Source organism: Verrucomicrobiota bacterium, from assembly GCA_021413925.1.
In the GTDB taxonomy this organism is placed as follows: domain Bacteria; phylum Verrucomicrobiota; class Verrucomicrobiia; order Chthoniobacterales; family UBA6821; genus UBA6821.
In genome coordinates this window covers 112,603-169,441 of the sequence record JAIOPL010000006.1, presented here as the reverse complement: position 1 = coordinate 169,441, position 56,839 = coordinate 112,603, and the positions used below count along the sequence as shown (strand labels likewise).

Below are 56,839 nucleotides of genomic sequence, written 5' to 3'. Positions count from 1 at the left end.
GCTCCGACGACTGTACCTCCCACGGGACAAGCCCGTGGGGGAGTTGACCCGTCTGATACCTAAACCAGCAAGCCCGTTGGGGAGTTGACCCGTCTGATACCTAAACCAACAAGCCCGTGGGGGAGTTGACCCGGCTGACATCTTGCTTTGATAGTAGAAAAAACCTCTGCGATTGTACTAGCTTGCGCCCGCAAGGCTAGCCCTCCGGGTCCGCCTTCGGCGGCTACAACTCGCCTTTCCCAAAGGCTCGTTTCAGCGCCTCAGCGGGAGAATTATCTTAATTTTCTTCGCGTCAAATAAACCCGAAACCGCTCTACGCTCTGTGCGTCAGCATTGCTGCGCCGAAGACTCCGGCGCTATCTCCGAGAAGGGGGCGTAGCAGTGGGGTGTCGAAGCGGTCATTGAAGAGATGGGTGCGGACAGCCTCCCGGGTCTCCGGCGTGTAGAGCAGGTCGAGATTCCCCACGCCGCCGCCGATCACGATGGCATCCGGATCAAGGATATTCACGACGGCTCCGAGAGCCTCCGCGAATTTCGAGCGGAGTCGCTCCAGGGTCTCGAGAGCGTTTTTATCCCCTGTTACCGCCAGTTTCACGATCTCAGGAAGTCTGAGTGATTTCCCGCTAAGCTTCTCATAATAACGCTCGAGCGCCGGTCCTGAGCAGACGTTCTCGATGCAACCCCTGCGCCCGCAGTAGCAGGGAGTCTCCTCGCCGCGCAGGGGATTGTGCCCCCACTCGCCGCAGATCCCATGAGGGCCAGTCAGGACACGTCCCTCGACGACAATGCCTCCGCCGACTCCGGTGCCCAGGATGATGCCGAAGACGGTCTTGTGTCCCTTGGCCGCCCCGAGGGTCGCCTCGGCAAGCGCGCAGCAGTTGGCATCATTGGCCAGGATCACCTCGCATCCTAGGAGACGCGAGAGATCAGCTGCCAGGGGCTTTCCGTTGAGGCAGAGGGTATTGGAGTTCTTGAGAAGTCCGGTGGCGGGGATCGTGACTCCCGGGGTGCCGATCCCGATTGCGGCCGGTCTTTTCATTCCGGATTCGTTCTCAAGCATCGAAACCAGCTTTGCAAGATGCTCCAGGACACGCTCGTAACCCTCCACCGCACCGGTGGGAACGCGGAGTCGGCAGAGTGCCTGGGCGGGATTTGAAGGATCGAGGATGGCTCCTTCGATCTTTGTTCCCCCGAGATCGATCCCCCAAAGCGGGCTGCCTGATTCCGGATTCATGGCAAGTGATGCTCTCTCCATGGGTGGATTATGAATGATTTCCGAGGAAATGGGTATCGGGTAATACTATTGAGCTCTTTTTTGATTTGAGTAAAATCCAGTACTTTCTCAGTCATTCTTCAACACTCTCATTAAAACCAATCGATGATTAGCGAAGAACAAATCAATTCCACTGATGTGGGGGCCAGGAAGATTCTTTCCGGGCTAGCTGCCAAGGCGGGCCTCTCCCTTGCCGGTGCCACGATCCGGCGCTCTTCTTCCAGGTTCTGCCTGGGTGTCGAGCACGGTGATTATAACGGCACGCAGCTCTTCGGTGTCGGCACGGACCGATTCATCTGGATGGCCTTCAAGCCTAATGACTCCGGCCGTCTCCGTCTCTATAGCGGGAACTTCGAGCAGGATGGCCTGATCGACTTGCCTCTCGATGCTATTCCCGAGCCCGGGACGGCTCCCGATTCCTGGTCGCGGTTTCCCCTCGGTGTCGCCTGGATCCTCCAGAAAAAAGGATACAAGCTTCAGAAGGGTATGGATGCGGTGCTGTACGGGAATATACCCGGTGGCGGGATGTCCCGCTCGGCGTCGCTGACGCTCAATCTCTTGATCTCGCTGGCCGAGGTGAACGGTATCGAATTCCCTTCGCAGATGGGGATCGTTGATCTCGCCCAGGCTGTGGAGAATGAGTACATCGGCTCTCCTTGCGGAAATCTCGATCAGATCATGATCCTCTTTGCGCGCGAGGGGATGGGGACTCACTATAATCCTGCCGATCGCTCGATCCGCCATGTGCCTCTCGGTGAGGGAGCTCCCGACTTCCGGATCATGAGCCTGGATACCGGGACAATCCGTCCCGGACTGGAGAAATCGACCTACAAGATCCGCCATACGGAATGCCGTGAGATGGTCGATCTCTGCCGCGAACCCTTCGGGATCGAGTCGCTGGGCGACGTGCGCTCCGAAGAACTCTTCCGATCGATCCTATCAAGATTCGGCGACAGCCATCCCCATCTCTGCAAGCGTCTCGACTACATCTACCATGCCCAGTTGCGGTTCGAGCGGATGATGGCGGCTTGGCAGCAGGGAGATATCGGGGAGGTCGGGGCCATCTTTCGTGCGGACGGCCTCGGACTGCGTGATGACTACCAAATCTCTGGCAAGGAACTCGAAACCATGTGCGATATCGTGAGGACCATTCCGGGTGTTCTCGGCGAGCGGATGCTTGGCGGCGGTGACCGTGGCGCCAGCGGTGCTCTGGTGCTTAGCGAGAGCGAGGCGGCTGTCCGCTCTGCTGTGGAGACCGCCTATCCGCGCAGTCATCCCGAGTATGTCGGCAGTTATGCCGTTCATTCCTGCAAGATGGTAGATGGAATCAAAACTCTGCCAGGCTGGGAATAGATGTCTGATCTTCGTCCCCACCGCCGCTGGAATCCGCTCACTCGCGAGTGGCTCCTCGTCTCCCCGCACCGCGCCTCCCGCCCTTGGCTGGGTCAGGTGGAGACTGTCAGTGAAGGGCGTCCCTCCTACGATCCCGGCTGCACGCTCTGTCCCGGAAACAAGCGCGTGGGCGGCGAGGTGAATCCGGACTACAAGGAGACGTTTTTCTTCGGCAACGACTTCCCCTCGCTTCTTCCCCCTATGGGAACTATGGGAACTAAGGAAACTCTGGAAACGGAAGCTCCGGCTTCAACCTCTTCGCCGCTTTTCCAGTCGAGGAATGTCTCCGGCGAATGCCGGGTGATCTGCTTCTCGCCACGCCATGATCTCTCACTGGCCCAGATGTCCCGGGAGGAGATCGGCAATGTCATTGGAACCTGGCAGGATCAGAGCGCCGATCTCGGAAGCCGGAACCGCTGGGTGCAGGTCTTCGAGAACAAGGGCGCGGCGATGGGATGCTCCAATCCCCATCCTCATGGCCAGATCTGGGCGGGGGATTTCATTCCTGAGGAACCGGCCAAGGAAGATCTCTCGCAGAAGGAGTATTTCCGCGAGCATGGGCGGCCTCTGCTGCTCGACTACGCTGCGGAGGAACTCCGCGATGGCTCACGCACTGTGGTCGAGGGTGAGCATTGGTTCGCTGTCGTTCCTTACTGGGCACTCTGGCCTTACGAGACGCTACTCCTCCCGAAGCATGAGCATGTGGCCCGCCTGACCTCTCTGCCGGAGAGTCACAAGCTCGATCTTGCCGAGACGATGCGCCGACTCCTTGTGCGCTACGACAATCTCTTCCAATGCTCCTTCCCGTACTCGATGGGATGGCATGGGGCTCCTTTCCCGGCGGTCGATGGAGAGAAGCCTGAGAAGCAGGAGAATGATGACGAGTACTGGCAGCTTCACGCCCATTTCTACCCACCGCTCCTCCGCTCGGCCTCGGTGAAGAAGTTCCTGGTCGGCTACGAGATGCTAGCCGAGGGTCAGCGCGATCTCACGGCTGAGCAGGCCGCGGAGCGTCTACGCTCTCTTCCGGATCGTCATTACACGGCCTGATCCGGGTGAGGGGAAGCTCCCCCTTCCGGCGCCTGTTCCGATATCTCTTTAGGAGAGCTTGCCCGAGTGCCCTTTTCATGGAAAATATGGCGGATCGCACGCCATCGCTACAGTTGGGAAGAGGGTAGGGAACGTCGTCGGAAGCCATGGTTTCTACGGCTCTGGTTTCTCGTGCCAATAACGCTCCTGATCCTGACTTCGCTGGGGGCCCTGATCGTCTACGGATGGCTGGTTTCGGAGTTCAAGGCCAAGGCTGACTCCTTTGATCTGGCTAAGATCCCCAAGATGGAGTCGGCGAGCGTCATCCTGGATCGCAATGCTCAGCAGATGGGCAAGATCTTCATCCAGAATCGCCTGCCCATTCCCTATGATCAGATCCCTAAGGAGATGGTGAATGCCGTTGTCGCGGAGGAGGACAATAGGTTCTTCGATCATCACGGCGTCGATTACTTCGGAGTGATGCGTGCGGCGGTCAGTAATTGGCACCAGGGTAAGGTGAAGCAGGGAGCCAGTACGGTGACCCAGCAGTTGGCTCGAAACTCGTTCGACCTGCATGAGAAGAGCTACCGTCGCAAGCTCTTGGAAATGTTCCTGGCCGAACGAATCGAGGATCATCTCTCCAAGGAGAAGATCATGGAGTATTACCTGAATCGCGTTTACTTCGGGAGCGGGTTCTACGGGGTCGAGGCTGCTGCCAGGGGCTACTTCTGGAAGGCTGCCAAGGATCTGAGTGTCGGAGAATGCGCCATGCTCGCGGGCCTGCTCAAGAGTCCCAATTTCTACTCTCCCTGGAATAACCCCAAGGGTGCAAAGAAGGTCCGGAATTTCGTTCTGGGTCGCATGAGGGAGATGCACCTGATCACGCGCGATGAATACGACGCTGCCGTGGAACTGAACCTTTCAGTTCGCAAGAGGACGAATCCGAACAGGGTCTCCTATGCCATCGACCTGGTCCGCCAGCAGGCTATTGCGGCACTGGGATATGACACGGCGATGAACGAGGGGGTGAAGATCGAGACGACCTTCGATGCCAAGCTCCAGATGGCGGCGGAACGCGCGTTGAAAAGCCATCTGACACAGGTTGAGAGCCAGCTAGGCTTCGCTCACATCACCTACCAGCAGTACCACCAGATCAATGCGAAGATGGAAGAGGCGGCACAGCGTGGAGAGTCGGTCACGATGCCTCCTCCCGGCTATCTCCAGGGTGCGGTTCTGGCGGTGGATAATGCCACGGGGGGCATCCTGGCTGTTGCCGGCGGTCGTGACTTCCTGCACAGCGAATACAACCGCGCCCTCCAGGGACGCCGTCCGCCCGGAACCCTCTTCACCCCCATGGTGGCCGCCGCCGCCTATGCTAACGGGCTCTTCCCGGGAGAGTCTGTCGACGATGACTGCATTGACAATCACTTCGTGATGATCGGTGGAGTCAACGGCATCCTGGGGGAATGGGGAGTGGAACGTGCTGACAACGAGTATGAGGGGCCGATGCCTTCGAGTGAGGCTGTGGCCCGCGGCAAAAACGCCGCCGTCGTTCGTCTCGGTTATAAAACCGGCCTCGATCAGCTCAACGGATTCTGCAAGGCCGCCGGCATTCGATCTCCGCTCCGAGATGTGGCCAATGCTTATCTCGGCTCCAGCGAGATGTGCCTTGATGAACTGACCCTTGCCTACATGGCCTTCCCGGGTGGAGGGACGCGCCCGGCCAAGCTCTTCACGATCACGCGGATCACCGATCAGGAGGGGAGTCTCCTGTATGAGAATCCTGTGACCCGTGTCCCGGTGCTCCCTGCCGAGGCAGCCTATCAGGTGCATACCGTCCTTCAGGATGCCCTCTTCAAGGCCTGTGCTCAGGAGGCGGCTGCCTCGGGGATCTCAACGAATACAGTGCTGGCGGGCAAATCAGGAACGGCGTACGATTTCACCGACACTTGGTTTTTGGGTTACTCAAGCGCCGTGACCTGCGGTGTCTGGATCGGATTCGACAAGCCTCAGAAGATCTACCGCGGAGCCTTCGGCAAGGATCTGGCTCTTCCAATCTGGGCCCAGGTGATGAACGCTTCGATGGGATCCTTTCCCTCTAAGTCTCTGACTCTGCCCGCGGGCTTGAAGCAGGTCGCGATCTGCAGAAGTTCAGGGCTGCTTGCCGCCGAGGGATGCCGGAAGCTCCCGGGAATGGTTGCTAGCGAGTATGCCACGGAGGCCGAGATGCCCACGGAGTCCTGCGATACCCACGGGGGAGGGGTGAGGAGTTACAACCGCGACATCGACCAGGCTGAATGGCCCAGAGCGGCCGCAGCGGTCGATCTGACACGTGTTCGTCCGATTCCCATCAATGCCCCGACTCTTCTGGCCCAGAATGATCTCTACCGATCGGTGAATCCAACCCTGAGTGTGGGAGTTGCCGAGGATGCGAATATCAAGGTGGCCCGTGCCATATCACCTGACGGCAAGGATCCCGGAACCGACGGCAAGGGAGGATCAACCAATGTGGCTGTTGCCCTGCCGCTCGGTGAGAAAGAGGTGAGGAAGGCGGAACCCGTCCGCCCGATGGATCTGCAGAGCGCTGCGCCCGTCATGACAATACCCGCCCCGAAACCGGCGGAATTTTAACGGATGATTGTTTAGAGCGTTTTCGGTTTTTTCCGACGCTCGTACAAGCGAAGAAATCTCGCGCAGAGGAGCAGAAACGAGCCTTTGGGAAAGGCGAGTTGTAGCCGCCGAAGGCGGACCCGGAGGGCTAGCCTTGCGGGCGCAAGCTAGTACAATCGCAGTGGTTTTTGGACTATCAAAGCTAGGTGTCAGACGGGTCACTCCCCCACGGGCTTGTTGGTTTAGGTGTCAGACGGGTCAACTCCCCCACGGGCTTGTCCCGTGGGAGGTACAGTCGTCGGAGCTCAACTAGGGGCACATCCCCCAGAGCGATGGGTCCTAGCGACGGACCCTATAACTGCCTGGTGTCAGCACGTTGTAACGTTTCAACCCTTCAACGGTTTTAACCATCCGACGACTCACCATCTGGGTGAACCATCCAGATCTATTGGCGTGCTTCCAATGCAAAATCCGGGTTTAAGCCCAGAGAGCTTCCACGGCTTTAACCGCCTTGGTGTAGAGCGGGTGGCGTCCTCCGCGGGAGAGTTCGGCCAGGAGAATCTCGCGGGTCTCTTCACGGGGTGCGCGGACCATCCTGCTGGTGGGTGCGATGCTCGTTCCCTGCGCTGTGGTGACATAGAGATCGGAACCCGATTCTCTCAGGAGATGAAACTCGGCATTCTCGGAAACGAGGTTCATGCGGGAGATGCTGGCTCCCTCGGTCTCTTTCAGTTCCACGCTAACGATGTTGCCCAGGGCATCACGGAACTCCGGATTGGCCGATGGATTGGAGAGGCTCCATCCGAGGCGGTCGGCCAACCATCCTACCAGGAGCAGGGCTGTGGTGCGCGATCCATGGGCATAATCGAGTTCCAGTTTCCGCAGGAGCAGAAGCTCTGACAAGTTGCCGGGAATGTCGAAGATAGCAGCCAAGGCCTGCCGTACGGGAAGGGAGCGGGCCCAGTTCAGATCGCAGAGTACGGTGCGGGCTTCGGCGAGTCCGGCAATCTGTCTGATCAAGCCGAATTGTTCCTTGGGATTCTTCCAGTGCCTGCTGTCAAAGAGCAACCTGTCAACCCAGCGCCAGAGCTTGCCGTCGATGGGGGGATGGAAATCGGCCTGCCACCAGAGTACCAGCGGTAGGTCAGAATCGAGATGCGAGAATACGACGCTTTGAAGGGAACGAGCTGCCATGCCGGCAAGCTGAAAGCAGATCTGCTCGCTGCAGACGGAGCCCCCCTTGGCCCCTCTCAGGTAGCAGTGCATGGTGATCCACGCCTCGGCGCTGCTCCCTTCGGCCTTGGGATCGGCCTCAATAAGGATGGCCCGCATCGCGTGCTCACCCGCGATCCCACGGATTGTCTCGGTGTTGCGCTCGAGGGACCCGGGCTTCTCGTTATAGATGGCCAGGTTGATAAGGGATGCGCGGGTCTTGCTCTCGCCGCTCTCTTCCCAGAGTTTACCAAGTGCTTTTTCGATGCCGCCGATCGGCACCGGGATGCCGGGAATAAAGCTCACATCCTCCTCCAGGTGACGCCGTGACGTGCGGCCAGGTCGGCCGCCTCTGCCGGTCCCCAGGATCCGGCCGTGTGGAAGGCAAGGTCGTCGGAGCGTGTCTTCCAAGCCTCTTCAATCCCGTCCACGAAGGCCCAGGCCTCTTCCACTTCGTCGCGGCGCGCGAAGAGGGTGGCGTCGCCCGACATCGCGTCGAGCAGGAGGCGCTCGTAGGCCTCTGGGGTTGCTTTGCCGAAGGAGGTTCCGTAATGGAAGTCCATCTTCACGGGCTCGATACGCAGGCTGGAGCCGGGCATCTTCGCGCTCATGCGAAGGGAGATTCCCTCGTCGGGCTGGATGCGTATCACGAGGACGTTCTCGTCGAGGCCTTCGCCGCTCCGGTTAAAGAGGACGGGCGGTACGCTCTTGAATGTAATGGCGATCTCGGTGCCGCCCTTGGGCATACGCTTGGCTGTGCGGATGAAGAAGGGGACTCCCGCCCAGCGCCAGTTGTCGATGTTCACCTGAAGGGCCACGAAGGTCTCGGTGGTCGAATCCTTGGGAACCCCCTCAGCCTCGCGGTACCCGGGGACGGGTTGGCCGTTGATCAATCCGGCGGTGTATTGGGCTCGGACGACATGTTTGAAGACATCATCACCACGGAGTGGTCGGAGGGAGCGGAGTACCTTCACCTTCTCGTCGCGGATTGCGTCGGCACTGAGGCTGGTGGGCGGCTCCATGGCTGTGAGGGTGAGGAGCTGGAGCAGATGATTCTGGATCATGTCACGCATGGCCCCCGAGGTATCGTAGTAGCCGGCGCGTCCCTCGACGCCTAGCGGCTCGACCGCCGTGATCTGGACATGGCTGATGTGATTGGAATCCCAGAGCGATTCGAAGATCGAATTGGCGAAACGCATCACCATGATGTTCTGCGCGGTTTCCTTGCCCAAATAATGGTCGATTCGGTAGGTGTCGCACTCAGGGAAGACCTCGCTGACAAGGGTATTGAGAAGCTGTGCGCTCTTGAGATCCTTGCCAAAAGGCTTCTCCACGATCACGCGGGCCCAGCTTCCCGGATTCGCGGTGCTGAGTCCGCTCTCACGCAGGTGGCTTAAAATGACCGGGAACTGGTCGGGTGCGACGGCCAGGTAGTAGAGGCGGTTGCCAGCGGTGCCACGGCTGCGATCAGCCTCATCCATCTGTTTGGCAAGTGTCGTGTAACCCTCTGCCTGATCGAAGGGGCTCTGATGGTAGATGATCGATGAGGCGAACTGTGCCCAGAGCTCTTCGTTGAGCGGAGTGCGGGAGAACTTGCGCGTCGATTCCTCTAGCTCCTTGCGGAACTGCTCGGAGGTCTTTTCTCGTCGGGCAAACCCGATGATCGTGAGGGCCGGTGGTAGCGCTCCCTCGGCGGCCAGATTATAGAGCGCCGGGATGAGCTTGCGGTGGGTGAGGTCACCAGTCGCACCGAAGATGACAAGCGTGCAGGGCTCGGGCGAGATGCGGTTGGCGATCCCCTCACGGAGCGGGTTGATTATTGGAGAAGACATGGGAAGAGAAGGATGAGACCTGAAACTTGAAAGCTGAATGAAGAGACGTATTAGAGAAGAAAGGGATGAGACCTGAAACTTGAAGGCTGAAGGATGAAACAATTCAAGAGAGGTCAGGGAAAAGAGGATTGGCAGTTTCCTGATTCCCTCCCCCTTCAGGTTTCAAGTTTCAGGTATCAGCTTTCGTTCCACCTCCCCGTCAGGGGAGCGGAAACCTCCCCGTGAAGGCTGTGACTTCCTTGCGGAGTTTCGCAAGGGCAGCTTCATCGTTCCGGGCCTTGAGGCCTGTATCGATGAAGTCGGCGACCTGCATCATTTCTTCCTCCTTGAGTCCGCGAGTGGTCATGGCCGGAGTGCCAAGGCGGATGCCGCCGGTCTTGGAGATAGGCTCGGTGTCGAAGGGGATGGCGTTCTTGTTGACGGTGATGGCCGCTTTATCAAGTGCCTCCTGTGCCTCGAGACCATTGATGCCCTTCGATCGGAGATCGACGAGAAGGACATGATTGTCGGTGCCTCCGGAGCTGATCGTGTAGCCGAGCACGGAGAGGCGTGCGGCAAGGGCCTTGGCATTCAGGACGATCTGCTTCGCGTATTCCTTGAAGGAAGGCTGCAGTGCTTCGTGGAAGCAGACGGCCTTGGCCGCGATGACCTGCATGAGCGGACCTCCCTGAACACCGGGAAATACCTGTGCATCGATCTTCTTCGCATACTGCTCCTTGCAGAGGATAAGTCCGGAGCGAGGGCCTCGCAGACTCTTGTGGGTGGTGGTGGTGACGAAATCGGCTAGGGGGACCGGGTTCGGATGAACACCTCCAGCGACAAGTCCCGCGATATGCGCCATGTCAACAAAGAGATAGGCTCCGACGGAATCAGCGATCTGGCGAAGACGTGCGAAGTCGATCTCACGAGGGTAGGCGGAAGCGCCGGCGGTGATCATCTTCGGGCGAACTTCCTCGGCCTGTTTGGCGAGGGCGTCGTAGTCGATACGGCCATCAGTCTGCGAGACGCCGTAGTGGGTGACTTCGTAGAGCTTGCCGGAGAAGTTGGCCTTGTGTCCGTGGGTCAGGTGACCGCCATGCGCCAGATCCATGGTGAGGATTTTGTCGCCGGGTTGGAGGACGCTGAAGTAGACGGCCATGTTGGCCTGGCTACCGCTGTGGGGTTGAACGTTGGCATGCTCGGCTCCGAAAAGCTTCTTGGCACGTTCGATCGCGAGTCTCTCGACGATATCGACATACTCACACCCGCCATACCAGCGGCGTCCTGGATAACCCTCGGCGTACTTGTTGGTGAGGCAGGAGCCCTGGGCCTCCATGACGGCCTGGCTGGTGAAGTTCTCCGAGGCGATGAGCTCGATGTGCTCGAGCTGGCGATGATGTTCGGCCGCGATGGCTGCCGCGATCTCAGGATCGGTCTTCGCGAGGGCGCTGATGGAGTCGAGTGAGGAGTGGGAGTCTGTTGCTTGTGACATGGTGATAGAAGATTGATCCACAAAATCGCGGATTTGTACCAGCGCGCTTTTGATGACATCGCGGCAGCGCTTGTAGGTAGTGAGTCCCTGGCCGATCGGATCTGGCACGTCGCCGCCGATCTTGGTGAACTCTCCCAGGAGACGCACCTTGCCGGAGTGCTCCGGAAAAAGAAGGTCGATCAGTCGGTAATGATCCCGTGTCATGGTAAAAACATGGGTGCACCGTTCCAAAAGCTCCTCGGTCACCGGTTGACTTCGAAAGGTGACCAGGTCGATTCCCAGTTCCGAGAGAGCGGCGACAGCCGGTTGGCTTGCATGGGCACCCTGAGGTGCGTTCATGCCGGCAGAGAGGACGATGGTATCCTTACGGTCTCCGAGAAGATCCTTCATGAGACCCTCCGCCATAGGGCTTCGGCAGACATTTCCTGTGCAGACGAATAGGATGGTTTTCATGAAGGACGGTTTGTCCGATGGAAAAGGATGGGGAAGGACCACAACATTCTCTTCACGTTATGAATCTAAAAATCCGAAGTCAATGCGGCCATAGAAGGAAAATTCCGGATAAATAACTAACCGAGTCGTTGACAAAATCGTCGCAAGGTGACGCGGCCCATGGGGGGCGTGCTTTTTTAGTGACAGCGGGCGAGAACAAGTGATACATCTTTACCTTAAACATTATGCAACGTAAAAGTGCCTTCTCCCGCAGACTCCCCGATCTGGTCACTGAGGAACTGGTAGCAGTTCTTTCCAAGAAGGGAACTTCCTTTGAGTTTAAGCAACTCTTCGATGTCGTCCACGACCGTCTGAAGAAGCGTAATGCCGCAAGCGGCGGAGAGGAAATGCTTCGTCTCCGAGCTTACGAGAAGCTTCAGCACCTTGTTTCCCGTAACATGGTGAAGAAGAGCGGCAAGAAGTACAAAGGCCTGGTCTCTTTGGCCCATGCCATCGCTCCGGAGGAGCCACTTCCGGCCCCCCAGGTTCCCGGCATCGTCTCCATTACTCCTGCTCCTGTTCAATCACCCAAGAAGCCTGCGGCGAAAGCTGCTGCAAAGCCTGCTCCTGCTAAAACTTCAAAGCCGGCTTCCAAGCCGGTTGCAAAGAAGGCTCCAGCCAAGGCAACCGTTAAGGCCTCAAAATCTTCAGTTAAGCCAGCACCCAAGAAAGCCGTGGCTGTCAAAAAGCCGGCTCAGAAAGCTTCGGTGAAGAAAGCTTCAGCGAAGAAAGCTTCAGCGAATAAGGTCGCTGGCAAACGCAAGTAACAGCATCTGATCATGGACGGCACTCTTGGAAGCTTAAGCGGCTACGGATCCCTCCTCATTCACATTGTGGTATGCGTCGGTTTGGCGCTGACGATGTGGATTGCCAGTACTCTGCTCGGACGGGTCGGAACACGCACGGGAGTCAAGGATGTTGCCTATGAGTGCGGCATGCTTCCTGAACCTGGCCCTCAGCCACGCTTCAGTGTTAAATTCTACCTGGTGGCGATGTTGTTCATCTTGTTCGATATCGAAATCGTTTTCTTGTACCCTTGGGCTGTGGTTTACCGGGAGTATCTGACGCAGTATGGAATGGGCATCCTTTGGACTCTTCTCACTTTCTCGGTGATTCTGTTTGTCGGCTATATTTACGCCATCAAGAAGGGCGCCTTGGATTGGTCTAGGTAATCCTCCCTTTATCTTGGTAAAGGGGGGGCTTGACCTCGCGGTTTCGATTGATTTACGGCTTGCCTGCCGTTCACCCTTTGGGCTTCTCGTAAACTCGAAGTCTATCTGGCTAAATCCCTTTGACCGTATTGGCATGCCGCGATTAGAGCGGTTTCGGTTTTATTTGACGCCTATACAAGCGAAGAAATCTCGCGCAGAAACGAGCCTTTGGGAAAGGCGAGTTGTAGCCGCCGAAGGCGGACCCGGAGGGCTAGCCTTGCGGGCGCAAGCTAGTACAAACGCAGACCTACAAGACGCAGAGTTTTTATGACTCATGCCAACGTATCTTTGGATACATCGGTGACAATATTCTCCGGACCCAATCCTTTGTCTTTTCCAAGATTTCTCTGCGTCTCTGCGCCTCTGCGCGAGTCCTTTTATTTATCGACGGTCAAGATGATTGCCCAAGGATTGATAGATTAAACGCAAGATGCTCTAGCTTATCGTGATTGGAGCGAAGCCAAGATCCAGAGCCTCGCAAAGCGAGGATAATCCCGCCCCGTAGGAGTGTGAGAGAACCGCGCAAAAACAAGCCGAACTTGACCTCCTCTGTCATGCAGGTATGGTGCCAATCCCAGTTTTTAGGAAGGGTGGCTGAGTCCGGTTTAAGGCACTCGACTCGAAATCGAACGTGGGGTTATTCCCACCGCGGGTTCGACTGGCATGCCGCGATCAGCGGCATTTGATTGGAGCGAAGCCAAGATCCAGAGCCTCGCAAAGCGAGGATAATCCCGCCCCGTAGGGGTGTGAGAGAACCGCGTTAGTACCAAGCCGAACTTGACCTCCTCTGTCATGCAGGTATGGTGCCAATCCCAGTTTTTAGGAAGGGTGGCTGAGTCCGGTTTAAGGCACTCGACTCGAAATCGAACGTGGGGTTATTCCCACCGCGGGTTCGAATCCCGCCCCTTCCGCCAAACTGCCCGCAGGGCAGGAGTTTGAGTATGGCGGGATGAAGAACCTGGGTTCGATCACCATGCCGCGATCAGCGGCATATCATTAGTGCGAAGCCAATCGGTAGCACCTTGTCAACGACAAGGAAATCCCGCCCATTGCCGCGCCACCTCCCGGTGGCCGCGCCTTTGGCCTACGCCAAAGGCTATGCGTTCGCATAGGCTACATCGCAGTTCCCACTGCTCGATGTTCCGCCATACTGCCCGTAGGGCAGGAATCTGCGTGAGGCGGGATGAAGTGCCCGGCTTCGATCGGTGCTTGGCACAAAGCGGAAGCCTTTTTACTCTTCTCTCATGAAGTTTTTCAAACGCCCCCGTCTCCTTGCCATTGCATTACTGTGCTTCACGGCTTCTTCCTGCAACAAAAAGCAAGAAGTCGGCATCCCTGTCGGTCAGTTTGCCTCGCTGACTGGTGGACAGGCTACGTTCGGTCAGAGCACCGACAAGGGGGTCCAGCTTGCTCTCGAGGAAATCAACGCTTCTGGCGGCGTGCTGGGCCAGCCTCTCCGGATAATCACCAAGGACAACCAGTCCAAGCCGGGTGAGACCTCCACGCTTGTGCGTGAGCTGATCACCCGAAACAAGGTGGTGGCCCTGATCGGTGAGGTCGCCTCGGGACGTTCTCTGGAGGCTGCTCCGATCGCCCAGCGCAGCGGCATCCCGATGATCTCACCCGCCTCCACCAACGAAAAGGTGACCGAGACCGGCGACCATATCTTTCGGGTCTGCTTCATCGACCCTTTCCAGGGAACGGTCTGTGCGAAATTTGCCAACAAGCTGGGTGCAAAGAAGGCGGCGATCATCACCGATGTCTCCAAGGATTACAGCCTCGGCTTGGCGAAGAGCTTCAAGCAGGAGTTCACGAAGAAGGGTGGCGTCATCACCGGAGAGCAGAGTTACAGCGGCGGTGACAAGGATTTCAGCGCCCAGTTGACCGCCATCAAGTCGGCGAATCCCGAGGTGGTCTTCCTGCCCGCCTATTACACAGAGGCTCCCTTGATCATCCGTCAGGCTCGTCAACTTGGCATTACTGTTCCCTTCATCGGAGGTGATGGGTGGGATTCCACGGAGCTTGTGGGGGTGGGAGGAGCTGCCGTGGAGGGATGCTATTTCTCAAATCACTTCTCCAACCAGAGCACCAGTCCCCAGGTGGTGGCTTTCGTGGAAGCTTACCGCAAGAAATACAACGAGGATCCCGATGCCATGGTCGCCCTCGGTTACGATGCCCTGCGCCTTTTGGCCGATGCGATGAAGCGTGCCGGCACGACCGATCCGGCCAAGGTGAATGCCGCCATCACCGCGACCAAGGACTTCCCTGGTGTGACGGGCAAGATCACCCTCGACGAGCATCGCAATCCGACCAAGCCGGCCGTGATCCTGCAGGTGAAGAACGGAAGGTTCGCCTACGTCGAGACGATCGCTCCGTGAGTTGATTCTGTACTAGAGCATTTTTGATTTATTCTGATGCATTTGCAGTAAGACAGAAATGTTTCACGCGGAGGCGCGGAGAACGCGGTGGATAGAGATAAAATCATTACGTCCGATTTCAGTGAATAAGTGGGGGCTAATCATCACTATCCAATTTCATTAGAAAAAACTCTGCGTTCTCCGCGCCTCCGCGTGAACCTTTGTATTTTCAACGACTCTGATGATTTTGCCGGGAACGACAAATTAAATAGATAATGCTCTAGCCGGACGGAATATATCGCGCAGCCGTTACGGCTGCGGAAGAATCATCTTAATTTTCTTTGCGTTAGAATAAATCAAAAATGCTCTAGGGACGCGCGTTTTCGGGCTTGTAGGATTTTCCGATTGAGAGGAAGAGCGGGCTTCTGGTGCCGGGTACCAGCACGGGATGTTGTGTTGAAAACTCAGAGAAGAGATCTTGAGAGCAGTTATAAAGACGCGGCCATGCTGCCAGGAGCGCTGTCTTTCCGGCCCAAGCCGTGTCGTTGATCCATGGGAAGCGGCTGCGGCCGTGATCCGGGAGCCAGAGTTGCGACTCCAGTGTCGGGGCATAGAAGGACATCACGCCGGTCAATTGATAGGTGGAGAGACAGATGAAATCAGCCCCCGAGGAGCGGAAGTTTTCCTCGATCGTACGGGCGACGGTCTCTGGCCCTAGGAACTCTTCGATCCGTGTCTGGAAATCGGACAATCCCTGCTTTGCCGGAGCCTCTAGCTTAGACAAGCCGGGGACCTTCTCCATGAAGGAAAGATCGGGAGCGAAATTCCTGACGGAGAACGGTGAATTCTTGGGAAGAAGTAAGTTGGAGACACCGATCACGGCGCCGATGTCGGCGATGAGCAGGATGATGATGGCCGCCTTTCTCCATCCTGCTCCATAGTTCTCCCAATCCCCGGCAACCATCACCAGAGCTGTGATGAAAGCGGTCATGGGCCAGTTTGCCTCAATGTGGGCCTTGGCCGCGGAGTATCCGAAGAAGAGTACCACAGTCCAGAAAAAGACCCCTAGAAAGCGGAAGCGCGGATCGCGCATACGTGTTGCGGCTGTCAGGAAACAGAGAAGCCCCAGTATCGGTGAGACCAAGACAACAAGGAAGGCGCTGTAGTCGCCGAGGTTCTGGAAATTGATTAATGTGGAATGCTCGTTTCTGAATCCATGATGAAGCTGATGGGTGAACGAGACCCAGTCGTGGTGGCTGTTCCACCAGAGCACTGGCAAAAAGATCAGGAGAGAGAGAAGCCCTGCAACCATCATGCCGGGGAGGAGCTGAGGCCGTCTGCCGGGACTGAGCACCCAAAGCATCAGGAGGGCACCATAATAGAGCACCATGGTGTACTTGGAGAGCATTCCGATGCCTGCCGCTGTGCCGGCGGCAGCCCACCATCCCATGCTGCCACCCTCCCTATATCCCCGCCAGGCAAAGAGAACCGCGAAGGCCCAGGCAGGAACAAGGAATGTGTCGGGGGTCATCAACAGGGCATTCCCCGCAAAGATCGGAGCCAGAAGAAGGAGGATACCCGCCCGGTTTCCCGCCGCCTGGCCGAAGAGATCCTTACCCAGCTCCCGACCAGCAAGGGAAAGGAGAATGCCGGAAAGAATAGCCCAGAAACGGACGGCCAGCGTTGTGTGGCCTAGAAACATGCGGGCCGAGTCAATCAGCCATGCGGTGAGGGGGGGATGGTCGAAGTAGCAGGCTTGGGGATGGCACGACCATTCCCAGTAGTAGCACTCATCAAAAATTAGACCCAATTTCCAGGCGGCAATGAACTTCCAGAAGGTAACCAGAGCGAGGATTCCCCAGAACCATCGGGTGGAGTTGAGCCAAGACACAGGCTGAGTGAGCAGGGTCGAAGAGGCGGAGGCAGAGGTAGAGTTAGGATGAGGGGAGGATTCGGACATAAAAACCTCTTAAATTTGTGGCGGAGGATGGAGTCGGCGATCTGTTAGGTCAAAGAGAATCAGAGCGGAGTATTTCCCAGTTCTTTCAGTTGACCCTAAGGAGGAGATCCTGCATAATCACCCACCCCCGACTTGCTGTCTTGGAATACTTCCAGACCAGTGCGTCGGGAACTTCTATTGCCATGAACTCTGAATTTATTGCCATGCTCGATTATCTCGAGCGTGAAAAAGGTATCAAACGCGAGGTCCTCATTGAGGCGATCTCTTCGGCTCTAGTTGCCGCGTCAAAGAAGAGCTTCTCCTGTTCACGCGACGTGCGAGTCGATATTAACCCCAAGAGTGGTGCGATCCGCGCTTTTGCGAAGCCGCTCGTTGTTGAGACCATTACAAATCCTCAGGAAGAGATTACCCTCGCTAAGGCGCAGTTGGTCGACAAGGAGGCTCAGATCGGTGGATCAGTAGAGATTGAGGTGACTCCCCGTGACTTCGGTCGTATTGCCGCGCAGACGGCCCGCCAGGCGATTGCCCAGCGCATCCGCCAGATTGAGAAGGAGATGATCTACGAAGAGTTCAAGGACAGGGCAGGCGAGATTGTCAGCGGCACCGTGCGTCGATTCGACCGCAGTGATGTCGTTCTGGATCTCGGGAAGTTCGAGGGGATCATGCCCTCGCGTGAGCGTGTGACCACGGAGGAATACAATATTGGAGACCGGATCCGTGCCTATGTCGTTGCCGTTGAGAACGGCGCTCGCGGCCCCGAGATCATCCTCTCCCGCAGTCATCCTAACTTCATCCGTCGTCTTTTCGAGATTGAGGTCAGCGAGATCGCCGATCATACGGTCGAGCTCCGCTCTATTGCCCGTGAAGCCGGTTTCCGCACTAAGATTGCGGTTCATAGCTCCAATGACAAGGTTGACCCGGTGGGTGCCTGTGTCGGTATGCGCGGAGCCCGAGTGAAGAACATTGTCCGTGAGCTCAATAACGAGAAGGTGGACATCATTCGTTGGTATGAGGATCCGAAGGAATTCGCCCGTGAGGCTCTCAAGCCGGCCCGTATCCGTAGCATTGAGGTTGACGAGGCCGCCCACACTCTTCGTATCGCCATCGAGAAAGAGGATCTTGCGTTGGCCATCGGCAAGCGCGGCCAGAATGCCCGTCTCACTTCCCGCCTGACCGGCTGGGAAATCGACATCCAGGAGGATCGCTCCGCTGCCCAGGCTTTTGAACAGCAGATGGGTGGAGCCGCGCAGCAGCTAGCCACGATGCTCGGGATCACCGAGGATGAGGCCAAGTCTCTGGCCGCCGGTGGTATGAATTCTGTCGAGGTGGTCGTCACAGCAGAAGCCTCCGATATCGACGGGATCCTCGAATGCGGTGCGGAGAAGGCGGAAGCCATCCTTGCAGCCGCTAAGAACCAAGTCTCCGCCAAAGGGCAGGCAGCGGCTTAAGTGCTGCAAACACCGCTCTTCCCCTCGATTTTCTTGAGGGAACCGGTGTCAGAAATTTTATAATGGTCTCCAAAGTCAACACTTCCAAATCCACCGCTTCCAAGGGAGCTCCAGCTAAAACCTCCAAATCGGCAGGCTCGAAGTCACCTTCACGGGCATCGAGAGCAGGCACGGTCTCAGGGGCGCGCGGAGCCTTCAGGGGGAAGACTGCTCCTGCAGTGCCTGTCGCCGAGCCGAGCGAGCCAGCCAAGGTTTTCATTAAGACTGCGGATCTCCCGACTCTTTCCCTGATCGATGAACCGGCTCCCAAGAAAAGAGTGGTTTCCAAAGGGAAAGCTCTCCCCCGCATCGGCGAGGAGGAGCATGCCGCCTCGACGCCATTACCTATTCCCGCGAGCGATATTCCCTCCGAGGAGGAGGTCGAGGATGAAGCCATTGTCATCGCGGATGACAATCGCCGGGTGATCCACATCAAGCCGCCGATCCTGATCAAGGAGCTGGCGACTCAGATGGAGGTGCCCGCCTTCAAGATCATCAAGGATCTGATGGGGATGCAGATCTTCGCAAACATCAATCAGTCTGTCGAACCGGAGATCGCCTCAAAGCTTTGCGATATTTACGGACTGCTCTTCGAGCGCGAAAAGAGGGTCTCCGGCGGCGGCGTCCACAAGGAGGAGAAGATCGTTGTCGAACCACCCAAGCCGGTTGAGGAGAAGTCTGAGGCTAATAAACCTCGCGGACCTATCATTACCTTCATGGGACATGTCGATCACGGCAAGACCTCCTTGCTCGACGCGATCCGTCGTGCCAAGGTAGCTTCCGGCGAGGCGGGTGGCATCACCCAGCGCATCGGTGCCTATTCTATCGAATGGAAGGGCCATCCCATCACCTTCATCGATACTCCGGGTCACGCAGCCTTCTCAGCCATGCGTGCACGGGGTGCGAATGTCACGGACGTCGTTGTCCTCGTGGTGGCCGCCGATGATGGGCTCATGCCCCAGACTCTCGAGGCGCTCAGTCATGCGCAGGCAGCAAAGGTCACCATCATGGTGGCGATCAACAAGTGTGATCTCAAGACCGCCAATATCGACCGTGTGAAGCAGCAGCTCCAAGACAAGGGGCTCGTGCCCGAGGATTGGGGCGGCGACACAGTTGTCTGCGAGGTTTCAGCCGCAACGGGCAACGGTATCGATAACCTGCTTGAAATGATGTCCCTTCAGGCCGAGGTTCTGGAACTCAAGGCCAACCCCGATCAGCCGGCCCGCGCCAGTGTGATCGAGGCTCAGGTCGAGGCAGGCCGAGGCCCCACCGCGGTTGTCATTGTCAATAACGGCACACTGCGCGTCGGTGACGCATTCATCTGCGGAAACTACTGGGGCAAGGTGAAGCAGCTGATCAACGAGGATGGAGAAGCCTTCAAGAGCGCCGGACCGGCCATTCCGGCCAAGGTTCTCGGACTGAGCGGACTGCCCAGTGCCGGTGACGAGCTTGTCGTCATGGAGAACGAGCGCTCTGCCCGCCAATTGAGCGAGGAGCGTCTTGGCGCTCATCGCCAGGAAAAGCTTGCCGCTCCTAGACGTGCCACTCTTGAGAATCTCTTCGCGAATCTGGAGGCGGAACAAAAGAAGGTTCTTCAGATCGTTCTCAAGGCCGATATGCAGGGATCGCTCGAGGCGATCATCGGCATGCTTTCTGACATTCCCCAGGAGAAGATTGACCTCAAGATCATCCACTCTGCCGTCGGGCCGATTACCGAGAGCGATGTCCTGCTGGCCGGTGCCTCAGACGCCATCATCATCGGCTTCGGGGTCAAGGTGGAGAACAGCTCCAACAATGCCGCCCGCAAGGAGGGCGTGCAGATCAAACTCTTCAGTATCATCTACGAGCTTGCCGACCAGATGCGCGAGGCGATGACGGGACTCCTTGATCCGGAAGTTCGCGAAGCCATCATCGGTCACGCCGAGGTGAAGCAGATCTTCGACCTTTCCCGAGGTATGGTCGCTGGAAGTATTGTCACCGACGGTCGGATCTCGCGTACTGCCCGTGCCCGTGTTCTGCGCCGCCGTCAGGCGGTCTACGACGGCGGTCTCTCAACGCTTCGGCGCTTCACCGAGGACGTCAAGGAAGTCCGGGCGGGTGTCGAGTGCGGTATCCGTCTTGGGGATTTCTCTGAGTACGAAGTCGGCGACATTATCGAGTGCTATACGCTCGAGAAGGTGGCCCAGGCGCTCTGATTCTCAAGAACAGCGGGCTTGTATAGCTCAGAAGCCCGGACACCAGAATATCCCATCCCATCATGAGCCTACGAATGCTACGGGTCTGCGAGCTGCTCAAGCGCGAGCTTGGGACGATTATTGGCCGTGAGATGAAGTTTGAGGCTCCTCTGGTTTCCGTGCGGGCTGTGGATGTCACGCCTGATCTCAAGCAGGCCCATGTCGCCATCAGCGCCATCGGTACGAAGTGGCAGAAAGAACAGGCTATTCTGAAGCTTACGGAAAAACGCCAGCACCTTCAGCATGAGCTTTCACGCAGGGTGATCCTCAAATACACGCCGCATCTGCACTTCGATCTGGACGAGTCGATCGAGCGAGGGACCCGCGTTCTGAGCTTGCTGGAAGAGATCGAGGCGACACTCCCCCCTGACGAGCCAACCGAAGAGATCGATTCTGGGGGTTCTGATAATTCGAAGGGATGAAAAACGTCGCTTTCCCGGAAATTAGGGAGGCTCTCCGGAGCCGGAAACGCATTCTGGTAGCCAGTCATCTCCGTCCTGATCCGGATGCCTATGGATCGGCGATTGCGGCAGCACTCTGGCTTCGCTCCGAGGGACACGAGGTCACCATCTGGAACGAGGATGGCATGTTGGAGAAGTATGCGTTCTTGCCCTCCTCGGAACTCGTGACAGCACCTCCTGCGGAATGTGTCTCTTTCGACGCTGTACTGGCTCTCGACACCTCGGTTAAAAACCGTCTCGGCACCGTGCTGGATACTGTCGCCGGCTCTCCTCTCTGGATCTGCATCGACCATCACAAGAGCAATGAGGGCTATGCCGATCTGAATCTTATCGACCCCTCACGACCTGCGACCGCACAGATCCTTGCTGAGGCCTTTCTGAGCGAAGGAATCACGATCACTCCCGAGATGGCGACCAACCTCTTTGCCGCTATTTCCACGGATACAGGCTCTTTCCAGTACGAAGGAACAAGTGATCAAACCTACGAGGTCGGCGCCGAGTTGATCAGGCTCGGAGTGAATGTGGCGGAACTCTCGCGTTCGCTTTACGAGAATCAGCCTCGCCGCCGGCTGGAACTCCTCAAACATGCTTTGGTGAACGCGCGTTTCACCAGTCATGACAGGGTGGCCAGCTTCGCTCTTTCTCTCGCCGACGTGGAGAAGTTGGGGGTTATTCCCGAGGATAACGAGGGGATCATCGACAACCTTCGTTCTGTCGAGGGAGTCAAGGCCGCCGCCTTCTTTGAGGAAATGCCGGACAATATGGTGAGGCTTAGCCTTCGCTCCAAGGATCCGAGTTTTGATGCCTGCAATCTCTGCCGTCAGTTCGGTGGTGGCGGCCATCCCATGGCCTCGGGAGCACGTATCAAGGGATCGTTCGCCGATGTGCAGGAGACGGTTCTTAAGGTCATTGATTCTGCCCTTGGTTCCTCCACAACTACTGTCTGATTTTCCTCACTTAACTATTTTTTCTATGTGTGCTGATTCCCTGATTGATGGTGTGCTTCCGATTGACAAAGCCCCTGGCATGACCTCTCACGATGTCGTGGCGATCGCCCGCAAGGTGCTCGGAACAAAAAAGATCGGCCATTGCGGCACCCTGGATCCGATGGCCACCGGCCTCCTGCTTCTGACCCTCGGCAAGGGCACCAAGATCCAGGACCTGATCATGAGCGAGGACAAGGAGTATGAGGGGACGATGAAGTTCGGAGTGATGACGGATTCCCAGGACGCGGACGGGGAGATCACGGAGACTCGTCAGGTTCCCGAGTTCACCCAGGAACAGATAGAGGCCGCCTTTGCCAAATATGATGGTGATTTCTACCAGACCCCCCCCATGGTTTCGGCGATCAAGAAAGACGGAGTCGCCCTCTACAAGCTGGCCCGTCAGGGTAAGACGGTAGAAAGAGAGCCCCGATTCGTTCATATCTACGCCCATCACATCCTCGGGATGAGATTGCCAGAGGTTGATTTCCGGGTGGTCTGCAGCAAGGGATTCTATGTCAGGACCTATGCCTTCGATATCGGGAACGATCTTGGATGCGGCGCCCATCTCAATTCCCTCCGCCGCACTAAGTCGGGGAGGTTCGACGTGAGCATGGCCTTTCCAGCCGCCGATCTCAAGACCGCTCCCCGCGAAGCGATCCTGGAAAAACTCCTGACCCTCCCGCAAGTCTCCCGCCTACGCGGAGCGTAGGGAGTTAATTTTCCCGCAGCCGTAACGGATGCAAAGCAACGGCCGGGCAAGCAAGCGCAGAGGCGCAGAGAAATGAAATTGATTCACAGGGATGAAAGGGATGAAGGAGATATCATGAGTGAAATTCCCTCGACTCTTTTCCCATCCCTTTTACCCCCTTCATCCCTGTGAATATTCTTCACTCTATAAAAGATCTTTCCACGTTAAAGGGGCCGATTGTCCTCGCGGCGGGGACGTTCGACGGGGTGCATCTCGGCCATCAGGCCCTGATCCGACGGGCGATGGAGGAGGCCTCTGCCTGCGGAGGGACGGCCGTCGTGATGACCTTCGACCGCCATCCGGCATCTTTACTCCGTCCCGAGAAGGCTCCGAAACTCCTGACTCGCAATAAGCAGAAAATCGCGCTTCTGGAAGGAATGGAAGTTTCTGCTCTTCTGATGCTGGAGTTCACCCGCGAGCTGGCCGGGGTTCCCGCGCGGGACTTCATCACGTCGCTCGCGGCGTCTTCCCCGCTTCACGCAATCTGCGTGGGATCTCAATGGTCCTTTGGTAAGGGAGGTGAGGGGAATGTTGATCTTTTGAAGGAACTCGGTGCGGAGCGAACATTCGAGGTCATCCAGATTGATCCGGTGATGGCCGCTGATTCACCAATCAGCAGCACCCGGATCAGGAAGGCGATCGCTTCGGGTGATTTCGCGGAGGTGGAGGCGTGCCTCGGTCGACCGTTTCGCCTCACGGGGCAAGTGGTGAGAGGTGCCGGTCTTGGAGCCACGATCGGTTTCCCGACCGCGAATCTCGATGTCGACGGGATGCAGTTGCCGCCGAATGGCGTCTACGCCGTGAAGGTCTTCCGCAGTTCAGATCTACTCAATGGTGTCTGCAACATCGGCCTCCGTCCGACCGTCGATACCTCGGCCACGACACCCACCGTCGAGGTTCATCTCTTCGATTGTTCAGCTGATCTTGTCGGCGAGGAACTCTCGCTGGAATTCGTGCAATTCCTTCGGGGGGAGGAAAAGTTTGCGGGGCTGGAGGAGTTGAAGACCCAAATCGCCCGAGACTGCGACAGGGCTCGGTCTTTTGATTTCTAGTGTCGTTGCTCTACGCTGGCTATAGCTTTTGATATTAACCCAAGCCCTGAGCGATGAGAAAGGATCGGGGAGTGGTCACCAGCATCCCGTAGACTTTGGTATCGATGAGAATCCCAAAGTCGCCTGTATCGAGCGTCAGGAGAACATCGCATTTGGCTGCCAAGGCTGAGATCAGAACCGGTTTATCCTTTGATGCTGAGAGGAGAAGCGGGCGATTGCTAGTCAGGGCATTTGGGGTGAAGGAGAGATCATCCTGCAAGTCTTTCCATGTTTTTGAAGCCTTGGGTGGAAATTTACCTATATTTCGACTGGTCTCATCCCGGCAGTAGAAAGCCGTCACCAGTTCCCATTCAGATTCCTCAGCGATAGTGACAATCAGTCTGGAGAGTGATTTCTCCGATCCTGCCGCGGAAAGCAGGACGCTGCTGTCGAGAAAGAGCCTCACTCGAGTTCGCTGAGTTACTTAAGTGAGGTGCGCTTTTTAGAGGCTTTAGGCAGCCTCTTTTTGGATGCACTCTTCCAGAATCGTTCAGCATCGGCTTCGTCTGCTGCGATCCAGGACTGCATCTGCTTAAGGGGGATGTCACGCACCGGCATGGCAGCAGCGGGATGCATGAAGACCCCGCCATCACGAAGTTCCAAGAGCATCATGGGATGATCAGCTCCTTCCAGCCCAAGTCCCTTTCTGATCTCAGGTGGAAGAGTGATGGTCCAACGCTTAGAAACGGCAATTGCGGTCATGCAGCAATACTGCAATGCGGTAATGGAAATGTCAAATTACCCTGAAGAAGGAGGTATCTGGGCTAGGTAGTGATCCCCTGAAGAGCGATTCTCATCACATCTATAGGAGCGGGCTTTCCGAACCAGAGGGAGTTCTGAAGGGCTCCCTGGTGCAGGAGCATTGAGAAGCCGGCGGCGCAACGGGCGCCTGCTGACCGCGCCTGTTTCAGCAGGGCTGTCTCGCCGCCACTGTAGACGGTGTCGTAGACGAGGTGATCCTTGGTTATGAGGCCTTCAGGGAGAGGGGAGGGATCGTCCTCCTTCATGCCGAGAGGTGTAGCATTGACGATAAGATCGACGGATTTCATAGCAAGACCCAGCGATTCGGTAGTCTTCGGAATCGAGGAGATTGTAAAATCCAAATGCTCCTGAATCTCTTGCGCCAGAAGATCTCCCTTTTCCTTGTTTCGATTAGCAATGATGACGGAGGGAGATCCTTCCAGTGCGCATTGGACGGTGATCGCTCTTCCCGCACCACCCGCACCGCCGAGGATCAGAACGCGGCGTTCCTTCAGCGGGATGCCGAATTCCTCGAGGATCGCGGCCGAGAGGCCTGGACCATCGGTGTTGTACCCATGCAGCTTTCCATCACGGACGGCCACGGTATTGATGGCTCCCATGAGTTGAGCTTCACGGCTCACCTGATCCATGAAAGGAAGTGCCGCCTGCTTGTGAGGAATAGTGAGGCTGGTTCCGAGGAATCCCGCTGAGGTGAGATTCTGCAGCGCCTGTGGCAGTTCTTCCGGAGTGACGCGGATGCGCACGTACTGAAGTTGGTGGTGCCGCTCCCTGAGTGCGGCATTGTGCATCGGCGGCGAGGCCGAGTGGGCTACGGGATCCCCAAAGACCGCAAGACGTGCCGGAGGATTGAGCTTACTAAAGATCTCACCACCTCCGGTGAGATCCTGGGAAGCGAAGATCTCCGGAGCATTACTCATGCGGTCTGTGCTTTTTCAATCCCCTTGGCGAAGCGAGAAAGTGTGCGCTCCTTGCCGAGGATCTCGATCATCTCGTAGAGACCAGGGCCTATGCCGCGACCGCTGACGGCAACACGTGCGGGATGAACCATCTCGCCGGTCTTGATGCCGAGTTTTGATGTCGTCTCCTTGAGAGAGGCTTCCAGTGAGACGGCATTCCAGGTTGGAAGTGTTGCATAGGCTTCTGAGAGCGCTTGGAGGCGTTCGGCGGCAGTAGTTCCTGCCAACGACTTCGCGACCGCTGTCTCGTCATACGGAAACTCTTCCGTGAAGAAGCAAGCAACCCATTCGGGGAGATCCTTCAGGAGTTTCACCTTGGGTTTTACAATCGTCAGGACTTTTTCCAAGGCCTCCCAGGTCGGCCAGGTGATGCCTGCCTTCTGGAGGAAGGGGATCGCCAGTTCCGCGTAGCGGGCGAGGTCCATCGAAAGAAGATACTGGCCGTTGATCCAGAAACATTTGTCGAGGTCGAAGGCGGCGTTACGGCGGTTCACCTGATCAAGCTCGAAGAGGGCGACAACCTCTTCCGTACTGATGATCTCGCGGTTCTCCTTCGGGGACCAACCGAGCAGGCTGAGGTAGTTGCGGACAGCCTCCGGCGCATATCCTGCCTCCGGATAGGTGCCGAGAGCCGCACCCTCGTCTCGCTTGCTCATCTTGCTGCCGTCCCGGTTGAGGATGAGAGGCATGTGGGCGAACCGGGGAGGCTCCGCGCCGAGGGCCTTGTAGAGTTCCACATGCTTGGGGGTGTTGGAGAGGTGATCCTCTCCGCGGATTACGTGAGATATCTTCATCTCGATGTCATCGACGACGCTCACGAAATGGAAGATCCAGGAGCCGTCCGGACGGCGAAGAGTCAGATCGGGATGGGTGCCAGGATTCGTGAGGTCGAACTCGATCTTTCCGCAGATCTCGTCGTCGACAATTACCTTCTCCCGAGGGGAACGGAAGCGTGTGGCGCCGTTGTCCTCGTAGAGATGACCGGCTTTCTCGAGGCGTGAGAGGTACTCTTCGTAGATCGACCCGCGTTCGCTCTGATAATAGGGACCATAGTTGCCACCCTTCTGCGGACCCTCGTCCCAGTCGAGGCCGAGCCAGTGAAGTCCGTCGAGGATCACCTGCTTGGCTTCCTCGGTATTGCGCGTGTGGTCGGTATCCTCGATGCGGAGGACAAAGGTGCCGGCGTGTTTGCGGGCGTAAATCCAGTTGAAGAGGGCGGTGCGGGCTCCCCCTACATGGAGAAGGCCGGTGGGAGAGGGTGCGAATCGTGTGCGGACAGATCGTTGAGACATGCCACTATGAGAATTCATTTACTGGGGCAACTCAAGCGCGTAGCGTCAGAGGTTCATCCAAGATGCTAATCACGACGCCAATCAAGCCAACCACGCCTATCCCATGACACTCGCAGAACAAATCGATCACGACCTCAAGGAAGCCATGAAAGCCCGTGATGCCGCGCGCCTCGGGACTCTTCGCATGGTCAAGAGCGCTCTCAAGTACGCCGCTATCGAGAAGTCCGGAGCCGATGCCGTGATCGATGACGAGACGGCCGTCTCTGTCCTGCGCAAGCAGATCAAGCAGCGGGAGGATGCCGCGGAGGGATTTGAGAAGGGAGGAAGACCTGACTCCGCTGCCAGTGAGAGGGCCGAGATCACTGTGCTCTCCGCCTATTTGCCTGCTGCCCTCTCCTCCGAGGAGCTGGAGAAGATTGTTACAGAAGCGATTGCCGAAGTCGGAGCCTCTTTGGGAACTCCCGATGGTGTTGGCAAAGCCCAGATGGGAGCGGTCATGAAGGCCGCTCAGGCGAAGGCGGAAGGACGCGCCGATGGCAAAAGCCTAAGCGCTTTGGTCCAAAAACTTCTTTCTTAGCTTCCACCCTAATCGCATTTTTTCTGCTATCATGGGTAGCACGTCTTTTTCTGAATGCGCCGCCATCGTTGTCGGAGGTGGCTCGGGAAGCCGCTTCGGCGGTGATAAGATCGCGGTTTCCGTTGCCGGAAGACCGGTCCTAGCCTGGACTCTGCTGGCCTTTGAGCAGACTCCGTCGATCAGCAGTATCGTGCTGGTTGCTCCCGAGGGGCGTGAGGAGGAGTTCCGTGCGATCGCGAGTAATGCAGGAATTTCCAAGCTGACCGCTGTGGTGACGGGAGGCTCTCACCGCAAGGAGTCCGTTGAGAGAGGTCTGCAAGCCCTCTCCCCGAGTGTTGATCTGGTGGCTATCCATGATGCGGCCCGTCCTCTGGTCACACCTTCCCTGATCACGCGTTGCCTTGAGGTAGCCCAAGCGTCTGAAGCGGGAGCCTCCGCGGCGGCTGTTCCTGTCTCAGATACCCTGCATCAAGGGGATCAGGAAGGATGCGCGGTGAAGACCGTCGATCGCACCGGGCTCTGGGCCATGCAGACTCCTCAGGTCTTCCGCGCCGCGCCGCTGCTGAAGCTCCTGGCAGAGAATCCTCACGGTAAACCGACTGACGAGGTCTCTGTGGCGCTGGCCGCCGGATGGAGGATTCCCTTCGTGGAGAATCGGGAACCGAATCTGAAGATCACCTGGCCGGCCGATCTTATGGTTGCCGAAGCATTGCTCCGGTCCAGAAAGCCATCACTGTGAGAAAGAACATCACACCAAACATCACCACCCTTCCGAACGGTCTCCGGGTGGCGACCCAGACCATGCCCGCCTCCCAGACGGTGGCGGTCGGGATCTGGTGCGGTGTCGGAGCCCGTCACGAGCCTGCTCGGATCGGGGGCATCTCCCATTTCCTGGAGCATCTTCTTTTTAAGGGAACAAAGACACGGAGTGCTCGTCGCATAAGTGAGGAGGTCGAGGGTGTCGGAGGAGACCTGAACGCTTACACCGCCGAGGAGCGTACCTGCTTCTACGCGGCGGCTTCCGCAGATCATCTCGCGAGGGTAACGGAGGTTCTCTCCGACATGTATTGCAACTCCCGAATCGATCCGAAGGAAGTGGAGAGGGAGAGGGGGGTGATTGTCGAGGAGATCGAGATGATCCGAGACGAATCCGCACAGCATGTGCAGGAGCTGCTGACCGCCGAGACTTGGAAGGGTAGTTCGCTCAGCCGCCCCATCACCGGAACGAAAAAGAGCCTGTCGGTCATTTCGCGCCAGGATCTCATGAGTCACCTTCGCGGTAATTACCATGCAGGCCGCACCATTGTCACTGCTGCTGGGGCGGTCGATCACGAGGAGTTCGTGAAGTTGGTCTCCTCCGGTTTTCTGAAGAAACTCCCAGGTAATTTAACAGGCACCACTCACTCTTCCGTATCCCTACCTCCCCGTCAGGCAGCTCCTCGTCTTGTGATTGAGTCCCGCGAGAATCAGCAGACCCAGATCGCCCTCTCTTTCCGGGGAGTAGGCTCTCACGATTCGAAGCGCTACGCAGTCAGCCTGCTACATGTGATCCTAGGCGGTAACATGAGTTCACGTCTCTTCCAGGAGCTGCGTGAGCGTCGAGGGCTCTGCTATTCGATCGGCAGCTCCCTCTCAACTCACTCCGACTGCGGGGCCTTCGAGATCGCTCTAGGACTCGATGGCAAGAATGTCGTGAAAGCTCTGAAACTCATTCTATCTGAGTGTGCTCGGATTGCCGGGAAAGCCCCCTCGATTGCCGAGCTCCGCCGGGCCTGCGACTACTCTATCGGCACCAGTCGGATGGCCCTCGAGCGCGCTGCCACACAAAACTATCGCCTGGGTACTTCGCTCCTGAACTACGGCAAGGTGGTTTCTCCGGAGTCGGTCTATGACAGGCTGGCGAAGGTCACCCCGGCAGAGATTCAGGCTGTGGCTCAGAAGATTCTTCAGAATCGGACGCTCTCCCTTGCCATGGTTGGCCCAGGGCCCGCCAAGGAGGAAATCTTGGGGTTGATCCGGCCAGCGTGATTTAAAACTTATTTCTCCCGCAGAGGCGCGGAGAACGCAGAGGTGTAGGATTACTGAGAGTGGCGAGGGTGTTGAATCGAGAATTCAAACACTCAGATGTGAAGGCTGAGATATTCGCTGACTGTCAGCAGTTAGAGAGGAGAGGGTTACTTGTACCCATTTTCAGTTCCCTTCCTGCTTTCCTGAGTTCCAGATTTAAAAATCAGTAATCAGTCAGGCAGTAAGGCGTTCGCAGGCGGTGACAGTATTTGCCATGAGCATGGCGATGGTCATCGGGCCGACGCCTCCGGGAACCGGGGTGATGGCCTTGCATTTCGGAGCCACGGCATCGAAGTCGACGTCGCCGACCAAGCGGAATCCGCTCTTTGTCGAAGGATCTGCAACGCGGTTGATCCCGACATCGATCACGACGGCGCCTTCCTTGATATGTTCCGCGCCGAGGGCCTTAGGCCTGCCGATCGCGGCGATGACGATGTCGGCGCGGCGAGTGATAGCGGCGAGATCCTTTGTGCGGGAGTGGGCCACGGCGACGGTGGCGTCACCTCCTTTGCCTTTGGCCATGAGCAGGAAGGCCATCGGCTTGCCGACGATCAGGCTCCGCCCGACGACAACGACCTCTGCTCCCGAGGTTTCGACTCCGGCTTCCATGAGGAGGCGTTGGCAACCGAGTGGCGTGCAGGGGACGAAAGCGGTGGCATCTTCCATCGCGAGCTTCGCCACATTGATCGGGTGAAATCCGTCGACATCCTTGCGGGGGTCGATCGCGAGAGTCACGGCATGCTCATCGATATGTTTAGGGGGAGGGGACTGGACGAGGATCCCGTGAATGGCGGGATCGGCATTGAGTTCGGCGACGAGGATGAGAACCTCTTCCTGGGTGGCAGTGGCGGGGAGCTCGAACTTGCGTGAATGCATTCCGAGTGAGGCGCAGGTGCGGTCTTTGTTCCGGACATAGGCCTGTGAGGCGGGATCCTCGCCGATGAGCACGACGGCAAGTCCGGGGGTGATACCTCTGCTTTTGAGCGCGTCGATGCGTGTCCGTGTTTCGAGTTCAACCTTGGCGGCGACCGCCTTGCCATCAATGAGTTTCATAGTGTCTCGCTTTATGTTTTTTAATCATCCCTGTATTTGTCCGAGTTCTATACCATTGGTCGCATGGGCCGACTGCACCACGAAGAGAGTGGAGACGACGGCAAAGAAGGCATAGAGGCTGTGGAGTGAGAGGGTGATTGATACATCGCGTTCGGGTAGGGTGGGGAATTAAGGAGTGCTAAGATTATCAATAAAAAGGGGATCGCTGGTGTTATTGGAGAAGATCGCCCGCCATGGCAACTGCCATTCGGGGCAATCACGACTTTACAAGAGGTCCGAGATTACGAAGAGTAAATTTTCTTTCAAAAACCATGAGCTACTTCCCCGATATTCCGGTTATCCAATACGAAGGTCCTAAGTCCAGGAATCCCCTGGCTTTCAAACATTACAACCCCGAGGAACTGATCGAGGGGCGCCCAATGCGTGATCACCTCAGGTTTGCGGCCGCCTACTGGCATGTCATGCGCAATCCTCTGGCCGATCCATTCGGCGGCGGAACCGCTCAGATGCCTTGGGATGACGGCACCGACTCTGTCGAGAACGCTCAGAAGCGCGTCCGCGTCTTCTTCGAGTTCCTGGAAAAGACGGGCATCGATTTCTACTGCTTCCATGACCGGGATGTGGCCCCCGAGTTGGCAACCCTTGCAGAATCCCACAAGGCCCTCGACGCTGTCGCCGGAACCCTGAAGGAGGAGCAGCAGCGCACTGGCAAGAAGCTCCTCTGGGGTACCGCCTGTCTCTTCGCCCATCCTCGGTTCAACCAGGGTGCGGCCACTTCGCCGAGCCTTGATGTCTTTGCCCACGGGGGAGCTCAAGTGAAGAAAGCCATCAGCATCACCCAGGAGCTGGGTGGAGGCGGATATGTCTTCTGGGGCGGTCGCGAGGGATACTCCACGCTCTGGAACACCGATATGAAGCGTGAGATGGATCATCTGGCAGCATTCCTCCACATGGCCGTCGAGTGGAAGAAGTCCATAGGCTTCCAGGGCAAGTTCTGGATCGAGCCGAAGCCCCGCGAGCCCTCCACCCACCAGTACGACTCGGATGCTGCAGCCTGCCTGAATTTCCTCCAGGCCTATGGTCTCATCAATGAATTCGAACTCAATATCGAGACCAATCACGCCACACTTGCTGGGCACACCATGCGTCACGAACTGACTGTGGCCGCCGAGGCTGGCAAACTCGGCACCATCGACGCCAACCGCGGTGACGAGCTTATCGGATGGGACACCGATCAGTTCCCGACCAATATTTACCTCGCCCTCGAGGTCATGCTTGTCGTTCTCAAGATGGGTGGCTTCCGTGAGGGAGGGCTCAACTTCGACGCCAAGCGCCGTCGCGAGTCCCACACCCCAGCCGACCTCTTCCACGCCCACATCGGCGGCATGGACACCTTTGCCCGGGGCCTCAAGATCGCCGCGGCGATCCGTGCTGACGGCCGCATCGAGGAATTCGTCAAGAACCGCTACTCCAGCTGGAATTCCCCCCTCGGTCAGAAGATTGAGTCTGGTAAGGCCACGTTGGCAGAACTCGAAGCCCATGCCCTCGCTCATCCTGCAGGGATCCCAGCTTCGGGAGGTCAGGAGTATCTCGAAAACTTGGTTAATGAGTTTATTTGATCAGTCCCACTGATTACCGAATAGGAGGGAGCCGTTTCCGAAAGGAGCGGCTCCTTTTTTTGTGCAATTATGAAGACTGATCGGCTTTCTCAGCTTCCTCACGCAGAAGGGTTTCGATCCTGAGGCGCTCGGACTCCAGATCCGTGACCTCCGGGTCGATCGTCATGTAGGGATCGATGGTGATGTCGACGCGGGAGAAGGGAAGCGGGATAGCGAAATTATCCCAGGTCTTGAGGCGGAAGGCGCTGTGATAGCGGGCATGCAGCAGCATGATCGGGATGCCGGTCTTCTGGGATAAAAAGACCGCACCGGGACCCAGAGAGTACTTCGGCCCACGGGGGCCATCTGGAGTGATTGCCAGATCGACACCTGATTCTAACAGCGCTGTCAGCTCCCTAATCGCGGTCGATCCGCGGCGGGAGCTGGATCCCCGCACCGAGCCCATTCCGAGATTGGCCATGACCCCGGCTAGGATGTCGCCATCCTTACTGGGGCTTGTGAGAACAGATACTCCTTTCCGTGAGGGATGCTTCCGTGGGTAGTGGCGCAGGAATCCGATCGAGATCGCAGGGATTCGGTTGTGCCAGAAAACAAGGATCCGAGGGCTCTCAGGGGGATTTGTCAGGAATCCGGAGCGATCGTTCATCCGGAGCCGGATGGTAGAGAAAATCAATCGGGCGAGATTAGCCGCGACGGACGCCAGGAAATCCTGCTTGTTGAACTGACCTTTGCGTGAGGCCATCTACTCGCTTGCCGGTGATTCCTCGCGCCAGCGGCAGGCATTGGGAGCATGGATCCCAAGCATATCCAGGACACGCCAGACAACGGTGTCGGCGAGTTCATCGAAGTTCTTCGGATGACTGTAGAAGGAAGGTGATGCCGGGAGAATGATGCCGCCTGCCTCTGTCACGGTGACGATGTTCCGAGCATGAATAAGGTTCCAAGGGGTTTCCCGAGGCACGAGGATCAGCTTGCGGCGCTCCTTCAGGAAGACATCGGCGGCTCGGAGGATCAGGTTCTCGCTTGTGCCGGCGGCAATGCGGCCGACGGTCCCCATGGAGCAGGGCATCACGACCATCCCGTCGAAGAGGGCGCTGCCGCTGGCGAAGGGAGCATTCATCGACTTCTCGTTGTGCTCGATCACGCCGGAGGAAAGCTTCAGTGCGCCGATTTCCTCATGGATCACCTGCTTTGCGTAGGGAGAGAGGACGAGATGGATCTCGTGATTGCCTAGCTCCAGATGATGGAGCAGTCGCTGCAGATAGATCGATCCGCTGGCTCCGGTGGCTGCTAGGACGAGACGCATGGGAAGAAGTTAAAAGTGAAAGGTGAAAGGGGGGGAGTGGACTACAGTAAGTTCGCCGAGGAGAGGGCGGCGCGCAATGCGTTCGCACGATCGAGCAGTTCTTTGTACACGGCGGTGTTCTTGGCATCGGGAGTGCAGCGGGTTGACTCGTCAAGGGTCACGAGGCGATCGCATAGAACGTGGAGGGCCGCGGTCGAGTGATCTTCCCCGGCAGCCCAGGCGGCCTGGATGGCTCCGCCGAGTGCGGCACCCTCACTGGAGTTGAGACAGACCGTCGGCACGCCGAAGATGTCGGCGCAGAGCTGACGCCAGAAGGGACTCTGACTTCCTCCTCCGGTAATGCGGATCTCTGTAAGGGGAACGCCCAGTGAGCGGAAGCGTTCCAGTCCGTAGGCGAGACCGAGTGTGACTCCCTCCATCGCGGCACGGGCCAGATGGGGGGCGGTGAGATTCTTTGTGGTGATCCCGTGGAGGACGCCGCTGCCACGGGGTAGGTTCGGGGTGCGTTCGCCGGCCAGATAGGGGAGAAGTAAGAGTCCGTCGCTTCCGGCAGGAATCGTCGCAGCCTCGGCATCATAGTTGTCATGGCTCCAGCCAGCGAAGAGAGCGCGCGTGAGCTCGGTGATGAGGGTGACATTCATCGTGCAGGCGAGGGGCATCCAGAAGCCGGTGCTGTCGCAGAAGGCGGCGATCTCTCCCTTCGGATCGACCACCGGATTCTCGCTGAAGGCATAGAGCGTGCCGGAGGTGCCGAGGCTTGCCGTCATGATGCCGGGGCTCACGTTGCCTGTGCCAATGGCTCCCATCATATTGTCCCCTCCGCCGGAACTGATGGTCACTGATGAGGAGAGTCGCCATTTTGCGCAGAGCTCTTCCCGGAGTGATCCGGCAGGCTCGGAGGAATGGCGCAGCGGCGGGAGTTTCTCAGCGAGTCCCGGCGCGACGGCATCGAGAACGGGCTGTGACCATGTCCGGGTCTTCACATCCATGAGCGCTGTTCCGGAGGCGTCGCCGTATTCCATGCTCTTCTCTCCACTCAGCCACCAGTTGATGTAGTCGTGGGGGAGCATCACGGTGGCGGTCTCGTGCCAGTTCTGCGGTTCGTTCTGGCGGACCCAGAGGATCTTAGGGGCCGTGTATCCGGGGAGCATCGCGTTGCCGGTGAGCTCGACCACCTTGGCTTCGCCGCCGAGAGCCTTGGTGAGTTCGGCACACTGAGCGATCGTGGAGGTATCGCACCAGAGCTTGGCGGGACGGACGACGCTATTGGCGGTATTGAGAAGTACAAGCCCGTGCTGCTGGCCGCTGACACCGATCCCAGCCACCTCGGAAAGCTGATCGGGAATTTTGGAGAGAACCTCGGAGATGGTTGCCTCGACGGCGGCGATCCAGACGGCCGGATCCTGCTCCATGGCGCCTTCACCGCTGGACTCCGGGGTTTCAACAAAGCCGTAGCTTTGTTGGGCGCTGGCTAGGATTTCTCCGGTTGCAAGGTCAAGCGCGATGGTCTTCGTACTCTGGGTTCCGCTATCGATGCCTAAGGTGATCATGTAATGGAGAGGCTAAAGGCTGAAGGCTGAAGACTGAAGGCTAAAACGGAACGGGTCAGGAGGAACGGGTCAGGACATAGGTAACACCCTGGTTCAAGACATGGGTAACAGGAGTTGCTGAATTGGTGATTACTTCTTGCCAAGAAATACACTCCGGGGCATTCTATCCGACCACTTCAGACCAATTTCCGGCCACACTTCCTGTTATGAGCATCATCGCCACTATCGAAAAAGAGCAGTTCAAGGCCGACCTCGTCCCGTTCGAGGTCGGTGATTCCGTTTGCGTTCACACACGCGTCATCGAAGGCGACAAGGAGCGTATACAGAAGTACTCCGGCATCGTGATCGGCCGCAAGGGTGCCGGCATCAACGCCAACTTCACCGTCCGTCGCGTCAGCTTCGGCGAGGGTGTCGAGCGTGTATTCCCTCTTCATTCCCCGCGTATCGCGAAGCTCGAAATCGAGAAGCGCGGATCAGTCCGCCGTTCCAAGCTGAACTACCTCCGTGATCGTAAGGGCAAGGCCGCCGTTACCGTGAAGGAGAAGGCGCAGGAAGTTGCCTAATCACTGATTCCTTTCCGATCCGATGACGACCAAGCGTCGCGGATCACAGATTTCGGGCCCCAAGTCTGCAAAGACTCGGGGCCCTTCTCTTTGCCCTTCGTTCTTTCACGAGAGCGAACTCCATGCTCGGGGAATTCGTCCGGTGGCCGGAGTCGATGAAGCGGGACGCGGCCCATTGGCAGGACCGGTGGTGGCTGCCGCAGTCATCCTGCCTGAGGGATTCTCTCTGGATGGGCTGGACGACTCCAAGAAACTGAATCACCAGCAACGCGAGACGCTTTATGTCCGATTGACTGAAGACTCCTCTGTATGCTTCTTCGTGGCTGAGGTAAGCTCAGAGGAAATCGGACAACTCAATATCCTGAGGGCAACTCATCTTGCCATGGCCCGTGCCATAAGAGGACTTCATGAGAACGGACATCAGTGCGCCCATGCCCTTGTGGATGGCCTGCCGGTCAAGGGACTTCCCATCAACCATACCGCCCTCGTCGGAGGTGACGGGATCAGCCTCAGCATTGCTGCCGCCAGCATCCTAGCCAAGGTCACGCGGGATCGGATCATGGATACGCTGGACAAAGAGTATCCCCAATACGGCTTCGCAAGGCATCGGGGCTATGCGACCGCCGACCATCTGTCTACATTGCGTGAGCATGGACCTTGCCCGCATCATCGACGTGGTTTTGCGCCGGTCGACCAGCCCACCTTCGGGTTCTGAAGGACACATTGTCCTCGGACGATGGGGTGAGGTGCAGGCAGCGCGTCATCTGAAGCGACTGGGTTGGAAAATCCTGCGCCGGAACTTCCGTGCTCCCAGGGGAGGGGAGGTCGATCTTGTCTGCAGGGATGGTGATACCCTGGTCTTTGCCGAGGTGAAGACTCGCCGTTCTGAAGAGATGGGACGTCCCCTCGATGCCGTTGACCGTAAGAAGCAGCAACTCATCCGCAAGGGGGCTATGCACTGGCTCCGCCTGCTTGATATGCCTGACCTCACCTTCCGCTTTGACGTAATCGAAATCCTTGCGACCAATCCTATCGAAATCCGGGTCATAGAATCGGCATTCACTCTCCCCGATCCCCTTCGGTATTAAAGAGAATCTAAGGTGAAGGTAATTTGAGGACAGAGTCAGGCGGCCAAGCGAAGCTGTAGTAGAGCTACTGCAAGCGCAGGCCAACGCCACTCTGGCTCAAAGGACCTAGGCTTTGGCCAGCCAAGGGGCTAATTCCGCGCGTAACGCCATCTCATCTCCCACGGTGAATTCTTCGCCGAGTTGAAGAGGAACAATCGCTCCGGAAAGGGTTCCGATCTCAAGGATCAGAATGCGTTTGCCGGGATGCTTCTTAATGGCGGCGTGGATGGCGTGGAGGTCGTCCACGATGAGGCGGCTGCGGTCCATGCGGAGGCGGAGGGGTCGCTTTGAGGCCTTCGGGGTGAGGGCCTTGAAGTCGCTACCCATGGCCCTGACGCTTCCATCCCGAGGGGTGATGCGGGCATTGCAGGAGAGGACGGTGCCGGGTTTGAGGAGCTCCTCGTTTTTGCTGAAGGATTCGTCCCAAGCCATGAGTTCCAGCGTTCCGGAGTCATCCTCGAGTGTCAGGATGCCGAAGGGGCGCCCATCCTTCTTCGAGAAGCGCTTTTCCACCGTAGAAAGGAGTCCCGCCAGCTTGACGCTACCCGGTTCGGTCATGGCGAGCGCCTCGGACACTGATCCGTAGGAGCCTGACTCCAGATTGCCCCGGTAGTCGTCGAGCGGGTGGCCGGTGACATAGAAGCCGAGCAATTCCTTCTCGTGGCCTAGCATCTCGGAACGCGTCCAGCGCTCTACGGTTGTTTCATTTCCCGATGTTGCTTTGGAGGGAGCCGGTGCAAGATCGGCAAAGGAGTCGAAGAGGGAGACTTGGCCGCTGGCTCGGTCTTTCTGGACGGAGGCAGCGGCACCCATAGCCCCCTCGATGGCGGCATCGAGAGCAGCACGATGACGGCTGTCCCAATCGAAGGCGCCGCACTTCACGAGACTCTCAAGGATCTTCTTGTTCACCGTGCGTGAATCGAGTCGGGAGCAGAAGTCCTCCAGCGATTTGAAAGGACCGTTCGCCTCCCTGTCAGCGATTGCAGTTTCCATCGCCGCTTCGCCGACATTCTTGATCGCGGCCAGTCCGAAGCGGATGGCCTTGGCTCCCGGGATCTCCTCAGGAAGGAAGGTGAGGGCGCTTCGGTTGACATCCGGCGGCAGGATTGCGATCCCCATGCGGGCGCACTCGCCGACGAAGGTGGCGATCTTGTCGGTGTTGTTGATTTCGTTGCCGAGCAGGCCGGCCATGAATTCAACCGGTTGGTTGGCCTTCAGGTAGGCGGTCTGGTAGGAGAGGAGTCCGTAGGCGGCGCTGTGGCTCTTGTTGAATCCGTACTGCGCGAACTTCTCCAAGAAGTCGAAGATGGCGTTGGCCTGCTTGCCGGGAATCTGGTTGACCCGGGCGCATCCCTCGACAAATACCTCGCGCTCCTTGGCCATCTTCTCGGTGTCCTTCTTGCCCATGGCACGGCGCAGGAGATCGGCCTGACCGAGCGTGTAGCCGGCCAGGGCGCTCGCCGCCTGCTGCACCTGCTCCTGGTAGACGATGATGCCGTAGGTTTCCGAACAGATCTTCTCGAGCAGGGGATGGGCGTACTCGATCTTCTTCCTCCCTTTCTTACGATCGATGTAGTCGTCGATGAACTGCATCGGTCCGGGTCGGTAGAGGGCGATCAGGGCGATGATGTCGGTGAAGTGCTCGATCTGGAAGCGCTTAGCCGTGGCGACCATGCCGCCGGACTCCAACTGGAAGACGCCGATCGACTCGCCGCGGTTAAGCAAATCAAAGGTCGCCTGGTCATCCATCGGGAGCTTCGAGATGTCGAAGTCGGGTGTATGCCGATGGATCAGCTTCACGGCATCGTCTATGACGGTGAGGGTCTTCAGTCCCAGGAAATCCATCTTGAGCAGGCCCAGATCCGTGAGTGGGGCCATGGAGTACTGGCTGACAATGTTGCCGTCATTGGCCCGGGTGAGGGGAATGTACTCGGAGAGATCGCGGTCGGCGATGACGATGCCCGCGGCATGGACGCCGCTGTTGCGGGAGAGACCCTCGAGGATACTGGCGTAGCCCCAGAGCTGGGCGGTGGAAGATTCCTCCTCGACGGCTTTCTTCAGCTCGGGGTTCTTGTCGATCGCCCCGGGTTTTTTCTCCCCTTTCTTCTCAATGCTGTTGAGGGTGATATCGAGCTCGTTCGGGATCATCCGCGAGATGCGGTCGGCGTCGCCGTAGCTCCAGCCAAGGACGCGGCCGACATCGCGGATGACGCTCTTCGCTCCCAGGGTGCCGAAGGTGATGATCTGGGAGACGGCCATAGTGCCGTACTTCTGGCGGACATACTCAATCACCTCTCCCCGTCGATTCTGGCAGAAATCGACGTCGATATCGGGGGGGCTGATGCGGTCGGGGTTCAGGAATCGCTCGAAGAGCAGTCCGTAGCGCAGCGGGTCGAGATCGGTGATCCCGAGCACATAGGCTATCAGTGATCCGGCTGCCGAGCCACGACCCGGTCCGACGGGGATTCCCTGGCTCTTCGCGTAGTTGATGAAATCCCAGACGATGAGGAAGTAGCTGGTGAAGCCTGTCTTGTAGAGGACCGAGAGCTCGAACTCGAAGCGCTCGCTGATGACCGGATCCTCCATGGCCCGCTCGCCGTAACGCTTGCGGAGTCCCTCTTCGCAGAGTTCGCGCAGATAGCCTTCGCGCGTCTTTCCCTCCGGAGGGAGGTAGTCGGGGTATTTGGACTTCCCGAACTCGAGCTTGGCGTTGCAACGTTCCGCGATGGCTAGGGTATTGGTGATGGACGAAGGCTGATCGGCGAAGAGGGCGGCCATTTCCTCGCCGCTCTTGAAGTAGAGCTCAGGAACATAGCGCATCCGCTTCTCGTCATGGATCATCGCCCCAGTACCAATACAGATCATGACGTCGTGGGCCTCGTGATGGGAGCGCTCTAGGAAATGGACGTCGTTAGTGGCGACCAAGCCGAGGCCGAGGTCGCGGGAGATGTCGATCAGCCCGCTGCGGTTGCGCCGCTGTTGCTCGATGCCATGGTCGGCCAGCTCGATAAAGAAATTCTCCTTTCCGAAGAGGTCCCGGTAGGTGGCCGCCGTCTCGAGGGCCTTGGCGGTCTGTCCCTCGCTCAGGGCCATGTTGACCTCTCCCTTGAGGCAGCCGCTCAAGGCAATGAGTCCCTGACTATGCTTTGCCAGGAGTTCGCGATCGACGCGGGGCTTGTAGTAGAAGCCTTCGAGGTGGGCCGCCGTACTGAGCTTCACCAGGTTCCGGTAACCGGCATCGTCGGAAGCGAGGAGCGTCATGTGGAAGGCTGCATCCTTGCCTCCATTGCTCGTCTTCTTTTCGTGCATCGACCCTGGTGCGACATAGATCTCGCAGCCGATGATGGGCTTTACCTTGGCCTTCTCGGCCGCCTGATAGAACTCGACTGTGCCGAAGAGATTCCCGTGGTCCGTCAGAGCGATGGCCGGCATCTCCAGCTCTGCGGCCTTCTTGACGAGTTCCTCCATCCGGATCGCTCCGTCCAGCAGCGAGTACTCGCTGTGGACGTGGAGGTGGACGAACGGGGTCTGGGCCATCCGAAAAGGTTACGGTTGGCGGTCAATGCGGGCAAGAGGGCAAGTGAAAGACCCCTCCAAAAAGAGCGCCTATCAGAGGTTTTTTTCCGCAATCACCAGCAGCCCGCGAAGAGTCAGCAGGGGATCGACCAGATCAATGAGATCGATGACCTTACTCCCACCATTCTGTCCCGAGAGTCGGGCTACAAGTTCTGCGTCTCCCCCCGTAGCGATGATGAAAGGCTTCTTACCTTTGAAGGTCTCTCGAGTAATCCGAGCCACTGCTTCTCGAACGAGTCCGACAGCCCCCAGTAGGAGTCCGATCCGGATGGCCTCATCCGTGCTTTTACCAACGCTCGAAGTGATTTTCCGGATCCGGGTGAGTGGCAGAAGGGCGGTCCCTTCGTGGAGGGCCTTGGCGGCGATGGGGAGTCCGGGTGCTATGATCCCTCCCAGATAGTTTCCCTTGGCATCAATGACATCGAAGGTCACGGCCGTTCCGAAATCGACGACTATGGCCGGAAGCTTCCCGCATTGCGCGGCGGCTGCGGCATTGGCCAGACGGTCCGCCCCGATCGTGCGGGGATTCGGGTAGGAGACGGGGACTCCTCCCGGTACCCGGTAATCCACCCAGAGAGGGCGGCAGGTTAGTGATCCGGCAATGATCCGGCTTACCCCGGGCACTACGGAGGAAATGACGGCCAGATCCAGTTTGGCCCTGGTTCCCCGGAAAAGATCCGGTGTGAGTTCGGAAGTTGCGATCTTAGTGACTCGTCCGATCTTTCCATCACTCGCCAGAGCGATCTTGGTGAAGGAGTTGCTGACATCGATCAGCAGGATTTTCTTTTTCATGACGGATGGGCTAGACGCCTACACGCCTACACGCCAGAGGCGTTGGCCAGATCCGCTTCTTCGGGGGGAAGAGCACCCTGGAAGCGCTTCTTATCGATCGCTTTCATATAGGCCTCATGCGGACTGATTGTGCCATCCAGCATCTTTTCCCAGATGGCGTCATCCATGAACTGCATCCCCTCGGATTTGCCGGCCACGATGACATCCTGAAGCTTCTGGGTCGCTCCCTCGCGGATGATGGCGGAGACGGCATTGTTCACTTTGAGAATTTCGTTGATGGCGACGCGTCCCTTGCCGTCGGCTTTCTTGAAAAGAAGCTGGGCCACGACCCCTCGCAGTGAGGATGCCAGCATGGTGCGGACCTGCGCCTGCTGATCGGCAGGGAAGGCGTCGATCATGCGGTCGACCGTCTTGCGGGCATTGTTGGTGTGCAGGGTGCCGAAGACCAGGAGTCCCGTTTCGGCTGCGGTTAGGGCTAGGGAGATGGTCTCCAGATCGCGCATCTCACCGACAAGGACGATGTCGGCATCCTCGCGGAGAGCTGCCTTCAGACCTGCGGCGAAGGAGGGGGCGTGCTCCGGAACCTCGCGCTGTGTGATGATGCTCCGCTTGTTGCGGTGGACGAACTCGATCGGCTCCTCGATGGTGACGATGTGGCGCCCGTAGTTGGTGTTGATGTAGTCGATCAGGGCCGCGAGCGTGGTGCTTTTGCCTGATCCGGTGGGCCCGGTCACCAGGACAATGCCGCCGCGCATATCGCCGAATTCCTTGATCACTTCCGGGACGTTGAGCTGCTCAAGTGTGAGTATCTTGGTGGGAATGATACGGAAGACCGCGCCGTAGCCGTGCGCCTGCTTGAGGTAGTTGCAGCGAAAACGGCTGTTCTCATCCATCTGGTAGGCGAAATCAAGATCGCCGCATTCCTCGTACTTCTGCCATTTCTCGGGCGTGCAGATCTCGCTGAGCATGTAGGCCATCTGTTCGCGGGTGAGGGGAGCTGACTCTGCCCAGATGGGCACGATTTCTCCGTGTTTGCGGATTTTCGGGGGCTGTCCCTCGGAGAGATGCAGATCGGAGGCGCCGTTTTCGATGAGTGCCTGGAAGAGTTCGTCGATGTATGCCATGGCTGCTAAATAGGTTCAGGCCCCGATGACGATACGCATCTCGGTCTTGTTCTCCGCACGGTAGAGGGCCTCCTCGGCGGTGATGATTCTTTTGCGGTAGAGCTCGGCCACGGACTCGTCCATCAGGATCATGCCGGCTTTCTTTCCGGTCTGAATAATGCCGGGAAGCATGAACGTCTTTGCCTCGCGGATGACGTTTCCGATGGCCGGAGAGTTGAGCATGATCTCCATGGCGACGGCACGTCCCATGCCGTCGGCCCTGGGAATGAGCTGCTGGCTGACAATGCCGCGGAGCGATTCACTCACCATCATGCGGATCTGGTCGCGCTGGTCGGCGGGGAAGACGTCGAGCAGGCGGTCCAGGGTACGGGGGGCATTGCTCGTGTGAAGGGTGCCGAGAACCAAGTGACCTGTCTCCGAGGCCGAGATGGCCAACTGGATAGTCTCGAGGTCGCGCATCTCGCCGACCATGATGACATCCGGATCCTCACGGAGAGCGCCCCGGAGTGCCGCTGCAAAGGATTTGGTGTGCGTATGGACTTCGCGCTGGGTTACCTGGCAGCGGGCAGAGGGAATGATATATTCGATCGGCTCTTCCAGCGTGATGATATGATCGCCTCGGTGGATGTTGATCTCCTGAACAAGTGCCGCAAGCGTCGTGGTCTTACCGCTACCCATGGGTCCGGTGACCAGGACGAGTCCATTGTGATACTGGGTGAGCAGCTTCAGCTGATGAGGCATTCCCAGCTCATCGAGCGTCCTGAGGTTGCTCGTAATGATGCGGAAGGCCAGATCGTAACCAAGTCGCTGGCGTACCACGCTGGTGCGGAAGCGGCCGCTGGCGTTGTTATAGGCGAAATCGACGTCGCCCTGATCGATAAGCCGTTGCCACTGCTGTTCGTCTAGGAACCCCTTCACCAGTGACTCGGTGTCCTCGGCGGTGAGTTTGGGGGCGTTTTCCCACATCGGAAGAAGTGCCCCGTAGCGGCGGCAGGTCGGAGGACTGGAAACGCTGAGATGGATGTCGGAGGCATCAGCCTCTTTGCCAAGATTCAGATAATCATCGACGTGACCCAGTAATGCGGGGTCGGAGAATGAACTCATGGGGGTGGAAAAACCAATTGAACGCGAGAATTTCTAACTAGGGTCGTCCCCGTTTAGCTAGTCCTGCCTTGGCTGCATTCGTGGCAAGTTCGACGACAAGAGGCTTCAGGATCGGATACAAAATCTTCCCCACTTCCAGCGCTCCGGAGATCCATCCGACCTTGCTCAGCGTGGTAAGGGCACCGACTGTTTGCACGGAGGCAGAGGCGACTGTCTCGGAGGTCTTTTGTTTTGTGCCGGGAGATGTCTCTTGACGGCCTAATCGGCTTCGATGTCCACCACGGCCACCACGGCCACCAAAGAGCGTGGCGATCAATCCCGCCGTCGCGGCCCCGCCGACCCAACGCAGGGGATGATGGCGGACGGATTCGGTAAAGCGCTTCTGGATGTCCAGATCCGAGAGGAGTCCGGCGTACTGGCGGGAGATAACAATCCGGCTTTCCCGGACGCTCTGCTGGAGTTTGAAAAGTTCAGTCTCCGGTGCATTCATCGTGTTGTGGGAAAGTTGGAAGTGTGGGGCGTAGTAGAAGTTGAGAATGGGTCGTTGCCGGTGGTGCTTCCCAAGGCCTCGATATCGCGACGCAGTTCCGCTGTGGTCGCCTCAAAGGGGCGCGGATTGATCACCCGGGCGCGTAGCATCTGATAGAGTATACCCAAGATTCCCAGATGGAGCAGTCCGGCAGCGGCGAGCGAGACCGGCCATCCCCACTTGAGGTAGGTGGCCAGCAGTGCAATCAAGGCTCCGATCAGGGCGATATAGGAGATCATGGCCACCAGGACGATCGCCATCAGGAGAATGACTCCCGCGATGCTCTGACGGACAAAAAGACGACCTTCCAGTGCAGCCAGGGAGCCAAGAGAGAAGAGATGGCGCAACAATCCGGCGGCAAGTCCCGTCACTCTGGAGGGAATGCCGCCCGGCAGATCCTGGGAATTCCTCATAACGGGTGAACCTGATCGTGCTGTGAAAAGAAAAAATAAAAGAAAAGCTCCACTCTAGCGGCGACGCAGGAGCAGTCCTAACACGAGCCCTGCGGCAAAGGTGATGCCGACAGCACGGAAAGGATTGTCCCGGACATAATCCTCGGCCTGGTTGGCGAGTTCCTCGAACTGGTCGCGGTACTCCAATGCTGCCTCTTCGGCACGATGAGCAATATTGCCATAACGATCGATAGCTTCTTGGGAGAGATCTCCGTACTTGGCTTTGGCTGTCTGGGAAAGATCGGCGTAGGTGGAGCGTGCGGCTTCCTTAAGATCCTTAGCGGCGGCTTCGAGCTCCACTCGTCCAGTTGCGTAGGCTGAGCGGGCGCTGGACTTGGCTACTTCAGCCACTTCGCGGGCGGCCGCGGCGGTGGTCTCAAGGGCTTTTTTGGCGTGGGCCTGGCTGCTTTCGAGCTTTTCGGAGGCGCTGGAGTAATTCGTGGAGTCAGTCATGGTTTTGCGGAGTTGAATAGGAGTTGGAGTAGGGAGATGTTGATTTAAGAATCGCAGAAGTGAGCTTGTTGGCAAGGCGTCATCAAGGCATCCCCCTCCATCGGTGTGAGAGTCCGCAAGGGAGCATTTGGTGATCCCTTGTTCCGATTAACGAGAGTTGCATGGTCTCCACTGATCCGCCGAGGCGGGAAAGGCGTTTGGAGATCATGGATTGGGCAATGTCGTCCAGAGTGTCGCTGTAGGTATTCAGCAGGAGAAAGAGGGGTTGCTCGGAGAGCGCCTCCTGAGCCGTGTCGATCAGGAAGGGAAGATGCTCGGAGAGTTTCCAGAGTTCACCTTTCTTGCCACGTCCAAAGGAGGGGGGATCCATGATAATGCCGTCATAGCGGTTGCCCCGGCGGATTTCCCGCTGAAGGAAGGTGAGAGCGTCATCAGCTATGTAACGGATGGGGGCCTCAGCAAGACCGGAAAGGCATGCATTTTCGGAACACCAGCCGACCATGGCCTTGGCGGCATCGACATGAGTGACAAGGGCCCCAGCCGCGGCGGCGGCAATACTTGCCCCGCCGGTGTAACCGAAGAGATTAAGGATCCGGACCTCTGGGCTCTTGTCTCTTTGCTTCCGGGCGCTGATGAGCTCCCGGATCCAATCCCAGTTCATTGACTGTTCAGGAAAGAGGCCGAGGTGTTTCGAGTTGGTGGGGCGAATGAAGAAGGAGAGCTCGCCATAGCTGACCGTGGAGTGATCGGGAAGGTTATGCCGCCAGTTCCAGATGCCCCCGGTGGCACGGTCGCCGGAGTAGCAACCCGCCCAAGCAGGAAGTGACGAGCGGTCTTTCCAAGACCACAATGCGGCGGATTCAGGGCGGAGAATCACTGTGTTGTTCCATCGCTCCAGTCGCTGTCCGTCGCCGGATGCCAGGAGTTCGTAACCGTTCCAAGCTGGATGGTTGATCGGAGAGGTCATCTAATCAGCGGTTCCTTAGAATCCTGTCCGAAACTGGACTATCAGAAGCCAGAGATTGAGTCCGGCAATCACGATGGCCATGACCCAACCGATGAGACGTACCCAAACTGCATTCACAAATTCTCCCATGATCGAGATATTCCCAGTGAACTGCACCAGCGGAATGACAGCAAAGCTGAGCTGCATGCTGAGTACCACCTGGCTGAGAAGCAGAAGGCGGGTGGTGGCTCCCTCTCCCGCGATCGCAATGACGATGAAAGCAGGAATAATCGCCAACATCCGGGTAATCAGGCGCCGCATCCAGGGGGCGATCCGGATATGGACAAATCCCTCCATGATGATCTGCCCGGCAAGGGTGCCTGTCAGCGTGCTGTTCTGACCCGAGGCCAGAAGAGCCACGGCAAAGAGGGTGCCTGCTCCTGCAACGCCTAGCATCGGAGTCAGCAACTTGAAGGCATCCTGGATTTCAGCCACATCCGTGCGTCCGGCCCTGTAGAACGTAGCGGCTGCCAGGATAAGGATGGCAGCGTTGACTGCGAGGGCTAGGGTCAGCGCAATATTGGAATCGATGGTTGCGAAGCGGATCGCCTCCTTCTTGCCCATGGAGTCCAGCGGGTAGCGTCTGGTCTGTACGATCGAGGAATGCAGGTAGAGGTTATGGGGCATGACCGTGGCGCCGATGATGCCCATGGCGATGAAAAGCTTCCCAGGATCCGTGACGATCGTTGCTGTCGGGAAGAAGCCGTGGAGGATCGGTAGGATCTCTGGTTTGGAGAAAAAGAGTTCTAGGGCGAAGCATCCCGCGATGGTGGCGATCAGGGTGATCACGATCGCCTCAATGTAGCGGAATCCTTTCTGCTGAAGCAGCAGTAGGAGCAGGACATCCAGGGTTGTGATGACCACGCCAACCAGCAGGGGGAGGTGGAAGAGGAGGTTCAGCGCGATGGCTGAGCCGAGCACCTCGGCCAGATCGCAGGCGGCGATGGCGATTTCCGCAAAGATCCAAAGACACACAGAGGCTTTTTTTCCGTAGTGTCTGCGGCAAAGTTGGGCCAGATCGGCGCCGGTAGCGATGCCGAGCTTCAGGGCGAGATATTGCAGGAACATGGCCAGTATACTCGAGAGGAGGATGACCGAGAGCAGGGAGTAATTGTATTTCGATCCTCCGGCCAGATCGGTGGCCCAGTTTCCGGGATCCATGTAACCAACCGCCACCAGGTATCCGGGCCCTACAAAGGCGAGAAGTTTTCTCCAAAACCCACTCTGAGAGGGGACGTGCACTGAGCGATGAACGTCCGGCAGGGTCTGGGAAACGGGTGGAGTCATTAAATTAGCCTTGGCTAATATATTTATACGATGCTATGAGTACTATGCAAAGGGAAAAACCCTAACGGCGAATCCTCTAAAATCCTCCATGGTTAAAACCTCAAACCGGTCATCATCGGCAGCTGAGGACTATCTCGAGCGTATCCAGGAGCTGATAGAGGCTAAGGGCTACGCCAGGATGGTGGATATCGCGGCAAGTCTGGGAATCTCCCAAGCTAGCGTTACTAACATGGTTAAGCGGCTCGATGCCGAAGGATTTGTCCTCTATGAAAAATACAGAGGATTGGTGCTGACGCCCGAGGGGGAGCGCATCGCCAAGGAGATCGCGCGTCGGCATCGTATCCTGACTGATTTTTTGAGCCAGTTGGGTGTCTCTAGCGAAGAAGTGGAGCGCGATGTGGAGGGGATGGAGCATCACTTGAGCCTGAAATCGCTAGAAGCTATCGAACGGCTCTGTCAGCAACTCACTTGTCACCCCGATTTGCTCGAAAAAATCAAACAGGGATCGAATAAAGGAATACACTGAACTGGACAGATGATGTCCGGTTAATGGTGCTTCTTGGGCTTGCTCTTCCTGCTGCGATGGGCTACGAATTCAAAAGTTTCTTATGTCCACTTTCAAGCAACTGGCTTCCCTTTTAGGAATCTCGGATCGGCAGCTTCGCCGCTACGCCGAAGAGGGGAAAATCGTCGGGGTTTATACAACCAAAGGCGGTCATTGGCGTCTGCGTGGAAAACTCACAGAAGCCCGTGTTCAGCGTGCTAGAAAAGCACTCCGCTTAACTCCATCCATCGCCACGAATCGGCGCAAGAATCACTTCAAACGCGCCAATGTCGTGATCAAGGATGTCCAGAAACAATGGAAGCAGACCTTTGAGCCGCCCAAGAAGAAAGTGCCGCCGGCCAAGAAACCCAAGCCACCCAAGGCTCCACTTCCGGGTCAGGCGGTCCAGGTTGATCTTTTCGGAGAGTGGTAGGGTTCGGGAAGAGACGGTTTTTTCCGAATTTGTAACGCTACCGGGCTTGGATTTCTTCAGGAAGAGCTACACCCTCACTGGCTGATGAAACATATCCCGACATCCTGTCTCGGCACTCTTCTTCTGGTAGCTGTTTTGCTCTTTATTCCACGGTCTCTCAAAGCCTCGAGCCATCCGTTGACGCCGCGACTCTCCGCGGTGGCCACGCTTTCCTGCCGAGGGGTCAAACCGGGTGCCCGTGTGGAGTTGGTCGTTACTGTTCGGAATGCTCTTCATCCGGTGATCGCCTCGGTCGAGAGGCCATCCTCTTTCCGCATGCGGACGCTCCGCAAACCAAGGCTACTCAAGACCGAGGAAGGGGATGTCTGGCTTTTCCGTTACCAGATAATTCCCACCGAAACCGGGGACTTTGAGATTCCTCCGATCACCGTGACGGATGCATCGGCGTCCACATACACAAGGACGGCTCCGCTGATACTCCGTGTTTCGCTCAAGGGCGAAGCCCCCGTGCTGACATCTGGTGAGCTTGCCCGTGCAGTCAATCTTACCTCCTCCCTGAGTGAGGAGGTAATGAAGAATGCTCCACAGAAAGCACCGAAGCCCGACCCAGCTCCGTCAGTTGCCGATTTACGTCCATTGCCCACACGGATTATTTCGAGCTGCTGGAAGGAACTCCAAGCTTTCTGGAACTATCCCGGCGGAAACTAGAGCAATTCTAGAAAGGAGTGCTGTGGGCAGTGCTTTCGAGCAGGACTTGTCTTCCGTGCGTAGGTTGTTAGCATTAATTTGAAAGGTATTTACCTCATGACTTTCCTGCTGCTCCTCCCCAAACTTCTCATCGCTGGCGGATCCTCCTTTCTGGGAACTCTGGAACTGCCTCCCTCGCCCGACATGATCAACCATACCCTTGCGGGTGAGAAGATCCCCGCCAGGGAGGTGGTCTGCCGTGACCGATGGGGAACGCCGATGCTCCCTGACGGCAAGGGAAGCTACAGCATCATTGCTCCGATCAATAAGGGACTGATTGCCCAGAGCCTCTGGATTCCGCCGGTTTCTGGCTCACGCCCGACACCGACTCCAGCACCGCCGGTTTCCCTGCCTGTGCTGGGTGTCCCGGCCCAAAACATTCCCGGTGCTAAGGCTGGATCTGTCGAGACTCCTTCAGCTGCCGCCGGTATCCCTCGATAGTCCGAGGTTTGTTCCGAGGTGTTAGAGCGGTTTCCCCTTCATAGGGTCGCGGGGTTTATCAAGAATCAGGTGTACTTCAGGACTTCTTCGATCGTTGTGATGCCATCAAAGATGCACCGAAGCCCGTCTGCTCGAAGTGTCGCCATGCCGAGTTCCATGGCCTTCTGCCTGATGACGACGCCCGGGGCCTTTTCGTTGATCATCGCACGGATAGGATCTGTGACCTTGAGGAGTTCATAGAGACCCTTCCTTCCCTTGTACCCCGTTTGGTTGCATTCGGAGCATCCTTTGCCGAAGTAGAAGGTCTTGTCGCCAATGTCGTAGGGAGAGAGTCCGAGTTGGGAGAGAAGTGCCTCGTCCGGCTCATAGGCTGTTTTGCAGCGGTTACAGATGCGGCGCACCAGACGCTGGGCCAGCACTGCCTCAAGCGATGCGGAAAGCATGAATGGCTCGACCCCCATATCGATGAGACGGGAGACAACACCGGTGGAATCATTGGCATGCAGGGTGGTGAAGACCAGATGTCCGGTGAGCGATGCCTGGATTGCGATCTGGGCCGTTTCCAGATCACGCGTTTCCCCGATCATGATGCGGTCGGGATCCTGACGGAGGAAGGCCCTGAGCACCCTAGCGAAGGAGAGTCCTGCCGCCTCGTTGATCGGCACCTGAAGGATTCCGTCGATCTCGTACTCCACCGGATCCTCAGCGGTGAGCAGCTTCGAATCGATGGTGTTGATCTTGTTCAGGCAGGCGTAGAGGGTGGTGGTCTTTCCTGATCCTGTGGGGCCGCAGACGATGAAGATGCCGTTCGGCTTCTCGATGACTTCGATGATGTACTCGTAGATATCTTGCGGCATCTGGAGGGTCTCCAGATCGAGCTTTACGGCGCTCCTGTCGAGCACGCGTAGCACGACGCTTTCGCCGAACTGCGTCGGGAGGCAGGAAACACGCAGGTCGACCGTCTTGTCGCCGATCTGACGCTGGATACGACCATCCTGGGGAACGCGCCGTTCCGCGATGTTGAGGTTGGCCATGACCTTGAGACGCGAAGTGACGGGGATCGCCAGATGGCGTGGCGGTGGCTCCATCTCGTAGAGGGCTCCGTCAACACGGTAGCGGATCTTGAACTCTTTCTCGAAGGGCTCGAAATGTATGTCACTAGCTTGTGCTTGAACGGCACGATCAAGGATCAGGTCGACATAGCGGATGATCGGAGTGGCGTTAGCCTCGGCCGCCGCTGCAGCGGCATTGAATTCATCCTCTCCGGTTTCAATCTCCGTAACATCCGTGGCTGTGAGTTGCTGGAGGACATCCTCCATGGAGGTCTCCTCGGAACCATAATGTGTCACGATGAGGTTCCTGACCTGATTGCAGGGGGCGACGACTTGGACGATCTCTCGGTTCAGTGTGAAGCGGAGATCCTCGAGGGCCTGGGAGTCTAGGGGATTTCCCAGGGCGACGGTCATCACATTACCGGAGGCCGTTATGGGCATCACCTCGTGAAGTCGGGCCATGCCCGCCGGCAGCAGATGAAGGAGGGCGGGGAGTGGCTCAAAACCGGTGAGGTCAACGGCATCAACTCCCAACTCCGCAGCGATGGTCTGGGCAAAGGACTCCTCGGTGACGAAGTTCTGTTCGACCAGGATCTCCTCGATGGGGCGACCTGAATTCATGGTCTCCACCAAGAGTTCCTCTCCGGTGATCTCGTTAAGGACTCCGGCGCGCTTGAAAATGTCGATGACCTGATGAGGATTCATGGGATGCTAATGGCTTTCACCCATGGTGCTGGAAATGACCTCTTCCGGAGTGGTGAGACCGGCAAGAACCTTGCGAATGCCATCCTCTCGTAGGGTTCTCATGCCCATTTCCCTGGTTCTGTGGCGGAGTTGGAGGGTGGTAGCATTACGGTTGATCATCTGGCGGATTTCGTCGTCAGCCACGAAGATTTCGAAGATTCCCATGCGTCCGCGGAAGCCCTTGCCGCGGCATTTTTCGCATCCCACGGCACGCATGAGTGTTGCCTTGGAGAGCTGTGAGGCATCGAGGTTAAGAACCCTTGCCTCGTACTCGCTCATTTCCCCGGGCACCTTGCAATTCGCACACAGCTTCCTGACAAGGCGCTGGGCTATGATGCCGCGCACGGCACTCGAAACGAGGAAAGGTTGCACTCCGATGTCCACGAGACGGGCAACCGCTGCCGGGGCGTCGTTAGTGTGAAGGGTGGAGAGCACAAGATGTCCAGTCAGTGAGGCGTTGATTGCGATCTCGGCGGTCTCCTTGTCTCGAATCTCACCTAGCATCACAATGTTGGGTGCCTGGCGCAGCATGGATCGGAGCGCCGCCGCAAAGGTCATCCCAACCTCTGCGTTAACCTGTACTTGGTTAATGCCGGTCATCTGGTACTCGACCGGTTCCTCGACCGTGATGATCTTGCGGTCAGGTCGGTTCATGTAGTTGAGGCAACCGTAGAGGGTAGTTGTTTTTCCCGACCCTGTCGGACCCGTAACCAGGATGATGCCGTCCGGCATCTGTACCAACCGTTCAAAGGTTGCCTGGTCATCGCTCATGAAACCGAGCTCGGGTAGGCCAAGCATCAGCGAGGACTTATCGAGGATACGCATGACAATACTTTCCCCATGGACGGTGGGAACGCTGCTGACGCGCAGATCGATCGTCTTTTCACCCATCTTTATCTGGATACGTCCGTCTTGGGGAACGCGCTTTTCGGCGATGTTCATGGAGGCAGTCATGATCTTCAAGCGGCTGATGATCGCTCCCTGGAGCTTTTTTGGAGGGCTCTGCATCTCCTGAAGATTTCCATCGATACGATAGCGGATTCTCAGGCGCTTCTCCATCGGCTCAATGTGAATATCGCTTGCCCTATGGTTCTGGGCTTCGATCAGTAGGCTGGAGACCAGGCGGATGATCGGTGCATCATCGTCGCCCGTATAGTCTTCCTCCTCTTCGGTAATGGCTGCTTTGCCGAGTTCCTCGAGACCCTGGGGATAGAGGCGGTCGAGCTTATCTTGGATCTGTGTCGGGACGGCGCAGACGAATTCCACGGGTCTCTTGAGCAGGAATCCGATGCTGTCGAATGCCTCGAAATCCATCGGATCGGCTATCGCAAGCACAAGCGAGCCATCATGTTCATAAACGGGTACCGTCTTGTAACGCCGTGCAGTTTCCGGCGACAGGAGATTGATCAGTTCAGGGCTGGGGGTCACCAGGGAGAGGTCGACAAAATCCATGCCGTTCTGGGAGGCGAGTGTCCGGGCAACATCCTCTGCGCTCACCGTACCCTCCTTGATGAGTGTCTCCACCATGTGGAGTCCACCCGTTCTGCCTGCGAGATCCTCCCCCTGCGCCTGGGTCATGAGACCCACATCCTTCAGGATCTCGATTACATATTCGTCGTTGGCTGGCATTATCGTGGGATGATCAAGGGAGGTGGCATATCATCTCTCCCTTTATTTCTTTGTCAACGCGCTCTCCGTGCATTGGGCCGTTGATTTTCCATGAACGCTGCCCTAGAATCGCTCTGATAAGTATTATGTCACGTTACCGCACTATCCTGATTTTTGGCGCTCCTGGAAGCGGCAAGGGAACCCAAGGCAAGATCCTTGGTAAGATACCCGGCTTCTACCACTTCGCTTGCGGCGATGTCTTCCGGTCGCTCGATCCCACTAGTGAACTAGGCGCCCAGTTCCTTGAGTACTCCAGCAAGGGAGAGCTTGTTCCCGATGAGATGACCGTCAGGCTCTGGCATGAGTCGATCCGCAAGACTGTGGAATCCGGAAAGTTCAAACCTGAGCGCGATCACCTCATCCTGGACGGAATTCCGCGTAATGTCGCCCAAGCCGTGCTCATGGAGACTCATATCGAGGTCCGCAGGGTCTTTCATCTTTCCTGTCCCGATCGGGATAAGCTGGTTGCCCGTCTCAAGAAGCGTGCGCTGCGCGATAACCGACTTGACGACGCCAACGAGGAGGTCATCCGCAACCGTCTTGGCACCTATGATTCCGAGTCCAAGCCGATGCTGAGCCACTACTCGTCGGTGAAGCGTCATGATATTGATGCCTCGATGACGCCGCTGGAAGTGCTCCACAAGGTTTTGGAAGGACTCCTGGAGGAAACATCTGCCGAGAGTTCCACTCTGACTCCCCGATAGGTAGTCAGATCACAGGTTCATGAGCCAGTTCGAGAACCTGCGGGCCTCCTCGCTCTATTGCAATAAATGCGCCAAGGCGATGCCGGTGAGGGAAATGCTCTTGCTGGTTCTACCGGACAAGGAGATCTACGACTATCTCTGCACCGGGTGCTCGGCATCACTTGGCAGCCGTGAGGTAAGTGCGGGAGATCTTAGAATGTCTAAGGTGTCCAAGACAGCGATGAAAGGCCGCCGTAACTCAGGAATCCCGTCTTCCTTCGGGTACTAAAGGCCTGATTGCCCCATACGAATGCGCGTACTTTTCGCCGGCACTGGGGATATCGGGATTCCGACCCTGAACTATCTGATGGCTCACCACACCTTGGTAGGCGTCCTGACTCAGCCAGACCGCCCGGCCGGGCGACACCGCGAACTCAAGGCTCCCGCGATCAAGGAGGAGATACTCAAACTGGCTCCCAAAATTCCGATGCTCCAACCGGAATCCCCACGACTTCCCGAGGCCATTTCCTGGGTTCGGCAACTTGCCCCGGAAGTGATGGTCACGATGGCTTACGGACGGATCCTACCCAAGGAGCTTCTCGAGGCGCCTTCCCTTGCCTGCCTGAATATCCATGCCTCGGTGCTTCCGCGCCATCGTGGAGCCTCCCCGATCCAGGCAGCCATTGCCTCGGGAGACCGGACAAGCGGCGTCACCATCATGCATATGGCCGAGGGACTCGACACCGGCGATGTCATTCTTGAAAAAAGCATTACTCTCGCGAGACGCGAGACTGCCGGTTCGCTTTCGGAAAAACTTGCCAATTTGGCCCCGCTTGCCCTGTCCGAGGCTCTGGAACTTCTCTCCCATGGGAATGCTCCGCGTTTCCAGCAGGATCATGCACTGGCTACCGTCACCGGTAAAATCGGAAGGGAAGAGTCATTGATCGACTGGAGTCAACCCGCAGTCGGGCTCGAACAGAAAATCCGCTCCCTTCAACCGAGGCCTGCTGCCGTCGCGACTCTTCATGCGGCCACTGGAGAGGTGATTTCTCTCAAGATTCATTCGGCAATCCTTGCCCGGAAGGCCTCGGGAAAGCCGGGCAGCATTCTCCGGGTCGATGAACGAGGAGTGCTTGTCGCCTGCGGTGAGGGGGGGCTTCTGCTTCGAATGATCCAGCCCGAGGGAAAGGCACGGATGCATTCGGCCGCCTTTGCGCGCGGTCGAGCGCTGAAAACTGGCCCGTAAAGGCATGGTTGGAAGGATTTGATGGTGCCGATTTGACTTTGCCTCGGGCCTCTCCTGCGGTTTGATTTGTCCTCATGTCCGATACCTTGTCGTCTTCGCCGAAATACAGCCGCATCGTCCTCAAGATCAGTGGTGAGGCACTGAAGGAGAAGGGGAGTTCTGACAGCGTCTCGCCCCAGATCGTGCAGAAAGTGGCGGCCTCCATTGCCGAGGTCAGCAAGATGGGTGTGGAGGTTGCTGTTGTCGTTGGGGGAGGGAACATCTGGCGCGGACTCGCTGCAAGCCATCGGGGGATGAATCGTGCCACGGCGGATTACATGGGGATGCTTGCCACGGTGATCAATGGGATGGCGCTGATGAGTGCCCTGGAGGATCTGGGCCATTCCACGCGCGTCCAGACCGCCATCCAGATGAACAACGTTGCGGAACCCTTCATTGTTCGCCGGGCTATCCGCCATCTGGAGAACGGCCACATCGTTATTTTCGTCGCGGGTACCGGCAATCCTTTCTTCTCGACCGACACGACCGCCGCGCTCCGTGCCAATGAGATCGGTGCCGATATCATCCTCAAGGCAACCAAGGTTGACGGAATCTACGACTCCGATCCCATGAAGAACCCTGAGGCGAAGCGTTTCGATACCCTGACTTACTCGGAAGCCTTGAGTCGCCGCCTGGAGGTGATGGACTCGACGGCTTTTTCCCTCTGCATGGACAATGCCATGCCGATCATCGTTTTTGACATGTCCGATCCCGCGAATATCCTGCGTGCTGTACGCGGCGAAGCTATCGGAACCCTCGTGTCGGATACCACGCCAGCCCTCTAGGGAAATTTCCCTAATTCACCCTTCACCACACCACAGACTATGAGCGCAGAAGAAGTCCTTTTTGAAGCCGAAGCCGGCATGGAGAAAGCCGGAGAATTCATGATGCATGAGTTCAATGCGATCCGCACCGGAAAGGCCTCACCGGCCCTTGTTGAGAACATCGATGTCACAGCCTACGGCAGCAGCATGAAGCTGAAGCAACTTGCCCTCATTACCTCTCCCGAGCCCAGGTTACTCGTGATCCAGCCCTTCGATGCTGGAACCGTCCAGGATATCGAGCGGGCCCTCCAGGAAAGCAAGATCGGCATTAATCCCGCAGTCGACGGAAAGCTCATCCGCCTGCGCATTCCCGAGCTTTCCGAGGAGCGTCGGAAGGATCTTGTGAAGACCATTAACAAGATCGCCGAAGAGACGCGTGTCCGTGTGCGTGCTTGCCGCCGTGAGGCGATGGAGGGTGCAAAAAAACTTCAGAAGGAGGGAGTCATCACCGAGGATGATCTTGAGCGCTCCGAGAAGGAGATCCAGAAGCTCACCGACAAGCAGGTCGAGTCGATTGACAAGCACGTCTCCCACAAGGAAGCCGAGCTCATGACTGTCTAAGTCGTCACGGGTTTTACTTTACTAGCTGCCGATCCTTCATGAAGAGTGCCGCACGTTTCAGGAGTATCGTTCTCTTCCTGATCACATCGCTGATCCTGGAAGCAAATGGGATAAAGCTGCTCGCGAAGGATTCTCTGGTGGTCAACGCCGCACCGGGTTTTACCGGAGGTGCATCGGCCGGTCGCAAGATCACGCTTGCCTCACTCAAGGGTAAACCTGTCGTTCTGCTCATTGCATCTTCGCCCAAGGACCGAGCTTTCCGTTCCCAGATGAAGGAACTCAAGGGCCGCTACGAGCGCCTTGCTTCCCAAGGGATGCTTTTCTTTGCCGCTTTTACCTCGGAGGGAGGGCGCATCCCCTCCAATATCCCGTTCATTCTTGTGGATGACCCTGCGGCCGTGGCGTCCGTTTATGATGTGACCAAAGGATTTGCCGTTATTGTTATTGGTCGTGACGGGAACCTCGATTGCCTCAGCACCAAGACGCTGCCGGGCCAGCGCATCCTTGATCTCTCCATGAACAATGCCGAGGTCCAGATGCAACTCCGGCGCTGATTGAATTTTCTATAACCCTATACCAATATCATCCATGAAGACACTTCATCTCAGTTTCATTGCCGCCTTAGCTGTCGTCGCCACCCTGCTGCTGATTCCTCAAGCCAAGGCCGAGACGGCTTCGGAACTCAGGTATCAGTCGGAGAAAGCACTCCACAGACTTTACAGGAATAACCCCGGGGCCCGGGCGATCAGCGAGAAATCGATTGCGGTCTTAATTTTTCCCGCTGTTTACAAGGCAGGATTCATCGGCGGGGCGCAG

At 57.5% G+C, this 56,839-nt stretch carries 54 protein-coding genes and 2 tRNA genes (1 of these 56 cut by a window edge); 32 read left to right on the top strand and 24 right to left on the bottom strand.

Annotation, left to right across the window (positions count from 1 at the left end; all coding sequences use genetic code 11):
* Positions 1-313: 313 nt before the first annotated feature.
* Positions 314-1,234: an ROK family protein gene (locus K8R57_04470; protein MCE9587550.1), complete on the bottom strand. Its 921-nt coding sequence runs from the start codon at positions 1,232-1,234 to the stop codon at positions 314-316.
* Positions 1,235-1,378: 144 nt separating this feature from the next.
* On the opposite strand from K8R57_04470, the gene K8R57_04465 reads away from it, so the two are divergent.
* The 3 genes from K8R57_04465 to K8R57_04455 all read left to right on the top strand — a co-directional run bounded on the left by K8R57_04465 (position 1,379) and on the right by K8R57_04455 (position 6,325).
* Positions 1,379-2,626: a hypothetical protein gene (locus K8R57_04465; protein MCE9587549.1), complete on the top strand. Its 1,248-nt coding sequence runs from the start codon at positions 1,379-1,381 to the stop codon at positions 2,624-2,626.
* The gene (locus tag K8R57_04460; GenBank protein MCE9587548.1) at positions 2,627-3,715 is read left to right on the top strand and encodes a UDP-glucose--hexose-1-phosphate uridylyltransferase; all 1,089 of its coding nucleotides are present in this window, start codon (positions 2,627-2,629) and stop codon (positions 3,713-3,715) included.
* Positions 3,716-3,886: 171 nt separating this feature from the next.
* Positions 3,887-6,325 (top strand): transglycosylase domain-containing protein, encoded by a 2,439-nt coding sequence (locus tag K8R57_04455; protein MCE9587547.1) that lies wholly within the window; start codon positions 3,887-3,889, stop codon positions 6,323-6,325.
* A 456-nt stretch (positions 6,326-6,781) separates the two neighbouring features.
* Here the strand turns inward: K8R57_04455 and K8R57_04450 are convergent, their stop codons facing one another.
* The 3 genes from K8R57_04450 to K8R57_04440 all read right to left on the bottom strand — a co-directional run bounded on the left by K8R57_04450 (position 6,782) and on the right by K8R57_04440 (position 11,272).
* Positions 6,782-7,822 carry a glucose-6-phosphate dehydrogenase assembly protein OpcA gene (locus K8R57_04450; protein ID MCE9587546.1) on the bottom strand — a complete coding sequence of 347 codons (1,041 nt, stop codon included), beginning with the start codon at positions 7,820-7,822 and terminating at the stop codon, positions 6,782-6,784.
* Positions 7,819-9,348 (bottom strand): glucose-6-phosphate dehydrogenase, encoded by a 1,530-nt coding sequence (gene zwf, locus K8R57_04445; protein ID MCE9587545.1) that lies wholly within the window; start codon positions 9,346-9,348, stop codon positions 7,819-7,821. Before zwf ends, K8R57_04450 begins: the two co-directional genes overlap by 4 nt.
* Before the next feature lie 199 nt (positions 9,349-9,547).
* Positions 9,548-11,272 (bottom strand): serine hydroxymethyltransferase, encoded by a 1,725-nt coding sequence (locus tag K8R57_04440; GenBank protein ID MCE9587544.1) that lies wholly within the window; start codon positions 11,270-11,272, stop codon positions 9,548-9,550.
* Positions 11,273-11,496: 224 nt separating this feature from the next.
* Here K8R57_04440 and K8R57_04435 point away from each other — a divergent pair, with 224 nt between their 5' ends.
* The 5 genes from K8R57_04435 (at position 11,497) to K8R57_04415 (ending at position 14,900) form a co-directional block, all read left to right on the top strand.
* Positions 11,497-12,078, top strand: a complete 582-nt coding sequence (locus tag K8R57_04435; protein MCE9587543.1) for a hypothetical protein — start codon at positions 11,497-11,499, stop codon at positions 12,076-12,078.
* 12 nt (positions 12,079-12,090) lie between these two features.
* A complete protein-coding gene (gene ndhC, locus K8R57_04430) occupies positions 12,091-12,483 on the top strand; it encodes an NADH-quinone oxidoreductase subunit A (protein MCE9587542.1) in 393 nt (130 codons plus the stop codon).
* A gap of 631 nt (positions 12,484-13,114) precedes the next feature.
* Positions 13,115-13,197: transfer RNA gene (locus K8R57_04425), tRNA-Ser, on the top strand.
* Positions 13,198-13,344: 147 nt separating this feature from the next.
* Positions 13,345-13,436 (top strand) — tRNA-Ser (locus tag K8R57_04420).
* A 330-nt stretch (positions 13,437-13,766) separates the two neighbouring features.
* Positions 13,767-14,900: an ABC transporter substrate-binding protein gene (locus K8R57_04415; protein MCE9587541.1), complete on the top strand. Its 1,134-nt coding sequence runs from the start codon at positions 13,767-13,769 to the stop codon at positions 14,898-14,900.
* 346 nt (positions 14,901-15,246) lie between these two features.
* Here the strand turns inward: K8R57_04415 and K8R57_04410 are convergent, their stop codons facing one another.
* A complete protein-coding gene (locus tag K8R57_04410; protein ID MCE9587540.1) occupies positions 15,247-16,839 on the bottom strand; it encodes a glycosyltransferase family 39 protein in 1,593 nt (530 codons plus the stop codon).
* A gap of 182 nt (positions 16,840-17,021) precedes the next feature.
* Between K8R57_04410 and nusA the strand changes: the two genes are divergently transcribed.
* From nusA to K8R57_04380, 6 genes are all read left to right on the top strand, one after another.
* Positions 17,022-18,287, top strand: a complete 1,266-nt coding sequence (nusA, locus tag K8R57_04405; GenBank protein MCE9587539.1) for a transcription termination factor NusA — start codon at positions 17,022-17,024, stop codon at positions 18,285-18,287.
* 62 nt (positions 18,288-18,349) lie between these two features.
* Positions 18,350-20,521, top strand: coding sequence for a translation initiation factor IF-2 (gene infB, locus K8R57_04400; GenBank protein ID MCE9587538.1), 2,172 nt, complete (start codon positions 18,350-18,352; stop codon positions 20,519-20,521).
* Between the two features lie 62 nt (positions 20,522-20,583).
* The gene (gene rbfA, locus K8R57_04395; GenBank protein MCE9587537.1) at positions 20,584-20,982 is read left to right on the top strand and encodes a 30S ribosome-binding factor RbfA; all 399 of its coding nucleotides are present in this window, start codon (positions 20,584-20,586) and stop codon (positions 20,980-20,982) included.
* Positions 20,979-21,968, top strand: coding sequence for a bifunctional oligoribonuclease/PAP phosphatase NrnA (locus K8R57_04390; protein ID MCE9587536.1), 990 nt, complete (start codon positions 20,979-20,981; stop codon positions 21,966-21,968). The genes rbfA and K8R57_04390 overlap by 4 nt, the downstream gene beginning before the upstream one ends.
* Positions 21,969-21,993: 25 nt before the next feature.
* Positions 21,994-22,716 (top strand): tRNA pseudouridine(55) synthase TruB, encoded by a 723-nt coding sequence (truB, locus tag K8R57_04385; protein ID MCE9587535.1) that lies wholly within the window; start codon positions 21,994-21,996, stop codon positions 22,714-22,716.
* 167 nt (positions 22,717-22,883) lie between these two features.
* Complete coding sequence (locus K8R57_04380) at positions 22,884-23,807, top strand: bifunctional riboflavin kinase/FAD synthetase (GenBank protein MCE9587534.1); 924 nt, start codon at positions 22,884-22,886, stop codon at positions 23,805-23,807.
* Positions 23,808-23,841: 34 nt separating this feature from the next.
* Here the strand turns inward: K8R57_04380 and K8R57_04375 are convergent, their stop codons facing one another.
* The 4 genes from K8R57_04375 to K8R57_04360 all read right to left on the bottom strand — a co-directional run bounded on the left by K8R57_04375 (position 23,842) and on the right by K8R57_04360 (position 26,856).
* On the bottom strand, positions 23,842-24,252 hold the full coding sequence (locus K8R57_04375) for a PIN domain-containing protein (protein MCE9587533.1): 411 nt from the start codon (positions 24,250-24,252) through the stop codon (positions 23,842-23,844).
* Positions 24,253-24,266: 14 nt separating this feature from the next.
* Positions 24,267-24,548: an AbrB/MazE/SpoVT family DNA-binding domain-containing protein gene (locus K8R57_04370; GenBank protein MCE9587532.1), complete on the bottom strand. Its 282-nt coding sequence runs from the start codon at positions 24,546-24,548 to the stop codon at positions 24,267-24,269.
* Positions 24,549-24,610: 62 nt separating this feature from the next.
* Positions 24,611-25,525 carry a shikimate dehydrogenase gene (gene aroE, locus K8R57_04365; GenBank protein MCE9587531.1) on the bottom strand — a complete coding sequence of 305 codons (915 nt, stop codon included), beginning with the start codon at positions 25,523-25,525 and terminating at the stop codon, positions 24,611-24,613.
* On the bottom strand, positions 25,522-26,856 hold the full coding sequence (locus K8R57_04360; GenBank protein MCE9587530.1) for a glutamate--tRNA ligase: 1,335 nt from the start codon (positions 26,854-26,856) through the stop codon (positions 25,522-25,524). The genes aroE and K8R57_04360 overlap by 4 nt, the downstream gene beginning before the upstream one ends.
* A 103-nt stretch (positions 26,857-26,959) precedes the next feature.
* On the opposite strand from K8R57_04360, the gene K8R57_04355 reads away from it, so the two are divergent.
* The 3 genes from K8R57_04355 to K8R57_04345 are packed head-to-tail and all read left to right on the top strand — an operon-like array spanning position 26,960 to position 29,461.
* On the top strand, positions 26,960-27,433 hold the full coding sequence (locus K8R57_04355; GenBank protein MCE9587529.1) for a GatB/YqeY domain-containing protein: 474 nt from the start codon (positions 26,960-26,962) through the stop codon (positions 27,431-27,433).
* Positions 27,434-27,464: 31 nt separating this feature from the next.
* Entirely contained in the window at positions 27,465-28,172 is a 708-nt protein-coding gene (gene ispD, locus K8R57_04350) for a 2-C-methyl-D-erythritol 4-phosphate cytidylyltransferase (protein ID MCE9587528.1), read from the top strand.
* Positions 28,169-29,461, top strand: a complete 1,293-nt coding sequence (locus K8R57_04345; protein ID MCE9587527.1) for an insulinase family protein — start codon at positions 28,169-28,171, stop codon at positions 29,459-29,461. The genes ispD and K8R57_04345 overlap by 4 nt, the downstream gene beginning before the upstream one ends.
* A 213-nt stretch (positions 29,462-29,674) precedes the next feature.
* Here K8R57_04345 and folD read toward each other — a convergent pair whose 3' ends face one another.
* Entirely contained in the window at positions 29,675-30,553 is an 879-nt protein-coding gene (gene folD, locus K8R57_04340; protein ID MCE9587526.1) for a bifunctional methylenetetrahydrofolate dehydrogenase/methenyltetrahydrofolate cyclohydrolase FolD, read from the bottom strand.
* A 311-nt stretch (positions 30,554-30,864) separates the two neighbouring features.
* Here folD and xylA point away from each other — a divergent pair, with 311 nt between their 5' ends.
* The gene (gene xylA / locus K8R57_04335) at positions 30,865-32,172 is read left to right on the top strand and encodes a xylose isomerase (GenBank protein ID MCE9587525.1); all 1,308 of its coding nucleotides are present in this window, start codon (positions 30,865-30,867) and stop codon (positions 32,170-32,172) included.
* Between the two features lie 67 nt (positions 32,173-32,239).
* On the opposite strand, the gene K8R57_04330 is transcribed toward xylA, so the two are convergent.
* From K8R57_04330 to xylB, 3 genes are read right to left on the bottom strand one after another with little or no spacing between them, the layout of a single operon-like run.
* The gene (locus tag K8R57_04330) at positions 32,240-32,914 is read right to left on the bottom strand and encodes a lysophospholipid acyltransferase family protein (GenBank protein MCE9587524.1); all 675 of its coding nucleotides are present in this window, start codon (positions 32,912-32,914) and stop codon (positions 32,240-32,242) included.
* Positions 32,915-33,478 carry a UbiX family flavin prenyltransferase gene (locus K8R57_04325; protein MCE9587523.1) on the bottom strand — a complete coding sequence of 188 codons (564 nt, stop codon included), beginning with the start codon at positions 33,476-33,478 and terminating at the stop codon, positions 32,915-32,917. It lies immediately after the preceding gene.
* A gap of 41 nt (positions 33,479-33,519) precedes the next feature.
* Positions 33,520-35,028 (bottom strand): xylulokinase, encoded by a 1,509-nt coding sequence (gene xylB, locus K8R57_04320; GenBank protein ID MCE9587522.1) that lies wholly within the window; start codon positions 35,026-35,028, stop codon positions 33,520-33,522.
* A gap of 206 nt (positions 35,029-35,234) precedes the next feature.
* On the opposite strand from xylB, the gene rplS reads away from it, so the two are divergent.
* The 3 genes from rplS to K8R57_04305 are packed head-to-tail and all read left to right on the top strand — an operon-like array spanning position 35,235 to position 36,679.
* A complete protein-coding gene (gene rplS, locus K8R57_04315) occupies positions 35,235-35,591 on the top strand; it encodes a 50S ribosomal protein L19 (protein ID MCE9587521.1) in 357 nt (118 codons plus the stop codon).
* Between the two features lie 22 nt (positions 35,592-35,613).
* Positions 35,614-36,306, top strand: coding sequence for a ribonuclease HII (locus K8R57_04310; protein ID MCE9587520.1), 693 nt, complete (start codon positions 35,614-35,616; stop codon positions 36,304-36,306).
* Positions 36,242-36,679, top strand: coding sequence for a YraN family protein (locus K8R57_04305; GenBank protein MCE9587519.1), 438 nt, complete (start codon positions 36,242-36,244; stop codon positions 36,677-36,679). The genes K8R57_04310 and K8R57_04305 overlap by 65 nt, the downstream gene beginning before the upstream one ends.
* A 105-nt stretch (positions 36,680-36,784) precedes the next feature.
* Here K8R57_04305 and dnaE read toward each other — a convergent pair whose 3' ends face one another.
* The 9 genes from dnaE to K8R57_04260 all read right to left on the bottom strand — a co-directional run bounded on the left by dnaE (position 36,785) and on the right by K8R57_04260 (position 47,041).
* On the bottom strand, positions 36,785-40,255 hold the full coding sequence (gene dnaE / locus K8R57_04300) for a DNA polymerase III subunit alpha (protein ID MCE9587518.1): 3,471 nt from the start codon (positions 40,253-40,255) through the stop codon (positions 36,785-36,787).
* Between the two features lie 72 nt (positions 40,256-40,327).
* The gene (locus K8R57_04295; GenBank protein ID MCE9587517.1) at positions 40,328-41,086 is read right to left on the bottom strand and encodes a type III pantothenate kinase; all 759 of its coding nucleotides are present in this window, start codon (positions 41,084-41,086) and stop codon (positions 40,328-40,330) included.
* Between the two features lie 26 nt (positions 41,087-41,112).
* On the bottom strand, positions 41,113-42,210 hold the full coding sequence (locus K8R57_04290; protein MCE9587516.1) for a type IV pilus twitching motility protein PilT: 1,098 nt from the start codon (positions 42,208-42,210) through the stop codon (positions 41,113-41,115).
* 15 nt (positions 42,211-42,225) lie between these two features.
* The gene (locus K8R57_04285; GenBank protein MCE9587515.1) at positions 42,226-43,314 is read right to left on the bottom strand and encodes a PilT/PilU family type 4a pilus ATPase; all 1,089 of its coding nucleotides are present in this window, start codon (positions 43,312-43,314) and stop codon (positions 42,226-42,228) included.
* 37 nt (positions 43,315-43,351) lie between these two features.
* Positions 43,352-43,804 (bottom strand): hypothetical protein, encoded by a 453-nt coding sequence (locus tag K8R57_04280; GenBank protein ID MCE9587514.1) that lies wholly within the window; start codon positions 43,802-43,804, stop codon positions 43,352-43,354.
* Positions 43,801-44,256, bottom strand: coding sequence for a phage holin family protein (locus tag K8R57_04275; GenBank protein MCE9587513.1), 456 nt, complete (start codon positions 44,254-44,256; stop codon positions 43,801-43,803). The genes K8R57_04280 and K8R57_04275 overlap by 4 nt, the downstream gene beginning before the upstream one ends.
* A 54-nt stretch (positions 44,257-44,310) precedes the next feature.
* Positions 44,311-44,748: a hypothetical protein gene (locus K8R57_04270; GenBank protein MCE9587512.1), complete on the bottom strand. Its 438-nt coding sequence runs from the start codon at positions 44,746-44,748 to the stop codon at positions 44,311-44,313.
* Between the two features lie 82 nt (positions 44,749-44,830).
* Complete coding sequence (locus K8R57_04265) at positions 44,831-45,715, bottom strand: class I SAM-dependent methyltransferase (protein ID MCE9587511.1); 885 nt, start codon at positions 45,713-45,715, stop codon at positions 44,831-44,833.
* A 15-nt stretch (positions 45,716-45,730) separates the two neighbouring features.
* Positions 45,731-47,041, bottom strand: a complete 1,311-nt coding sequence (locus tag K8R57_04260) for an Nramp family divalent metal transporter (protein ID MCE9587510.1) — start codon at positions 47,039-47,041, stop codon at positions 45,731-45,733.
* 88 nt (positions 47,042-47,129) lie between these two features.
* Here K8R57_04260 and mntR point away from each other — a divergent pair, with 88 nt between their 5' ends.
* The 4 genes from mntR to K8R57_04240 all read left to right on the top strand — a co-directional run bounded on the left by mntR (position 47,130) and on the right by K8R57_04240 (position 49,206).
* A complete protein-coding gene (gene mntR / locus K8R57_04255; GenBank protein MCE9587509.1) occupies positions 47,130-47,567 on the top strand; it encodes a transcriptional regulator MntR in 438 nt (145 codons plus the stop codon).
* Positions 47,568-47,649: 82 nt separating this feature from the next.
* Positions 47,650-48,018 carry a MerR family transcriptional regulator gene (locus K8R57_04250; protein MCE9587508.1) on the top strand — a complete coding sequence of 123 codons (369 nt, stop codon included), beginning with the start codon at positions 47,650-47,652 and terminating at the stop codon, positions 48,016-48,018.
* Between the two features lie 84 nt (positions 48,019-48,102).
* On the top strand, positions 48,103-48,726 hold the full coding sequence (locus K8R57_04245; GenBank protein MCE9587507.1) for a BatD family protein: 624 nt from the start codon (positions 48,103-48,105) through the stop codon (positions 48,724-48,726).
* Positions 48,727-48,822: 96 nt separating this feature from the next.
* Positions 48,823-49,206 (top strand): hypothetical protein, encoded by a 384-nt coding sequence (locus tag K8R57_04240; protein ID MCE9587506.1) that lies wholly within the window; start codon positions 48,823-48,825, stop codon positions 49,204-49,206.
* 65 nt (positions 49,207-49,271) lie between these two features.
* On the opposite strand, the gene K8R57_04235 is transcribed toward K8R57_04240, so the two are convergent.
* Together K8R57_04235 and tadA are read right to left on the bottom strand one after the other, a co-directional pair.
* Complete coding sequence (locus K8R57_04235; GenBank protein MCE9587505.1) at positions 49,272-50,963, bottom strand: GspE/PulE family protein; 1,692 nt, start codon at positions 50,961-50,963, stop codon at positions 49,272-49,274.
* A gap of 6 nt (positions 50,964-50,969) precedes the next feature.
* On the bottom strand, positions 50,970-52,631 hold the full coding sequence (gene tadA / locus K8R57_04230) for a Flp pilus assembly complex ATPase component TadA (GenBank protein ID MCE9587504.1): 1,662 nt from the start codon (positions 52,629-52,631) through the stop codon (positions 50,970-50,972).
* 125 nt (positions 52,632-52,756) lie between these two features.
* On the opposite strand from tadA, the gene K8R57_04225 reads away from it, so the two are divergent.
* The 7 genes from K8R57_04225 to K8R57_04195 all read left to right on the top strand — a co-directional run.
* Positions 52,757-53,374, top strand: a complete 618-nt coding sequence (locus tag K8R57_04225) for a nucleoside monophosphate kinase (GenBank protein ID MCE9587503.1) — start codon at positions 52,757-52,759, stop codon at positions 53,372-53,374.
* Between the two features lie 19 nt (positions 53,375-53,393).
* Positions 53,394-53,642 (top strand): hypothetical protein, encoded by a 249-nt coding sequence (locus tag K8R57_04220; protein ID MCE9587502.1) that lies wholly within the window; start codon positions 53,394-53,396, stop codon positions 53,640-53,642.
* 21 nt (positions 53,643-53,663) lie between these two features.
* Positions 53,664-54,599, top strand: coding sequence for a methionyl-tRNA formyltransferase (gene fmt, locus K8R57_04215; protein MCE9587501.1), 936 nt, complete (start codon positions 53,664-53,666; stop codon positions 54,597-54,599).
* A 74-nt stretch (positions 54,600-54,673) separates the two neighbouring features.
* Positions 54,674-55,423: a UMP kinase gene (pyrH, locus tag K8R57_04210; GenBank protein MCE9587500.1), complete on the top strand. Its 750-nt coding sequence runs from the start codon at positions 54,674-54,676 to the stop codon at positions 55,421-55,423.
* 39 nt (positions 55,424-55,462) lie between these two features.
* Entirely contained in the window at positions 55,463-56,023 is a 561-nt protein-coding gene (gene frr, locus K8R57_04205; protein MCE9587499.1) for a ribosome recycling factor, read from the top strand.
* A gap of 38 nt (positions 56,024-56,061) precedes the next feature.
* A complete protein-coding gene (locus K8R57_04200) occupies positions 56,062-56,577 on the top strand; it encodes a peroxiredoxin family protein (protein ID MCE9587498.1) in 516 nt (171 codons plus the stop codon).
* A gap of 34 nt (positions 56,578-56,611) precedes the next feature.
* Positions 56,612-56,839 carry the 5' portion of a lipid-binding SYLF domain-containing protein gene (locus tag K8R57_04195; GenBank protein ID MCE9587497.1) on the top strand. The gene runs 330 nt beyond the window's last position, so only the first 228 of its 558 coding nucleotides appear in the window; the start codon lies at positions 56,612-56,614; its stop codon lies beyond the right edge, outside the window.

Coding starts and splice junctions, on each gene's coding strand:
- mntR (MCE9587509.1), top strand. CDS start 47,130: ATGGTTAAAACCTCAAACCGGTCATCATCGGCAGCTGAGGACTATCTC.
- K8R57_04330 (MCE9587524.1), bottom strand. CDS start 32,914: ATGGCCTCACGCAAAGGTCAGTTCAACAAGCAGGATTTCCTGGCGTCC.
- K8R57_04290 (MCE9587516.1), bottom strand. CDS start 42,210: ATGGCATACATCGACGAACTCTTCCAGGCACTCATCGAAAACGGCGCC.
- rplS (MCE9587521.1), top strand. CDS start 35,235: ATGAGCATCATCGCCACTATCGAAAAAGAGCAGTTCAAGGCCGACCTC.
- truB (MCE9587535.1), top strand. CDS start 21,994: ATGTGTGCTGATTCCCTGATTGATGGTGTGCTTCCGATTGACAAAGCC.
- K8R57_04285 (MCE9587515.1), bottom strand. CDS start 43,314: ATGAGTTCATTCTCCGACCCCGCATTACTGGGTCACGTCGATGATTAT.
- K8R57_04245 (MCE9587507.1), top strand. CDS start 48,103: ATGAAACATATCCCGACATCCTGTCTCGGCACTCTTCTTCTGGTAGCT.
- ispD (MCE9587528.1), top strand. CDS start 27,465: ATGGGTAGCACGTCTTTTTCTGAATGCGCCGCCATCGTTGTCGGAGGT.
- K8R57_04465 (MCE9587549.1), top strand. CDS start 1,379: ATGATTAGCGAAGAACAAATCAATTCCACTGATGTGGGGGCCAGGAAG.
- K8R57_04200 (MCE9587498.1), top strand. CDS start 56,062: ATGAAGAGTGCCGCACGTTTCAGGAGTATCGTTCTCTTCCTGATCACA.
- pyrH (MCE9587500.1), top strand. CDS start 54,674: ATGTCCGATACCTTGTCGTCTTCGCCGAAATACAGCCGCATCGTCCTC.
- K8R57_04360 (MCE9587530.1), bottom strand. CDS start 26,856: ATGTCTCAACGATCTGTCCGCACACGATTCGCACCCTCTCCCACCGGC.
- K8R57_04435 (MCE9587543.1), top strand. CDS start 11,497: ATGCAACGTAAAAGTGCCTTCTCCCGCAGACTCCCCGATCTGGTCACT.
- K8R57_04390 (MCE9587536.1), top strand. CDS start 20,979: ATGAAAAACGTCGCTTTCCCGGAAATTAGGGAGGCTCTCCGGAGCCGG.
- folD (MCE9587526.1), bottom strand. CDS start 30,553: ATGAAACTCATTGATGGCAAGGCGGTCGCCGCCAAGGTTGAACTCGAA.
- K8R57_04410 (MCE9587540.1), bottom strand. CDS start 16,839: ATGTCCGAATCCTCCCCTCATCCTAACTCTACCTCTGCCTCCGCCTCT.
- K8R57_04220 (MCE9587502.1), top strand. CDS start 53,394: ATGAGCCAGTTCGAGAACCTGCGGGCCTCCTCGCTCTATTGCAATAAA.
- aroE (MCE9587531.1), bottom strand. CDS start 25,525: ATGAGTAATGCTCCGGAGATCTTCGCTTCCCAGGATCTCACCGGAGGT.
- K8R57_04295 (MCE9587517.1), bottom strand. CDS start 41,086: ATGAAAAAGAAAATCCTGCTGATCGATGTCAGCAACTCCTTCACCAAG.
- fmt (MCE9587501.1), top strand. CDS start 53,664: ATGCGCGTACTTTTCGCCGGCACTGGGGATATCGGGATTCCGACCCTG.
- K8R57_04440 (MCE9587544.1), bottom strand. CDS start 11,272: ATGAAAACCATCCTATTCGTCTGCACAGGAAATGTCTGCCGAAGCCCT.
- K8R57_04355 (MCE9587529.1), top strand. CDS start 26,960: ATGACACTCGCAGAACAAATCGATCACGACCTCAAGGAAGCCATGAAA.
- nusA (MCE9587539.1), top strand. CDS start 17,022: ATGAACTCTGAATTTATTGCCATGCTCGATTATCTCGAGCGTGAAAAA.
- dnaE (MCE9587518.1), bottom strand. CDS start 40,255: ATGGCCCAGACCCCGTTCGTCCACCTCCACGTCCACAGCGAGTACTCG.
- frr (MCE9587499.1), top strand. CDS start 55,463: ATGAGCGCAGAAGAAGTCCTTTTTGAAGCCGAAGCCGGCATGGAGAAA.
- K8R57_04265 (MCE9587511.1), bottom strand. CDS start 45,715: ATGACCTCTCCGATCAACCATCCAGCTTGGAACGGTTACGAACTCCTG.
- K8R57_04310 (MCE9587520.1), top strand. CDS start 35,614: ATGACGACCAAGCGTCGCGGATCACAGATTTCGGGCCCCAAGTCTGCA.
- zwf (MCE9587545.1), bottom strand. CDS start 9,348: ATGTCTTCTCCAATAATCAACCCGCTCCGTGAGGGGATCGCCAACCGC.
- infB (MCE9587538.1), top strand. CDS start 18,350: ATGGTCTCCAAAGTCAACACTTCCAAATCCACCGCTTCCAAGGGAGCT.
- K8R57_04470 (MCE9587550.1), bottom strand. CDS start 1,234: ATGAATCCGGAATCAGGCAGCCCGCTTTGGGGGATCGATCTCGGGGGA.
- K8R57_04460 (MCE9587548.1), top strand. CDS start 2,627: ATGTCTGATCTTCGTCCCCACCGCCGCTGGAATCCGCTCACTCGCGAG.
- tadA (MCE9587504.1), bottom strand. CDS start 52,631: ATGCCAGCCAACGACGAATATGTAATCGAGATCCTGAAGGATGTGGGT.
- K8R57_04325 (MCE9587523.1), bottom strand. CDS start 33,478: ATGCGTCTCGTCCTAGCAGCCACCGGAGCCAGCGGATCGATCTATCTG.
- xylB (MCE9587522.1), bottom strand. CDS start 35,028: ATGATCACCTTAGGCATCGATAGCGGAACCCAGAGTACGAAGACCATC.
- K8R57_04235 (MCE9587505.1), bottom strand. CDS start 50,963: ATGAATCCTCATCAGGTCATCGACATTTTCAAGCGCGCCGGAGTCCTT.
- K8R57_04415 (MCE9587541.1), top strand. CDS start 13,767: ATGAAGTTTTTCAAACGCCCCCGTCTCCTTGCCATTGCATTACTGTGC.
- ndhC (MCE9587542.1), top strand. CDS start 12,091: ATGGACGGCACTCTTGGAAGCTTAAGCGGCTACGGATCCCTCCTCATT.
- xylA (MCE9587525.1), top strand. CDS start 30,865: ATGAGCTACTTCCCCGATATTCCGGTTATCCAATACGAAGGTCCTAAG.
- K8R57_04275 (MCE9587513.1), bottom strand. CDS start 44,256: ATGAGGAATTCCCAGGATCTGCCGGGCGGCATTCCCTCCAGAGTGACG.
- K8R57_04260 (MCE9587510.1), bottom strand. CDS start 47,041: ATGACTCCACCCGTTTCCCAGACCCTGCCGGACGTTCATCGCTCAGTG.
- K8R57_04225 (MCE9587503.1), top strand. CDS start 52,757: ATGTCACGTTACCGCACTATCCTGATTTTTGGCGCTCCTGGAAGCGGC.
- K8R57_04280 (MCE9587514.1), bottom strand. CDS start 43,804: ATGAATGCACCGGAGACTGAACTTTTCAAACTCCAGCAGAGCGTCCGG.
- K8R57_04370 (MCE9587532.1), bottom strand. CDS start 24,548: ATGACCGCAATTGCCGTTTCTAAGCGTTGGACCATCACTCTTCCACCT.
- rbfA (MCE9587537.1), top strand. CDS start 20,584: ATGAGCCTACGAATGCTACGGGTCTGCGAGCTGCTCAAGCGCGAGCTT.
- K8R57_04305 (MCE9587519.1), top strand. CDS start 36,242: ATGGACCTTGCCCGCATCATCGACGTGGTTTTGCGCCGGTCGACCAGC.
- K8R57_04240 (MCE9587506.1), top strand. CDS start 48,823: ATGACTTTCCTGCTGCTCCTCCCCAAACTTCTCATCGCTGGCGGATCC.
- K8R57_04250 (MCE9587508.1), top strand. CDS start 47,650: ATGTCCACTTTCAAGCAACTGGCTTCCCTTTTAGGAATCTCGGATCGG.
- K8R57_04270 (MCE9587512.1), bottom strand. CDS start 44,748: ATGACTGACTCCACGAATTACTCCAGCGCCTCCGAAAAGCTCGAAAGC.